At 35.1% G+C, this 57,671-nt stretch carries 47 protein-coding genes and 1 riboswitch (1 of these 48 cut by a window edge); of the genes, 31 read left to right on the top strand and 16 right to left on the bottom strand.

Translation table 11 applies throughout. The features are described from left to right. The 4 genes from K5R64_RS09975 to K5R64_RS09960 form a co-directional block, all read right to left on the bottom strand. On the bottom strand, positions 1 to 663 hold the 5' portion of the coding sequence (locus K5R64_RS09975; protein WP_220763140.1) for a porin family protein. 48 nt of this gene lie to the left of the window's left edge; the window shows 663 of its 711 coding nt (coding positions 1-663); the start codon lies at positions 661 to 663; the stop codon falls past the left edge of the window. 24 nt (positions 664 to 687) lie between these two features. Next, on the bottom strand, positions 688 to 1,419 hold the full coding sequence (gene ubiE / locus K5R64_RS09970) for a bifunctional demethylmenaquinone methyltransferase/2-methoxy-6-polyprenyl-1,4-benzoquinol methylase UbiE (RefSeq protein WP_220763138.1): 732 nt from the start codon (positions 1,417 to 1,419) through the stop codon (positions 688 to 690). 674 nt (positions 1,420 to 2,093) lie between these two features. Next, a complete protein-coding gene (locus K5R64_RS09965) occupies positions 2,094 to 2,588 on the bottom strand; it encodes a dihydrofolate reductase (RefSeq protein WP_220763135.1) in 495 nt (164 codons plus the stop codon). 6 nt (positions 2,589 to 2,594) lie between these two features. Continuing rightward, on the bottom strand, positions 2,595 to 2,933 hold the full coding sequence (locus K5R64_RS09960) for a 2TM domain-containing protein (protein ID WP_220763134.1): 339 nt from the start codon (positions 2,931 to 2,933) through the stop codon (positions 2,595 to 2,597). A gap of 236 nt (positions 2,934 to 3,169) precedes the next feature. On the opposite strand from K5R64_RS09960, the gene K5R64_RS09955 reads away from it, so the two are divergent. After that, entirely contained in the window at positions 3,170 to 3,466 is a 297-nt protein-coding gene (locus tag K5R64_RS09955) for an isoamylase early set domain-containing protein (protein ID WP_220763132.1), read from the top strand. Here K5R64_RS09955 and K5R64_RS09950 read toward each other — a convergent pair whose 3' ends face one another. The 4 genes from K5R64_RS09950 to K5R64_RS09935 form a co-directional block, all read right to left on the bottom strand. Further along, positions 3,467 to 4,291: a thymidylate synthase gene (locus K5R64_RS09950; protein WP_220763130.1), complete on the bottom strand. Its 825-nt coding sequence runs from the start codon at positions 4,289 to 4,291 to the stop codon at positions 3,467 to 3,469. It abuts the gene before it with no gap. 35 nt (positions 4,292 to 4,326) lie between these two features. Beyond that, the gene (locus K5R64_RS09945; RefSeq protein WP_220763128.1) at positions 4,327 to 4,956 is read right to left on the bottom strand and encodes a bifunctional nuclease family protein; all 630 of its coding nucleotides are present in this window, start codon (positions 4,954 to 4,956) and stop codon (positions 4,327 to 4,329) included. Positions 4,957 to 5,201: 245 nt separating this feature from the next. Beyond that, positions 5,202 to 6,167 carry an electron transfer flavoprotein subunit alpha/FixB family protein gene (locus tag K5R64_RS09940; RefSeq protein WP_220763126.1) on the bottom strand — a complete coding sequence of 322 codons (966 nt, stop codon included), beginning with the start codon at positions 6,165 to 6,167 and terminating at the stop codon, positions 5,202 to 5,204. Positions 6,168 to 6,259: 92 nt separating this feature from the next. Next, positions 6,260 to 7,006: an electron transfer flavoprotein subunit beta/FixA family protein gene (locus K5R64_RS09935; protein WP_220763124.1), complete on the bottom strand. Its 747-nt coding sequence runs from the start codon at positions 7,004 to 7,006 to the stop codon at positions 6,260 to 6,262. A gap of 324 nt (positions 7,007 to 7,330) precedes the next feature. Here K5R64_RS09935 and K5R64_RS09930 point away from each other — a divergent pair, with 324 nt between their 5' ends. The 5 genes from K5R64_RS09930 to K5R64_RS09910 all read left to right on the top strand — a co-directional run bounded on the left by K5R64_RS09930 (position 7,331) and on the right by K5R64_RS09910 (position 15,201). Next, entirely contained in the window at positions 7,331 to 8,308 is a 978-nt protein-coding gene (locus K5R64_RS09930) for a pyruvate dehydrogenase complex E1 component subunit beta (RefSeq protein ID WP_220763123.1), read from the top strand. Positions 8,309 to 8,381: 73 nt separating this feature from the next. Beyond that, positions 8,382 to 10,868, top strand: coding sequence for a DUF5686 family protein (locus K5R64_RS09925; protein WP_220763122.1), 2,487 nt, complete (start codon positions 8,382 to 8,384; stop codon positions 10,866 to 10,868). A 148-nt stretch (positions 10,869 to 11,016) separates the two neighbouring features. Next, entirely contained in the window at positions 11,017 to 11,550 is a 534-nt protein-coding gene (locus tag K5R64_RS09920) for an inorganic diphosphatase (protein ID WP_220763121.1), read from the top strand. A gap of 110 nt (positions 11,551 to 11,660) precedes the next feature. Next, positions 11,661 to 14,228: a sodium-translocating pyrophosphatase gene (locus tag K5R64_RS09915; RefSeq protein WP_255580342.1), complete on the top strand. Its 2,568-nt coding sequence runs from the start codon at positions 11,661 to 11,663 to the stop codon at positions 14,226 to 14,228. Between the two features lie 214 nt (positions 14,229 to 14,442). After that, positions 14,443 to 15,201, top strand: coding sequence for a polysaccharide lyase family 7 protein (locus K5R64_RS09910; RefSeq protein WP_220763120.1), 759 nt, complete (start codon positions 14,443 to 14,445; stop codon positions 15,199 to 15,201). 74 nt (positions 15,202 to 15,275) lie between these two features. Here the strand turns inward: K5R64_RS09910 and K5R64_RS09905 are convergent, their stop codons facing one another. From K5R64_RS09905 to K5R64_RS09895, 3 genes are all read right to left on the bottom strand, one after another. Continuing rightward, a complete protein-coding gene (locus tag K5R64_RS09905) occupies positions 15,276 to 15,683 on the bottom strand; it encodes a hypothetical protein (RefSeq protein WP_220763119.1) in 408 nt (135 codons plus the stop codon). Between the two features lie 124 nt (positions 15,684 to 15,807). Further along, on the bottom strand, positions 15,808 to 16,422 hold the full coding sequence (locus K5R64_RS09900) for a deoxynucleoside kinase (protein ID WP_220763118.1): 615 nt from the start codon (positions 16,420 to 16,422) through the stop codon (positions 15,808 to 15,810). Further along, complete coding sequence (locus K5R64_RS09895) at positions 16,422 to 17,213, bottom strand: hypothetical protein (protein WP_220763116.1); 792 nt, start codon at positions 17,211 to 17,213, stop codon at positions 16,422 to 16,424. The genes K5R64_RS09900 and K5R64_RS09895 overlap by 1 nt, the downstream gene beginning before the upstream one ends. Before the next feature lie 84 nt (positions 17,214 to 17,297). Between K5R64_RS09895 and K5R64_RS09890 the strand changes: the two genes are divergently transcribed. Further along, complete coding sequence (locus K5R64_RS09890) at positions 17,298 to 18,197, top strand: GLPGLI family protein (RefSeq protein WP_220763114.1); 900 nt, start codon at positions 17,298 to 17,300, stop codon at positions 18,195 to 18,197. Between the two features lie 47 nt (positions 18,198 to 18,244). Then, positions 18,245 to 20,932: a TonB-dependent receptor gene (locus tag K5R64_RS09885; RefSeq protein WP_220763112.1), complete on the top strand. Its 2,688-nt coding sequence runs from the start codon at positions 18,245 to 18,247 to the stop codon at positions 20,930 to 20,932. 68 nt (positions 20,933 to 21,000) lie between these two features. On the opposite strand, the gene K5R64_RS09880 is transcribed toward K5R64_RS09885, so the two are convergent. Next, positions 21,001 to 22,770, bottom strand: coding sequence for a DUF4153 domain-containing protein (locus K5R64_RS09880; RefSeq protein WP_220763110.1), 1,770 nt, complete (start codon positions 22,768 to 22,770; stop codon positions 21,001 to 21,003). Between the two features lie 109 nt (positions 22,771 to 22,879). Beyond that, the gene (gene metK / locus K5R64_RS09875; protein ID WP_220763109.1) at positions 22,880 to 24,130 is read right to left on the bottom strand and encodes a methionine adenosyltransferase; all 1,251 of its coding nucleotides are present in this window, start codon (positions 24,128 to 24,130) and stop codon (positions 22,880 to 22,882) included. A 494-nt stretch (positions 24,131 to 24,624) separates the two neighbouring features. Here metK and K5R64_RS09870 point away from each other — a divergent pair, with 494 nt between their 5' ends. The 8 genes from K5R64_RS09870 (at position 24,625) to K5R64_RS09835 (ending at position 33,645) form a co-directional block, all read left to right on the top strand. Continuing rightward, positions 24,625 to 25,902 carry an O-acetylhomoserine aminocarboxypropyltransferase/cysteine synthase family protein gene (locus K5R64_RS09870; RefSeq protein ID WP_220763108.1) on the top strand — a complete coding sequence of 426 codons (1,278 nt, stop codon included), beginning with the start codon at positions 24,625 to 24,627 and terminating at the stop codon, positions 25,900 to 25,902. A 655-nt stretch (positions 25,903 to 26,557) separates the two neighbouring features. Beyond that, positions 26,558 to 26,758, top strand: a complete 201-nt coding sequence (locus tag K5R64_RS09865) for a hypothetical protein (protein ID WP_220763199.1) — start codon at positions 26,558 to 26,560, stop codon at positions 26,756 to 26,758. 175 nt (positions 26,759 to 26,933) lie between these two features. Next, positions 26,934 to 27,056, top strand: a riboswitch (SAM riboswitch). Positions 27,057 to 27,133: 77 nt separating this feature from the next. After that, positions 27,134 to 28,099, top strand: coding sequence for an alpha/beta fold hydrolase (locus K5R64_RS09860; protein WP_255580341.1), 966 nt, complete (start codon positions 27,134 to 27,136; stop codon positions 28,097 to 28,099). A gap of 16 nt (positions 28,100 to 28,115) precedes the next feature. Then, positions 28,116 to 30,527: a bifunctional aspartate kinase/homoserine dehydrogenase I gene (thrA, locus tag K5R64_RS09855; protein ID WP_220763106.1), complete on the top strand. Its 2,412-nt coding sequence runs from the start codon at positions 28,116 to 28,118 to the stop codon at positions 30,525 to 30,527. Positions 30,528 to 30,662: 135 nt separating this feature from the next. Continuing rightward, positions 30,663 to 31,094, top strand: coding sequence for an OsmC family protein (locus K5R64_RS09850; RefSeq protein ID WP_220763105.1), 432 nt, complete (start codon positions 30,663 to 30,665; stop codon positions 31,092 to 31,094). 108 nt (positions 31,095 to 31,202) lie between these two features. Beyond that, on the top strand, positions 31,203 to 32,375 hold the full coding sequence (locus K5R64_RS09845) for a PLP-dependent aspartate aminotransferase family protein (RefSeq protein WP_220763103.1): 1,173 nt from the start codon (positions 31,203 to 31,205) through the stop codon (positions 32,373 to 32,375). 110 nt (positions 32,376 to 32,485) lie between these two features. Continuing rightward, positions 32,486 to 33,199: a hypothetical protein gene (locus K5R64_RS09840; RefSeq protein WP_220763102.1), complete on the top strand. Its 714-nt coding sequence runs from the start codon at positions 32,486 to 32,488 to the stop codon at positions 33,197 to 33,199. Positions 33,200 to 33,234: 35 nt separating this feature from the next. Then, positions 33,235 to 33,645: an Rrf2 family transcriptional regulator gene (locus K5R64_RS09835; RefSeq protein WP_220763100.1), complete on the top strand. Its 411-nt coding sequence runs from the start codon at positions 33,235 to 33,237 to the stop codon at positions 33,643 to 33,645. A 95-nt stretch (positions 33,646 to 33,740) separates the two neighbouring features. On the opposite strand, the gene K5R64_RS09830 is transcribed toward K5R64_RS09835, so the two are convergent. After that, a complete protein-coding gene (locus tag K5R64_RS09830; protein WP_220763098.1) occupies positions 33,741 to 34,523 on the bottom strand; it encodes a sulfite exporter TauE/SafE family protein in 783 nt (260 codons plus the stop codon). Positions 34,524 to 34,853: 330 nt separating this feature from the next. Here K5R64_RS09830 and K5R64_RS09825 point away from each other — a divergent pair, with 330 nt between their 5' ends. From K5R64_RS09825 to metF, 11 genes are all read left to right on the top strand, one after another. Beyond that, the gene (locus K5R64_RS09825) at positions 34,854 to 35,555 is read left to right on the top strand and encodes a phosphoadenylyl-sulfate reductase (RefSeq protein ID WP_220763095.1); all 702 of its coding nucleotides are present in this window, start codon (positions 34,854 to 34,856) and stop codon (positions 35,553 to 35,555) included. Positions 35,556 to 35,691: 136 nt separating this feature from the next. Beyond that, positions 35,692 to 36,591 carry a sulfate adenylyltransferase subunit CysD gene (gene cysD / locus K5R64_RS09820; protein WP_220763093.1) on the top strand — a complete coding sequence of 300 codons (900 nt, stop codon included), beginning with the start codon at positions 35,692 to 35,694 and terminating at the stop codon, positions 36,589 to 36,591. Positions 36,592 to 36,730: 139 nt separating this feature from the next. Beyond that, positions 36,731 to 37,975 (top strand): sulfate adenylyltransferase subunit 1, encoded by a 1,245-nt coding sequence (locus K5R64_RS09815; RefSeq protein WP_220763092.1) that lies wholly within the window; start codon positions 36,731 to 36,733, stop codon positions 37,973 to 37,975. 127 nt (positions 37,976 to 38,102) lie between these two features. After that, positions 38,103 to 40,193 carry a nitrite reductase gene (locus tag K5R64_RS09810; RefSeq protein ID WP_220763091.1) on the top strand — a complete coding sequence of 697 codons (2,091 nt, stop codon included), beginning with the start codon at positions 38,103 to 38,105 and terminating at the stop codon, positions 40,191 to 40,193. 28 nt (positions 40,194 to 40,221) lie between these two features. Further along, positions 40,222 to 40,854: a bifunctional precorrin-2 dehydrogenase/sirohydrochlorin ferrochelatase gene (locus tag K5R64_RS09805; protein ID WP_220763090.1), complete on the top strand. Its 633-nt coding sequence runs from the start codon at positions 40,222 to 40,224 to the stop codon at positions 40,852 to 40,854. Between the two features lie 146 nt (positions 40,855 to 41,000). Further along, positions 41,001 to 42,053 (top strand): NAD(P)/FAD-dependent oxidoreductase, encoded by a 1,053-nt coding sequence (locus K5R64_RS09800; RefSeq protein ID WP_220763089.1) that lies wholly within the window; start codon positions 41,001 to 41,003, stop codon positions 42,051 to 42,053. A 437-nt stretch (positions 42,054 to 42,490) separates the two neighbouring features. Continuing rightward, positions 42,491 to 43,492, top strand: coding sequence for a homocysteine S-methyltransferase family protein (locus K5R64_RS09795; RefSeq protein WP_220763088.1), 1,002 nt, complete (start codon positions 42,491 to 42,493; stop codon positions 43,490 to 43,492). 76 nt (positions 43,493 to 43,568) lie between these two features. After that, a complete protein-coding gene (locus K5R64_RS09790) occupies positions 43,569 to 44,462 on the top strand; it encodes a hypothetical protein (protein WP_220763087.1) in 894 nt (297 codons plus the stop codon). 217 nt (positions 44,463 to 44,679) lie between these two features. Then, the gene (locus tag K5R64_RS09785) at positions 44,680 to 45,513 is read left to right on the top strand and encodes a KilA-N domain-containing protein (protein ID WP_220763086.1); all 834 of its coding nucleotides are present in this window, start codon (positions 44,680 to 44,682) and stop codon (positions 45,511 to 45,513) included. Positions 45,514 to 45,712: 199 nt separating this feature from the next. Next, entirely contained in the window at positions 45,713 to 48,397 is a 2,685-nt protein-coding gene (gene metH / locus K5R64_RS09780) for a methionine synthase (protein WP_220763084.1), read from the top strand. Between the two features lie 109 nt (positions 48,398 to 48,506). Continuing rightward, the gene (metF, locus tag K5R64_RS09775) at positions 48,507 to 49,460 is read left to right on the top strand and encodes a methylenetetrahydrofolate reductase [NAD(P)H] (protein WP_220763082.1); all 954 of its coding nucleotides are present in this window, start codon (positions 48,507 to 48,509) and stop codon (positions 49,458 to 49,460) included. Between the two features lie 53 nt (positions 49,461 to 49,513). Here the strand turns inward: metF and K5R64_RS09770 are convergent, their stop codons facing one another. Next, positions 49,514 to 49,909 carry an energy transducer TonB gene (locus tag K5R64_RS09770; protein WP_220763080.1) on the bottom strand — a complete coding sequence of 132 codons (396 nt, stop codon included), beginning with the start codon at positions 49,907 to 49,909 and terminating at the stop codon, positions 49,514 to 49,516. Positions 49,910 to 50,320: 411 nt separating this feature from the next. On the opposite strand from K5R64_RS09770, the gene K5R64_RS09765 reads away from it, so the two are divergent. After that, entirely contained in the window at positions 50,321 to 53,392 is a 3,072-nt protein-coding gene (locus K5R64_RS09765) for a T9SS type B sorting domain-containing protein (protein WP_220763078.1), read from the top strand. A gap of 318 nt (positions 53,393 to 53,710) precedes the next feature. Here the strand turns inward: K5R64_RS09765 and gldA are convergent, their stop codons facing one another. Continuing rightward, positions 53,711 to 54,607, bottom strand: a complete 897-nt coding sequence (gldA, locus tag K5R64_RS09760) for a gliding motility-associated ABC transporter ATP-binding subunit GldA (RefSeq protein ID WP_220763076.1) — start codon at positions 54,605 to 54,607, stop codon at positions 53,711 to 53,713. 383 nt (positions 54,608 to 54,990) lie between these two features. Here gldA and K5R64_RS09755 point away from each other — a divergent pair, with 383 nt between their 5' ends. The 3 genes from K5R64_RS09755 to K5R64_RS09745 all read left to right on the top strand — a co-directional run. Then, on the top strand, positions 54,991 to 55,842 hold the full coding sequence (locus K5R64_RS09755) for a prephenate dehydratase (protein ID WP_220763074.1): 852 nt from the start codon (positions 54,991 to 54,993) through the stop codon (positions 55,840 to 55,842). 25 nt (positions 55,843 to 55,867) lie between these two features. Further along, on the top strand, positions 55,868 to 57,013 hold the full coding sequence (locus tag K5R64_RS09750) for a pyridoxal phosphate-dependent aminotransferase (RefSeq protein WP_220763072.1): 1,146 nt from the start codon (positions 55,868 to 55,870) through the stop codon (positions 57,011 to 57,013). Between the two features lie 122 nt (positions 57,014 to 57,135). Beyond that, a partial coding sequence (locus K5R64_RS09745; RefSeq protein WP_220763070.1) for a prephenate dehydrogenase/arogenate dehydrogenase family protein occupies positions 57,136 to 57,671 on the top strand: 536 nt, incomplete at its 3' end.

Here is a 57,671-nt window from a genome sequence, read left to right as displayed (position 1 = left end):
GATATTTCCTGTCCAAGGGCTGTTGGGGTCGTTGTCTCTTATTAAATCGTCAGTAATTCCAAAAAGTCCTCTGATAGACGGTGAAAAAATAAAGTATTCTGAAAAAATATCGATACCAAAACCAATTTCGTAGTTAGAAGACCATGGTTTTACTCTAAATTTTTGCTCGTAATTGTCGTCTTTGGATTTTGAATTTCCAGATAAGTTTAACGTTGATGAAATTCCTCCTACTAAGAAGGGACGAATATTTCCTGTACGAAGAGAAGAAAATTTTAAGAGCAAAGGGAAGTGAATATACGTACTGCTTACCTCTCGTAATCGGTCTGCTTGATTCGTGAATCCAGGAAAACTCAAGTCTCTTTTGGCATAATACAAACCGGGTTCAAAACGCAAATTGATGTATTCTTGTAATTTAACATCAGCAACTACTCCCACATTAAAACCAGTCGATTTTTTTACTTCAATATCAGTGGGTTGCAGGTCTTTGTAATCGAATTTAAAGTCAAAACTATTAAACCCAAGGTAGTACCCAAAATACAACCGTTGTTTTTGGAAGTTTTCTAAATGAATAATGGGGTCTTTCCCAAAAATCCGCATTCCTGATTGTGTCATTCCTTTGAACGATATCAAGAATAATAGCAGAGAGAATGCCGTTTTTTTCATAAGAATGCTAGAATATATACAAGATTATTTTTTGGAAGCCACATAAATAGTCGCTACTCCAAGGGTTTGAGGCATAGCCTTCACGTCTATAAACCCAATTTTTCTCAAAATATTGTTCAAGGCCTCACCATAAGGGAATTTTGAAGCAGATTCCGATAAGTATCCATAAGCAACATTGTCTTTTGAGAACAATTTTCCAATAAGAGGTAAAATGTTTTTAGTATAAAAATGATATCCTTGTTTGTAAGGTGTTTTCTCAGGGACCGAAGTTTCTAAAATTACAAATACCCCATTAGGTTTTAAAACACGTAGTATTTCGCTTAAACCTTTTTCTAAATTTTCAAAATTACGAACTCCAAAAGCTACTGTGATGGCGTCAAAAAAGTTGTCTTGAAAAGGGATGTTTTCTGAATCGCCCAAGACCATTTCAATTGTCTTGGAAAGTTTTTTAGCAGCAATTTTCTTTTCACCTACTTCTAGCATTCCTGCAGAGATATCTAAGCCAACGATTTTTTCGGCCTTGGTTTGAGATAATAAAATAGCTAAGTCTCCTGTTCCAGTTGCGATATCAAGTATGGTTTTTGGCTTTGCTTTCGATACAATAGCCAAAACTTTTTTGCGCCATTTTACATCAATTCCAAATGAGATTACGCGGTTCAGGTTGTCGTAATTTCCTGAGATGGTATCAAACATTTTTGCGACTTGTTCTTTTTTACTTAATGTGGAGTCCTTATATGGAGTGATGTTTTTTGACATTGTAACTTTATTTTTCCACAAATATAATACAATCTCTTTGGAACTGGATTGCGTGTCTATAATTTGGGGGATAATTGCCTCCTTATTGATGGGTACGAAAAGAGAAATCAAATTTCGTTTTCGAAAAGAGAAACTCTTGAAAATCAAAACATTCGACTTTTTTAATTGTACCTTTTTTTATATAAAATATTTAAATGTCTGATTTTTAGCAACTTGTGTTTTTGCTAAAACCTAAAATATCACTAAAAGTGGGTATTGTGTAGCAGCGGTATATTGCCGAATTTTACTTTATAAATAGTAAATATTTATTTTCAATGATAGTTAAAGGACTAACAAGTCAAATCAAGTGGTTAATTTTTGCGCTAATTATATCATTTGTGCTTGTGGTTAGTTTTGACGGTGCTGTTTTATTAAACAGTAATTTGTTATTAACGCAAAATACGTTCTTAGGATTAAATTTGTTTTTGGAAATTTTAATTTTCTTTGTCTTTAGTACCTTCGTGGTATTTGGTATTAAAGGCTACTTTGAGATGTACTCTCAAAAAACATCAAATGTCATTATCTTCGTCACTGGAGCTATGTTGACCTTTGTAATTTTTATATTAAGTTGTCAAATTCTGCTACAGGAATAGACAGTAAAGTCCTTATCGTTGAAAAAATAGAGCACCTCAGTTTTACTGAGGTGTTTCTATTTTAGCATAAGTCTCAAAACTGAAATCAAAAAGATGTTTCTCGTCTTTGGGATGAAATTCAGAGGTTGTAAGTTGCCATTGAGTCGAGTCTATTTCAGGGAAAAATGCATCTGCTTCAAAAGTATGGTGTACTCTGGTGAGTTCTATTTTATCTGAATAGGGTAGTGCTAATTTGTAAATTTCGCCACCACCTATGATAAAGCTGTCTTCTTCTTTTGGACACGCTGCTAGTGCTTCTTGGAGGCTGTTTACTACGAGGCAACCTTCGGGTTTGTAATCCTTTTGCCTGCTGATAACGATGTGGGTTCGGTTAGGGAGTGGTTTTGGGAAACTTTCAAATGTTTTTCGTCCCATAATAATATGATGACCTGTCGTGATGGATTTAAAACGTTTGAAATCATTGGGTAAATGCCATAATAGGGCGTTGTCTTTCCCTAAAGCGTTATTTTCTGCCGCAGCAGCAATCATTATTATCATGAGGTGTTATTTTGTAGAGGAATGATCTTCGTCTATTTTTGTTTTTAATTCAGCTATTTTTTTCGCTTGCGAGGCGACCAATCTGTCAATTTGTTCTCTTTCCCAATTTTTATTCATGAATCGGTCTGTAATGTACACTTTTACAAAGTGAAGAATAAAAATAAATGCCCACACAGCAAAACCTACAATAAGCCAATTTGGGTTGATGTTAATGGTAATGATTTGGGTTAATAAAAAGATAAAAAGAGAGGCAGTAACTAAAAGGACAAAATGAAAATAAAGTCTCTTTTTTTGTTTAATTCTTCGTCGAGCATACTCGTATAATTCATGTTGTTCTCTTTCCATAGGTAAAAAATTAAAACATAAAGATAAAATTTAATTTGTAAAATTATGCTTTTGGAAGTTTATTAATCAAATATAAAACGACTTCTTTTTTAACATGTTAAATTTAATACTACTAAAATTACGGAATGTATTAAAAATTAACAAGTTAAATGGTATTATGGTAAAACTTTCTTTGGGTGTTAAAAATTCAATATATTTTGTTTTCTTTGTTTCATAATATTAAAAATGAAATAGTTATGTCAATAAAAAAACAATTTATAAAGTCAAAACCTGTTTGTAAAGTAACCTTTTCTATCGAAGCAAAAGATGCTATTAATGCCTCTGTTGTTGGTGATTTTAACAATTGGAGTATCGAAGAAGGTGCGATGAGTAAATTAAAAAACGGAACTTTTAAAGGTGTTTTTGAATTACCAAAAGATGCTTCTTATGAGTTTAAATATGTAGTTGATGGTACGTACATCAACGATACAGAAGCAGATTCATACAAGTGGAATGAGTTTGCAGGTACAGAAAATGGAGTTGTTGCTGTTTAATTAAACAGCAACACTTCCTTTAATACTGTCATGAGGTTCGTAGCCTACCAAAGTGAAATCCTCGTAATCAAAATCAAATAAGTCTTTTATCTCAGGATTGAGTATCATTTTAGGTAAGGCTCTGGGTTCTCTAGATAATTGCAATTCCAATTGTTCAAAGTGGTTGTTGTAGATGTGGGCATCTCCAAAAGTATGTATAAATTCGCCTAGACCAAGGTTACAAACTTGTGCAATCATCATGGTAAGTAAGGCGTATGAAGCGATATTGAACGGAACACCCAGGAAAATGTCGGCGCTACGCTGGTAGAGTTGACAGGATAGTTTGCCATCAGCTACGTAGAATTGGAAAAAAGCATGGCAAGGAGGTAAGGCAGCCTTGTTATTTGCAACATTTTCAGCAAATGATTTAGAAGTATCAGGAAGAACGGATGGGTTCCAAGCGGATACAATCATTCTACGGCTGTTCGGGTTGGTTTTAAGTTCGTGGATAAGGTCTTTTATTTGGTCTATTTCTTCGCTATTCCAATTGCGCCATTGATGTCCGTAAACAGGGCCTAAATCTCCATTTTCATCAGCCCAAGCATCCCATATTTTTACCCCATTTTTTTGGAGGTAAGCAATATTAGTATCTCCTTTTAAGAACCAAAGCAATTCGTAAATGATAGATTTTAGATGTAATTTTTTGGTCGTGACCATCGGAAAACCTTCGTTTAAATCAAAACGCATTTGGTAGCCAAATACACTTTTGGTTCCAGTTCCAGTGCGGTCCCCTTTTTGGTTACCGTTTTTCATTACATGTTCTACTAAATCTAAATATTGCTTCATTTCTTGGGCTCTTTATTGTCTTGTTTAGTCCGTTATTAAGATTCTCTTTTGGAGATTTCGTCTCTTATTTTTGCCGCTTTTTCGTAATCTTCATGACTTACAGCTTGCTCAAGGAGTTCTGTTAATTCTTGAAGGCTGTGTTTGATATAAGGACGTCCTGCGTTTTGAGCTTCATCTTCATTGCCAAATGTTTCTGGATTGGCAAGAATATCATCCATTTCTTGTGAATCTTTATCGGTTTCTTGTGTGCTGGTTTTTAGGTAAATGCCGGCTTTATCAAGAATGTTTTTGTAAGTAAATATAGGGGCGTTAAAACGTAAAGCCAAGGCTATGGCATCCGAAGTTCTTGCGTCAATGATTTCTTCTATTTTATCTCTTTCGCAAATGATACTAGAATAAAAAACACCATCGACTAATTTGTGAATGATGACTTGTTTTACGACAATATCAAAACGTTCCGCAAAATTTTTGAATAAGTCATGGGTCAAAGGTCGAGGAGGTTTGATTTCTTTTTCTAAAGCAATTGCAATAGACTGTGCCTCAAATGCGCCTATGACTATGGGTAGTTTTCTTTCGCCATCAACCTCATTCAAAATTAAAGCATACGCTCCGTTTTGAGTTTGACTGTAGGATATGCCTTTTATAGATAGTTTGACTAAACTCATGTTAATTTTAGGTTTTAGATTTTAGATGCTAAAATCAAAGAATAATTTTGAAACCAGTTTGTCTTTCTGTAATATACAAATAAGTAAAATGATTAGCCTACAAAGAAACAAAATCTTTTTGTAGCTTCAAAAGTAAACCAGTCTATAAAATTAAAAAAAATATAGCTTTAAAGTTAAAAAAAAGAGTTGCTATAAGTGGATTATAACAACTCTTTTTGGATATAATAAGGTATTGAAATAAAGGCTTATTGCTGTCCTTTAAAGGCTTTTAGTTTTTCAATCAACTGAGGGACTACTTCAAAAGCATCTCCTACAACACCGTAATCTGCAACTTTAAAGAAAGGCGCTTCAGGGTCAGTATTGATGACTACTTTTACTTTGGAAGAGTTGATTCCTGCAATGTGCTGAATCGCTCCAGAAATTCCTATGGCAATATATAAATTGGCTGCAACTGGTTTTCCTGTTTGTCCTACGTGTTCACCGTGGGGTCTCCATCCTAAGTCGGAAACAGGTTTAGAACAAGCGGTAGCAGCGCCAAGTACAGCTGCTAGATCTTCAATTAATCCCCAATTTTCAGGTCCTTTTAAACCACGGCCACCTGAAACTACGATATCAGCATCTGCTATTGATACTTTGCCTGAGGCTTTTTCTGTAGCTTCTATTTTGATATTAAAATCGGCATCGTTCAAACTAGGAGTGAAATCTTCTTCTGTAGGTGTTGAGGTACTTTCGATTATGCCAAAAGAATTTTTGGCTAAACTTAGTACTTTGATATCAGTATTAATTTCAGTGATGTTGAATGCTTTGTTAGAAAAGGCATTGCGTTTTACTTGAAAAGGAGCAGTGCTTAAAGGTAGGGCTACAACATTTGAAGTATAACCTGCTTCCAGCCCTACTGCTACTAAGGGAGCAAGATAGCTGCTGTCAGTAGTTGATGAAAGTAAAACGATTTTTGAACCTTCACTTTGAGCTACTTGTTTGATTGTATCAGCATAGGCTTTTGCGTTAAAAGCAGTTAATTTTGAGTCATTGACCTTTACGACTTTATCTACTCCGTATTGTGATAATTCAGTGTTGTCTGAGGTGTTGAAAGTTAAGGCAGTTACCGTTGTTCCTGTTGATTCGGCAACTTTTTTGGCATAGGAAGCTAGTTCTAGTGCAACTTTTTTGAATTTTCCTTCTGCTGATTCTGCGTATATTAATATGGACATAATAAGTTTTGGATTTTGAATTTTTAGATTTAGGATTTAATCAGGGATTGGATAAAGATTTTTACAAAACTAAATCCAGAATCCTTAAATTTTTAAATTACTTTGGCTTCGTTGTGTAGCAAGTTTATCAATTCGTCTAAGTTGTCTGCTGAAACTAATTTCACAGCTGATTTTGGAGCTGGTTTTTCAAATTTAACCGCTTTGGTTTGAGTAGGAGCTTCAGTTGGTTCTACCACGGTAAGTGGTTTTGTTCTAGCCGTCATGATTCCTCTCATGTTAGGGATGCGCAAGTCTTTTTCTTCTACCAATCCTTTTTGCCCGCCAATGATTAACGGTAAGCTGGTATTAATGGTTTCTTTTCCACCGTCAATTTCGCGAACGGCTTGTACATTAGAGCCGTCAACGGTGATAGCAGTACAAGCATTGATGAAGTTGGAATTAGTTAATGCAGCAATCATTCCAGGAACCATTCCGCCGTTATAATCTAAAGATTCTTTACCTGCAATGACTAAATCGTATCCGCCATTTTTAATAACTTCGGCCAATTGTTTGGCAACAAAAAAACCATCCGTAGGAGTGGCATTTACCCTTATGGCATCATTTGCACCTATTGCCAATGCTTTTCTTAGGGTAGGTTCTGTTTCTGGTCCTCCTACATTGACTACTGTAACCGTTGCTCCTTGTTTTTCTTGAAACCAAATGGCACGTGTTAAGCCAAATTCATCATTGGGATTGATAACAAATTGCACTCCATTTGTATCAAATTCTGAATCGTTGTTAGCGAAGTTAATTTTTGATGTGGTGTCAGGTACATGACTGATGCAAACTAATATCTTCATATTGCTGGTATTTGTTGTTTTATGTGAAACTATCTAAGTTGATGATTGAATTTAGTGGTCAAAGCTGTTGTGGCAGTATGTTTTGAAATAAATTCAATTACAAATTTAGAATAAAAAATGAAATAATTTACTATGCACGCATAATAAATGCGATTTAAAAATGGATTAAGAGGGTGAGGTGATGCGTATTTTGAGCTATGTTTTTTATCAAGATATAACAAATAACTGGAATTTACGCATCATTATTTTAATGGAAATGATGTGTTAAATGATTTTAAATATTTATTTTTGCTTTTCGAAAAATATACACATACAAGATATAATATGAGAACGATACAATTTAGAGAGGCTATTTGTGAAGCAATGAGTGAAGAAATGCGTCGCGATGAGTCTGTGTACTTAATGGGAGAGGAAGTTGCCGAATATAATGGTGCTTACAAAGCTTCTAAAGGTATGCTTGCAGAATTTGGAGAGAAAAGAGTTATTGATACTCCAATTGCAGAGTTAGGTTTTACAGGTATTGCAGTAGGTTCAGCAATGAACGGTTGTCGTCCAATTGTAGAATATATGACTTTCAACTTCTGTTTAGTAGGTATAGATCAGATTATAAATAATGCAGCTAAAATGCGTCAAATGACAGGTGGGCAATTTAATGTACCTATCGTTTTTCGTGGTCCAACAGCTTCTGCAGGACAATTAGGAGCTACGCATTCTCAAGCGTTAGAAAATTGGTTTGCAAATACTCCAGGGTTAAAAGTGGTAGTTCCTTCTACACCTTATGACGCTAAAGGGCTTTTAAAAGCATCTATTCGAGATAATGACCCGGTTATTTTCATGGAGTCTGAGCAAATGTATGGTGATAAAGGTGAGGTGCCTGAAGGAGAATATGTAATTCCAATTGGTGTAGCCGATGTGAAACGTGAAGGAACGGATGTAACTATCGTTTCATTTGGAAAAATCATTAAAGAAGCTTTCATTGCTGCAGATCAATTGGCTAAAGAAGGAATTTCTTGTGAGATTATTGATTTAAGAACGGTACGTCCATTAGATATTGATGCTGTTTTAAATTCTGTTAAGAAAACTAATAGATTGGTAATTCTTGAAGAGGCTTGGCCATTTGCTAGTGTTTCTTCTGAAATTACGTATTTAGTTCAAGAGCGTGCTTTTGATTATTTAGACGCGCCAATTCAACGTATTACTACAGCTGATACTCCAGCGCCTTATTCTCCTGTATTGCTAGAAGAGTGGTTGCCTAATGCAGCTGATGTTGTAAAAGCAGTTAAAAAGGTAACAAATAAATAATAATAGTACGTAATAATACTATAGAGACTTCATCATGCGTTTGTATGGTGAAGTTTTTTTTTAAATCATCATTATGAAGAATAAGTTCTGGTTTTTACTATTAGTGCTTTGTGGATTAACTTGCAGTTTGAATGCACAAACTAAGGTGAGTGGAATTGTTTATGATAAAACCAATCAGCCTGTCCCTTTTGCTAATATCGTATTTAAAGATTCAAATATAGGTACCATGTCCAATGAGGATGGTCGTTTTTATCTAGAGTCACCAGTAACTTACAATGCGATTGTTGTCACTTCTGTAGGGTATTCAGATAGGGTAGTGGTGCTTCCTAAAGCGATTAATTATGATTTTAAAGTAGTGGTTAGCGCTGCCGAAAATCTTAAAGAAGTTTTAATCTATACGGGAAAAACGTCCAAGAAGGACAATCCTGCTTTGGATATTCTTAGAAAAATTTGGGAAAGAAAGCGTAAAAATGGTTTGGCTCAATTTGATTATTATCAAATGGAGAAGTATGAAAAAGTGGAATTTGATATGAATACCATCGATAGTGCTTTTATGAAAAGAAAGTTTTTTAAAGGCATGGAATTTATCTTTAATCATGTTGATACCTCCAAAGTAACTGGAAAAACCTATTTGCCTGTATTTATTAATGAATCCTTGTATGAGGTTTACGGAAATAATAAACTTAAAAAAGTAAAAGAAAAATTAAAGGCAAATAAAAATTCGGGGTTTAGTGACAACCAACAAATTTTATCTTTTGTAAATGATTTGTATTCTGATTACGATATCTACAACAACCATTTGACTTTTTTTGACAAAAGTTTTACTAGTCCGCTCTCTAAAACAGGAATTGATGTCTATAATTATGTTTTGAGAGATAGTGCTTATATAGATAAAAAATGGTGTTTTAATATTTTGTTCTATCCTCGCCGTAAAAACGAGTTAACGTTCAAAGGTGATTTTTGGGTAAGTGATACCACATTTGCTATCAAAAAAATTAATATGGCAGTGACCAAAAGTGCGAATATTAACTGGGTAAAAGACATTTATATCGAACAAGAATTTGAGGTGCAAAACGATTCCATCTTTTTGTTGACTCGTGACTATATGATGTCTGATTTTGCTTTGAATAAAAAAGAAGAATCCAAAGGAATGTATGGAAAAAGAACTACCTTATATCAAAACCATCAATTTAATATAGAAAAACCTAATAGCCTCTATAAGGATGAGGTGAATTATATTGATAATGATGTTTACAACAAATCCGAAGCGTATTGGAAAGAAAATCGTTTTGAGAATTTAAATAAGGATGAAAAAGGCATTTATAAGATGCTAGACACACTTCAAACCGTCAAGAAATTTCAACGATTGTATGATTTGGTTTCGATATTAGGAAGTGGATATATTCAATTTGGAAATTTTGACTATGGGCCTATATTTTCCACATTTGGATTTAATGATGTCGAAGGAATTCGTGTGCGAGTAGGAGGGCGAACGTATTTTGGCCCCAATGATGCTTGGAGGTTGCAAGGGTACACGGCTTATGGTTTTGATGATGACAAATTTAAATATGGTGTGTCTGGAAAATGGATGGTGGATAAGAAAAAAAGAATTATTCTGTCAGGCGGCAATCGACGTGATGTGGAACAAATTGGAGCAAGTTTGACCAGTACAAATGATGTTTTGGGAAGAAGTTTTGCTTCGTCATCGTTGTTTAATACCAGTTCTAACGGTAAATTGACAAATATTAATTTAACCAATGTGGCTGTCGAAATAGAACCTGTCAAGAATTTGACTTTTCAAACAGGATTTTCTTATCGTACGTTAGCTTCTGCTTCACCTACTTTTAGCTTGGATTATTTTACAGATGCAAGTCAAACGACAACTCAAAGTGAAGTGAAACAATCAGAGGTGAATCTACAAATAGAGTTTACACCCAATCGTAAAACGGTAGGTTATGGAGTGGAAAGAAGTGTTGTAGATAGTCCGTATAGTCGTTTTTTTGTGAATTACAATCACGGGTTTAAGGGAATGTTAGACAGCGATTTTGATTACGACAAAATACAGTTGTATTATAAACAACCCATTATAATTGGTCCCTTAGGGAGAACCAATATCATACTTGAGATTGGAAAGACTTTTGGTCAAATTCCTTTAGGATTAATGAATGTTATTCCTGGTAACCAAAGTTATTTTACAATTGAGAATACCTTTAATAATTTGAATTTTTACGAATTCGTAACTGACCAATATGCTACCATACAATGGAATCATAATTTTGGAGGACGTCTATTTGGTCGTATTCCTTTTATGAGAAAGTTAAATTGGAGAGAAATTGTAGGTGTGAAAACCGTATATGGTTCGATTACTGAGGAAAATAAAGCCATAAATGCTTCTGGGTTGACTTATATAGCTCCTGAAAATGGCTACTGGGAGTACAGTGCAGGTATTGGTAACATTTTTAAGGTGTTCCGAATTGATTTTACATGGCGAGGAAATTACTTAAATACGCCTGAAGCTCAAAAGTTTTCAGTAAAAGGTTCGTTTGGGTTTTATTTTTAATTTAATTGACGTTCTGAGGGGATAAGAAGGAAGTGTTTTTGAACATAACTCATTCAGATACTACTGTTTTAAAAGGATATAATACTTGTATTAAAAATCTTTTTAATTACTTTTGCAATCGCATAAAAGAACTTAAGAAAATATAACAATGACTGCAGACAAAATAACCACTTTCGATGTGTTAATCGAAATTCCAAGAGGAAGTAGAAATAAATACGAATATGATTTCGAGTTGAAAAGAATGCGTTTTGATAGAATGTTGTTCTCTTCGATGATGTATCCAGCTGATTATGGTTTTATACCTGAAACTTTGGCACTTGATGGAGACCCATTAGATGTATTGGTTTTGGTTAACGAGCCTACTTTTCCAGGTTGTGTTATGGAAGTGAAACCAATCGGTGTTTTCCACATGGCTGATGATAAAGGACCAGATGAAAAAGTAATTTGTGTACCGGTTTCTGACCCAATTTGGAATTCATTAGAAAACCTTTCTGATATCAATCCTCACTTGGTTAAAGAAATTGAACATTTCTTCCAAGTGTACAAAGATTTAGAAAACAAAAAAGTTGATGTTGAAGGTTGGGGAGATGTCAACGAAGCATTTGCTATCATCAAAGAATGCCAAGAGCGTTTCAACAAGATTGAAAACAAACCAGAGGGATTATTTTCTTTAAAATTGTAAATTTCTCTTTAAACTATAAATAAAAAAGCAATATTCTTAATAGAGTATTGCTTTTTTTGTTAAATTCGTTCGGAACACAATTTAGTATTAACAATTAACCGAACCAATTTATGAATGCATTTATGATTTATTTGCCAATACTGATGGCAATAATAGGGCTCTTATTTATGGCAATAAAAAGAGCATGGGTATTAAAGCAAGATGCCGGAGATGGTAAAATGGCAGCTATTTCAGAATACATTTACGAAGGTGCCCTTGCTTTTCTTAAAGCTGAATACCGATTGCTGACCTTTTTTGTTATTATCGCTAGTGTTGTTTTAGCGGGAATCACTTTTTTACCAGGTGTAAAAACCCATATCTTAATTGTAATCGCTTTTGTTTTTGGTGCTTTTTTTTCAGCACTTGCTGGAAATATGGGGATGAAAATTGCAACCAAGACCAATGTACGTACAACTCAAGCGGCACGTACTAGTTTGCCCAAAGCCTTAAGTGTGTCTTTTGGTGGAGGAACCGTTATGGGATTAGGAGTTGCAGGGCTTGCTGTGCTGGGACTGACAGGTTTTTTTATTTTTTTCTTTCAAATTTTTATGAATGGAACTTGGTCCAATACTGACGATATGACTGTGGTTTTGGAGACTTTAGCTGGATTTTCATTAGGTGCGGAGTCTATTGCTTTATTTGCTCGTGTAGGTGGCGGAATTTATACTAAAGCGGCAGATGTAGGTGCCGATTTAGTTGGTAAAGTCGAAGCGGGTATTCCTGAAGACGATCCTCGTAATCCTGCTACAATTGCGGATAATGTGGGAGACAATGTTGGTGATGTAGCTGGTATGGGAGCCGATTTGTTTGGGTCTTATGTGGCGACAGTTTTAGCGGCAATGGTCTTAGGGAATTATGTTATAAAAGATATGGGTGGCAGTATTCAAGATGATTTTGGTGGAATTGGGCCTATTTTACTACCGATGACGATAGCGGGATTTGGAATTTTGTTTTCGATTGTAGGAACGCTTTTAGTGAAAATTTCCTCAGACGATGCCAAAGAGGCTCAAGTACAGAAAGCATTAAATGTTGGGAATTGGGTAGCAATTGCTTTAACCGCGATTTCGTGTTATTTTTTAGTCAATTTGATGTTGCCAGCACAATTGCAAATGGACTTTTTTGGTGAAGGTGTTAAAGTAATTTCTTCTAGCAGTGTTTTTTATGCAACTTTGATTGGCCTTTTTGTTGGGGGCGCTATTTCCTCGGTTACCGAATATTATACAGGTTTAGGAACAAAACCCGTGATGGCTATCGTTCAAAAATCAAGTACCGGAGCTGGAACCAATGTAATTGCAGGTTTGGCTACAGGGATGATTTCTACATTTCCAACCCTATTGTTGTTTGCGGGTGCTATTTGGGCTACCTATGCTTTGGCAGGATTTTATGGGGTAGCTTTGGCTGCTTCTGCGATGATGGCGACGACTGCTATGCAATTGGCAATTGATGCCTTTGGTCCTATTTCTGATAATGCAGGTGGAATTGCAGAAATGAGTGAATTGCCAAAAGAAGTTCGTACGCGTACTGATATTTTAGATTCAGTAGGGAATACAACAGCGGCTACGGGTAAAGGATTTGCGATTGCCTCTGCGGCGCTCACTTCATTAGCCTTGTTTGCCGCCTATGTAACTTTTACTGGAATTGACGGTATCAATATTTTTAAAGCGCCTGTATTGGCTATGTTATTTGTAGGCGGAATGATTCCTGTGGTTTTTTCTGCTTTAGCAATGAATTCTGTAGGGAAAGCTGCTATGGACATGGTTTATGAGGTTCGCCGTCAGTTTAAAGAAATTCCTGGAATTATGGAAGGAACAGGTAAGCCTGAGTACGCTAAATGTGTCGATATCTCGACTAAGGCGGCTTTGCGTGAAATGATGTTGCCAGGTGCATTAACTATTGGATTTCCAATTGCCATTTTGATTTTAGGCAAACTAGTATATGGTGATAATAACCAATTAATTGCAGAAATGGTAGGAGGATACATGGCTGGAGTAACTGTTTCAGGTGTGTTGTGGGCTGTTTTTCAAAATAATGCTGGTGGTGCATGGGACAATGTTAAAAAATCTTTTGAGGCAGGTGTGATGATTAATGGCGAAATGACTTATAAAGGTTCTGATGCTCATAAAGCAGCAGTTACAGGTGATACTGTGGGGGATCCTTTTAAAGATACTTCTGGGCCTTCGATGAATATTTTGATAAAATTGACTTGTTTGATAGGTTTGGTGATGGCGCCTATATTAGGAAATGGTTCGCATACTATACCCGCTGATTTAACGTCTTGTTGTAGGGGTGTCCATGCTTGTGCCTCAATGTCAAAAGAGGAGTGTTTGGCAAAAGGATGTGCCAATACTAATTGCAATCACCATCAACCTTTGGCTTCCTGTTGTTCCGCAAATGGTAAATGTACTGCAATGTCGAAAGAAGAATGTGTAACTAATGGATGTAATAATAAAAATTGCGAACATAACGCGATAAAAAAAGGTTGTGATATGTCTAAATGTGAAACAATGACCAAAGAAGAATGTGCAAAGATGTGTGATGACAAAGGGTGTACGCCAGAACAAAAACAAATTTGTTTGTCTCATTTTGATAAAGATGGCAAATTTATCAAACATGCGAATAAATCTTGTTGTAAAAAATAAAAATAGCATGAGCTCTATTTTTAAAACCTCACAATCGTGAGGTTTTTTGGTTATAACTGGTATTTTTTCTTCAATCCTTCTATTATTCATCGATTTGGTGTTAAGATGTTGTGTATTTATTTTTTTATAGTATGTTTGTAATAACTAATTGGTTAACCAAAATGGGTAGCCAAAAAATCAACTAACTTAACCAATAATTGTAATGATTAAAAAAATGATTTTTTTACAGTCTTTAAGACAGGCTGTTTGTTTAGCTGCATTAGTGACCACTGTATCGTGTTCTAATGAAAGTGATGTGAATCCAGTAACCACGGCAACAGATGATTCTATCGAAAAGGCGACAGGCTTGACATCTAAAACTTATGTAGCGCCAAGTTCCAGTAGTGCTTTTTCGAGTGCTTTGGTAAAATGTAAATTGCAAAGTGATTATTTGAGTGCTGATGTAACTGATTTATCAGCGTATGCTTCCTATTTTTTCTATTTGAGTAGTGGTAAAATGGTCCTCTATAATAATGGGGGGAGCAGTACTAGAACCGAGCTAAGAAGAACTGATAATTTTGATAAAACTTCCACAAGAAAAATGACCATCAGTGCTAATTTGGTGAGTCAGCCATCAGGAGAAGTTACTATAGCGCAATTGCACAATCAAAATGCGGCATTGCCAGTTTTGAGGATTTCAGTTAGCGGGAATACTTTATATTATAAAGTGAATAAGGAGCCTGTTAAAGGAACTTCATTGACTAATAATGGCGCTTTTACAACTACTTTGCCTTCAAGTAAGCTGTTAGAAATTACGTTAGAACTTACGGGGAACAAATATATTAGTGCGACGGTAAATGGAGAAAAACGTACTTTTAAAATCGAAGATGCTTGGGGTACGTCTTATAATAATGCGTATTATTTTAAAACTGGAGTTTATTGTCAGTCTGAAGGAACCGCTAAACTTACCTACAATAGCCTAACTTGGGAATAAGAATACCGATTCAAGTGAATCCAATTAATGCCTCGTACACACGAGGCATTTTTATTTTTAAAAAGTGTTACGAGTTAAAAAGCACCACTACCCCAATCGCCGCCAAAATCCATACTAGCCAAATCAATTAAGGCAACAATAAAAAAAACGGCTCCTACCGTGCCTATTACAATGGCAATATTGCCAATTGTTGAAGCGGTTTTATCATGAACACGGATGCTTTTGATTTCATTTTCGATTAAAAGTACTTTGCTTTCCCCTTTGTTAGTTTTTACAATTCCATAATAATTTCCCTCAAGTAATAAGATTTGAGAATATTTGTTTTTAACATTTGCTGTGGTTGTGATTACTGCTTTGCCATTGGAGTTCATTGCGTCATTCAAACTTACAGGTGTTTTTTTATAAACGGTGCAACTTTGAAATACGATTACAATTGTCAATAAAAGACAAATGAGTTGTTGTTGGTGTTTTTTGCCCTTCATGATATCAGATTTTTTGTGAATAATGGTATTCTCAAATGGTAAATCTGTGGGCAGATAAGCTATATAAAGGTAATAAAAAATGCCTCAAGATTGAGAGGCATTGGTGTAGTTATATATGTAAATATTAAAATAATCCGTTCAATTCGGCGTCAATTTTGGTGATGATGTTTCCAAGGTCTTCAGGGTTGTCCACAAAATTGATTTTGTCCACATCAATGATGAGTAATTTACCCCTGTCATAGGTATGAATCCAAGCTTCGTAACGTTCGTTTAAACGACTCAAATAATCAATAGAAATGGAGGTTTCATATTCGCGTCCTCTTTTGTGGATTTGACCTACTAAGTTAGGAATGGAACTTCGTAAATAAATCAATAAGTCAGGAGCTTTAACCGTAGATTCCATTAATTCAAATAAAGAAGAATAATTGTCAAAGTCACGATGCGTCATCAATCCCATAGCAAATAAATTGGGAGCAAAAATATGTGCGTCTTCGTAAATTGTACGATCTTGAATCACTTTTTTTCCGCTTTCGCGAATTTGTTTGACTTGGCGAAATCGACTATTCAAGAAATAAATTTGCAAATTAAAAGACCAACGTTCCATTTGATGGTAAAAATCGTCTAGGTAAGGATTGTCAACTACATCTTCGTAATGAGGTTCCCATTTGAAATGTTTGGATAATAATTGAGTTAGCGTTGTTTTTCCTGAGCCTATATTTCCTGCTACTGCTATGTGCATTACGGTGTTATGATTTTATAATTTGTAATTCCTTTTGTTGTAAAAATAGATAAAATTTGGTCTTTGTAATAGCATTTTTCAAAGGTTTTTTCTAAAATTTCGATTTCATATTTTTCATGAACTGCACTATTGACCAGAAACAATTTGTAGTCTTTGGTATAAAGATATTGTTCGGTATTGATAAAGGTAATCCAATCAAAATCAGTTGGGATTTCCAAATTTGAAATTTTTCCATAAATAGAACACACGAAAGCATTTTTTTTGTCGTCTATCCAATAGAAATGATTAAAGTCTGTTTGATAAAACAATAGTGGAGCTGTTAGGGGTGTGGAGATGGTACGATAGGTATCCTTCAAATAATCATAAAATCCTATTTGTTGATTTAGGCGGTTGTAAAGCCATAATTTGTTCTGAGCGGCATTGCCAGCAGCGGAAACAATAATGGGATTAGGATTTTCAGAAAAATTGATTTTTTGTGTTTCATTCAATTGGTTGTCCAAAAGAATAACGGTGTTGAAATTATCATAAAAAAGAACAATTTGAAGCGGGTTGTTAAGGTCAATTTTGGTCATGGAACCTAGGGAAATGTTTTTGTATTCCCAATGTTCTAGACCTTTAATTTTATAAAGAACGCCATTGTTAGTAAAATAATGGTACCCATAAGGGTCTCTGCCTACAAACTCTTTGTCGTGAGTAGCCACTACATTGATTTTGATAGCCAGAATTTTTTTGTCTTGGGCGATTATTTTTAGCGATATTAAAAATAAGAATACAAAAAGGATCTTTTTCATAAGGCTGCAAATTACAAAAAAGGGTACATAAGAAATAGTAAATAAGGATAGAAATAAATGAAAAATAAAATAAATAACTTCAAGATGAATAACAAGATTTTAGTAATAGCTTTTGCTTGGATAACTTTTTTTAATGTCCAAGCTCAAGAGTTTCAGGGAATGGCCGTGTACCAATCAAAAACCAGTTCGGCTGAGTTTAAGGAAAGAATGATGGGCAACAGAGAGGTTACTCCTGAGATGCAAAAAAGAATGGAAGAACGAATGAAATCTTTATTTGAGAAAACATTTATTCTTCATTTTGACAAAACCGCTTCCATTTATAAAGAAGAAGAAAAATTAGAAACTCCCGGACAAAACAGTAGTGGAGGAATGCGTTTTATGGGTTCATTAATGGGAAGTGGTGGTACGTACTACAAAAATGTGAAACAAAAAAGCTATACCATCGATAAGGAATTTATGGGGAAACAATTCTTGGTTAAGGATTCGTTGCCTAAACTACAATGGAAAATGGAAGGGCAAAGCCGTGTTATTGGTGGGTATAATTGTTTTAAAGCTACTGCCGTAATTACGGTTTCTGAACCTGATTTTAATGCATTAAGACCTAAATCAGACGAAGAGAAAAAGAAAGCGGAAGAAGAAGCTAAAAATAAAAAAACAAACTTGTTAGATAATTTAATTGTACCAACAGAAAAAGTGATTACCGCTTGGTACACACCAGAAATCCCGGTGAATCAAGGGCCTGACAAATATTGGGGGTTGCCAGGTTTGATTTTAGAAATTAATGATGGTAAGACGGTGATTTTGTGTTCTAAAATTGTATTGAATCCCAAAGAAAAAACAACCATCAAAGCTCCCACAACAGGAAAAGTTATTTCTCAAAAAGAGTATGACGAAACAGTTGTTAAAAAAACCAAAGAGTTTATGGAATCCAATCAGCGTCCCGGCGGTGGCGGAGGAAGAGGTCCTGGAGGTTCACGACGTTAATCTGAAAATAAGTTCATTAGACAACACATTACTTAAAATTTAAACTTATGAAAAAAACACTTTGGGTGGTTTTATTGTTATGCTCTTTGAGTGCTATGGCGCAATCTATTAGGATGGAAGGTATTATTAAAGATGGGGGTGGGCAACCACTTGAAATGGCTAACATAATGGCTGTGAATCACAATACCAATGCGATGGATTCCTATGCCATTACTAATGAAAAAGGAAAATATAGTCTTTCTTTAAATAAAAATACTTCGTATAGCATCAATGTGAGCTATTTGGGGATGAAAAGTAAAATAATCGAAATTGTTACAGCTGACGAAAATATTATTCGAAACATCGAATTGGAGCCTGGAGGAATTGAACTCGAAGGTGTTGAGATTGTCCGTGAAATGCCTGTTTCGATCAAAGGAGATACGATTGTTTATAATGCGGATTCCTTTAAATCAGGGACTGAACGCAAGCTAGAAGATGTTTTGAAAAAATTACCAGGCGTTGAGGTAAACGAAGATGGTGAAGTTGAGGTAGAAGGTAAAAAAGTGTCTAAATTAATGGTCGAAGGAAAGGACTTTTTTGATGGTGACACCAAATTAGGAGTCAAAAATATCCCAGCTGATGCGATTGATAAAATACAGGTACTTCGAAATTTTAGTGAAGTAGGCGCGCTCAAAGGTGTTGAAAATAATCAGGATAACATTGCCATGAATATCAAGCTAAAATCGGGAAAGAAGAACTTTTGGTTTGGAGATTTGACTGCTGGAATAGGTGTGGGACATGAGGAAGATCGGTATTTGATTAACCCTAAATTGTTTTATTACAATCCAAAATATAGTGTAAATGTAATTACTAATTTTAATAACATTGGTGAATTACCCCTTACCACTCAAGATTATTTTAAGATGACTGGAGGGTTTAGAGGCGTATCCCGAAAAGGTGGAAGTAGTTTTGATGTGTCCTCGAATGATTTAGGAATTTCTACCATACGTAACAATAGAGCCAAAGAAATCGATACTAAATTTGGTGCGACTAATTTTTCATATAGCGTCAACAAAGCATGGAATTTAAGTGGTTTCGGGATTGTTTCTTCCTCTGGAACCGAAATGGAAACCAAATCACAAATGACTATTTTAAGGTCTGGCGACCAACAAAAAAGTGAACAAACTTCAGTCCAAAAAAGTAATTTTGGAATGGTGAAGTTAAGTTCCAGCTACAAGCCTAATACGAAATTGCAATTTGATTATGATGTTTTAGGAAAATTTTCAAAACAAGATGAAGTTGCTTCTCTTTTTAGAGAATCCATTGTAAATTCAGTTTCCACAGATGAGGATATTTATACGGGTAAAAAGCAAGACCCTACCTCGTTCAATCAAAATTTGAATTTGTATTATACCTTAAACGATAAAAATATTTTTGCTTTTGAAGCACAACATCTTTATCAAGATGAAAATCCTTTTTATAATGCCAATTTACAAACACAACCTTTTGATTTGATAGGGTATGCTTCGGGGCAAAATCGAAATGATTTAAATCAGGACCGATTCGTGAAAACCAATAAAATTGATGCCAAAATAGATTATTACTATATGTTAACGCCTAAAAGCAATGTCAATTTGACCTTAGGTGAAACCTATTCGTATCAAAATTTTAATTCACGTATTTTTCAAATATTAGACAATCAAACGATTAACGATTTGGATGCCTCTCAAAATAACAATCGTGTGAATTATGCTTTTAATGACGTGTATTTGGGGTTGCATTATAAAATCTTAACAGGGAAGTTTACTTTTAATCCAGGGGTGAGTTTGCATTATTATGATATGAATAACCAACAATCAGGTACTGCTTTTCAACAAAATTTTTACAGAGTGTTGCCAGATGTTTTTGCTCTGTACCAAATTAAAAAGTCTGAAAGCTTAACCTACAATTATTCCTTAACTAATAATTTTACAGATATTAATAAGTTGGTTGAAGGGTATGTTTTTTCTAATTACAACAGTCTTACTAGAGGAGATCGTACGTTAGAAAATGCGACTTCACAGGTTCACTCGTTACGTTATTTTAAATACAACATGTATAATTTGGAAAATATTTTTGCTAATGCTTCTTATACTAAAAAAGTAGATGCTGTAAAAAATCGCTCTGTTTTTTCAGGAGTAAATCAAGAATCAATGCCTTATAATTCGGATTTAGCCGATGAAACGTTTTCTGCTTCAGGGAATTACGGTCGTTCATTTTTGAAAAATTACAAAGCCAGTGCTGGTGCTAGTGTAAACTGGTCTAAGTTTAATAACTTTCAAAATAACACACCTACTACAACCGAAAGCATTACACAAAGGTATTCTGTCAAAGCATCAACCAATTATAAAAATTTACCCAACTTAGAATTGGGTTATAATTATACGGTAAATGAATATAACGGAACCACTTTTTATACGGATAGACCTTCAGTTAAGTTAGATTACTATTTTCTTAAAGCGTTTTCTTTTGTGTCTGAATATGAATTTTATAATTATAGAAATGATTCTGGAACCATTAAAAATGAATACGATTTCTTGAGTGCCAGTTTGATTTATCAAAAGAAAAATGCCAAAATGGAATACAAATTATCGGCTACTAATATTTTGAACACTACTTCGCTTAATGATGATAGTTTTACTGAATTTGCTACTAGAACGTCACAATACACGGTTCAACCGCGTTATATTATTTTTTCTATGAAGTATAATTTGTAGTTAATCTGCCTAAAAGGTTTATAAAAACAACTATTGTTCTACAATGAATAATAGTTGTTTTTTGCTTTCTAGTTGGTTTTAATTTTTAATAAAATATCAATAGCGTATTCCGTTACGACTTTTTTGTTTTTTATGATCTCACCACTTGCTGATTTGTAGGTCAATAACAAATTATATTTGTCAGTTTCTATTTTTTGGTTGATTATTTCTAATCCGTTGTTTTTGTTGAATTTAGGATTTGTATTGATGAAATTAAAAATATGAAGAGGGATTTTATCGGTATTTACAATCAAATCAATACCATATTGAGTCTTTTCGCTAGAAATAGAGAAAGGTTTGGCATTAAGTGAAATGCAATTTTTGCAATCTAAGTTCTGATATTGATCTATAGAAAAACTCAAATCATAGCCTTGAATGTTTTCAATCGGTTTCGAGCCATTGTTGTAGTAAGAATAATAAAAATTCTTATCAGCTCTGTTTTCAGATTCATATTGACTTCGATATTGGTATCCTAATGTTTTCATGATGTCATATTCACTTACCTGTTTGTCTTTTTTTATTAAAGGAATTAACTCTTTAGCTGAAGGGATTAAGATCTCAATTTCATAGTTGTCATTTAGAAATTTAATAATACTACTCAAATCTTGTTCTTCTTTAAAGCTAAGTTTTTCTTTTTTAGTTAACATATAAGTTTCAAATCTGTTCAACTGACTTCTTTTGGAAACTGCATCTGCACTTTGAGGCCCCATAATGGTAAGCGCTGCAATGATGGACATGCTTATTGGGATGAATTGAATTTGGGGATTTTTTCTAAAAATAAAGTAAGCTGTTAGTAAACTAAGCCATAATGCTAATGCAAAAACATAATACCTTTCATGGGTAAATCCATATAGGTTGATACGATATAAGATAGCCCAAAACAATAGTCCTAGCAAAGGTACTAGTAGAAAGTAAAACCATTTGTGAAATGTGGCAATCCAAACGTTTTCAGCTTCATTGGCAATGGGATGGATTAGTAATAAAGATAAAATGCCAAAAATAGCAAATACCAAAATCAAGTTCGAAACCCATCCGATGGGTAAGGAAAGCGTGATAATAATTTTTAATTCATACGAAAGTAAAATAATAAGGTAAATGCTAATTAGAGGTACAAGCACATACTGCGTGAATTTTTTTAATCCCATGGGATAATTTAAGACCAAAGATGTTTTAGCTTCATTGATTTCGGGTACACCTGCTAAGAAAAACAAAGTGTTGAAAATCCCTGAAATAATAAAAAATAAATGCAAATAAATTTTATCGTAAAATTCAATCTCAAACAATAAATGCATCGCTAGCAAAGCAAAGGACAATCCAGCGAAAATAACTAGACTGTATAATCCAGCAGTTAATATTCGTAGGAAGAGTTGTTTGTTGAATTCCCAAAAGGAATCTGGACTGTATTTTTTATGAATAAAAGCCGCAAATGAAACCAAGAGGTGCAAGGCCAAGTTTAAAGCTAAAAACTGAAAAATTTCATTTTGTTTTAGTGGTTCTGAAAAATTAAAAACAAATAAGACTACGATTCCTCCAAGTATAAGACTCCATCCAAAACGAAAAATATTGTTTTTTAACTCTTTTGAAAAATACAAACTAAGGGCTAAAAATAATACCAGTCCTAATGAGCAACACAATAAAATTTTTGTGTAAACAGAGTTCATAGGGCTGTTGTATGTTTCCTCTGATAGCCTAATGGCTATAATGGTTCCTAAAACTGCAGTGAGAGTTTCTAATGGAAATCGGATAATGGTATTTTGAGTGGTGTCAATAATTTTTTGGAAGGAAGGAAAACGGACCATAGTTTTATTTTTTTACTAAGTAACAAAAAAAAATGATAGTTTGTCCTACAAAAAAAACGGCTACCTTTTTAGATAGCCGTTTTTTTAATGTATAGTTTGCGTTATTGAATTACAATCCAAAAGCTGCTTTTACTTGGTCAACAAAATCTAATTTTTCCCAAGTAAACAATTCAACAGTTACCGTTTTAGATTCGCCACCAGGAGCTGAGAATGTTTTGGTAACAGTTTCAGGCGTACGTCCCATGTGTCCGTAAGCGGCTGTTTCGCTGTAAATTGGGTTTCTTAATTTTAAACGTTGTTCAATAAAGTAAGGACGCATGTCAAAGATAGCTTCAACTTTTTTAGCGATTTCACCATCCGTTAAGTTTACTTTTGATTTGCCATACGTATTAATGAAAATTCCCATTGGTTGTGCAACCCCAATAGCATAAGATACTTGAACTAAAATTTCGTCAGCAACTCCTGCAGCTACTAAGTTTTTAGCAATATGACGAGTTGCATAAGCAGCACTTCTATCTACTTTAGATGGGTCTTTTCCAGAGAAAGCACCACCACCGTGAGCTCCTTTACCACCGTAAGTGTCCACGATGATTTTTCTACCAGTTAAACCAGTATCTCCGTGAGGACCTCCAATTACAAATTTACCAGTTGGGTTAATGTGGTATTGGATTTTATCGTTAAACAAATGGGCATGTTTTGGGTTTTTAGCAATGATTCTTGGAATCAAAATCTCAACAATGTCTTTTTTGATTTTAGCAAGCATGGCTTCCTCAGTGTCAAAATCGTCGTGTTGTGTAGAAATTACAATGGCATCAATGCGAACGGGTACATTGTCATCACTATATTCTAAAGTTACTTGAGATTTAGCGTCAGGACGCAAATACGTAATTTCGTTGTTTTCACGTCTTAGTGCAGCTAATTCTTGTAGCAATTTGTGAGACAAATCAAGTGCCAATGGCATATAATTGTCAGTTTCATTTGTAGCATACCCAAACATCATTCCTTGGTCACCTGCACCTTGTTCTTCGGGTTTTGAACGATCAACCCCTTGATTAATATCTGCTGATTGCTCGTGAATGGCTGATAAGATACCGCAGGAATTGGCTTCAAACATATATTCACTCTTGGTGTAACCAATTTTACGAATTACGTCGCGTGTAATTTGTTGAACGTCTAGATAAGTATCTGATTTAACTTCACCCGCCAAAATTACTTGACCTGTAGTTACTAATGTTTCACAAGCTACTTTTGAATTAGCATCAAACGCTAAAAAGTTGTCAATTAATGCGTCTGAAATTTGGTCTGCAATCTTATCTGGATGTCCTTCGCTCACAGATTCTGACGTAAATAAATAAGCCATAATAAAATTAATTTTATAATTAAGCGAGAAAAAAAGGATTGCAAAAAAGGACTAAAGAAGCGTTTCTGCTTTAGCATTTTTTTCTACCAAAAAGAATTTGGTACCCATAATCAACTAGGTTCATTATGAAGAGGTTGCAATCAGTTCAAATTTTTCCTCTTTGTATTTTGAGGTGCAAAGGTATGAAACCATTTTGAATTGTAAATTAATCTTAACCAAATTTTTAATTTTATTATCCCCTTTGAAAAAATGCCGTTTTAGACCCAAAGTGATATGTTAATTATTGTGTAATGTTTTGGATTTGCGAAAAATAGTTTGCAAATTTGGTTACCAAAAAATAAAAAAATGAATTTTTCAAGAGCAATAAAGTGCATGTCAAAACAGATTTTTTTCTGCGGGTAACCTATTGCTTAGATACAACATAAAATTGAGCAAGACCTCCCGAGCAATTGGGAGGTTTTTTTTGAAATAACAATCATTAATAAATATCAAACATGAGCACATTTAATTTTGAAACCAATGCCCTGCACGCAGGACACGACGTAACCCAACACGCAGGAACCAGAGCGGTGCCTATTTACCAAACGTCTTCGTATGTGTTTAACAACTCGGAACATGCGGCAAACTTATTTTCGCTGGCTGAAATGGGATATATTTACACGAGATTAAACAATCCAACCAATGATATTTTGGAGCAACGTTTAGCGGCTCTCGAAGGTGGTATTGCGGCTGTTGTAACCGCTTCAGGGACTGCTGCTATCGCAACGGCTTTGTTGACCATGTTAAAAACAGGTGATCATATTGTAGCTTCTAGTAGTTTGTATGGAGGGACTTTTAATTTATTAAGTTCTACATTGCCTAGGTTAGGAATCACCACTACGTTTGTTGATCCTTCGGATGCGGCAAATTTCGCCAATGCAGCTAAGGATAATACCAAAGTGATTTTTGTTGAAAGTTTAGGAAATCCAAAATTGGATGTATTAGATTTGAAAGCCATCTCAGCTGTGGCTCAAGATTTAAAAGTGCCTTTTGTGGTTGATAATACTGTGGCTTCTCCTTATTTGTTGAATCCTATTGCACATGGGGCCAATATCGTTATCCATTCGTTAACAAAATATATTGCGGGTAACGGTACCTCATTAGGAGGTGCGATTATTGATGCTGGTACTTTTGATTGGAGTAGCGGGCGTTTCCCGGAATTTACTGAGCCTAATCCAAGTTATCATGGCTTAGTATATCACGATGCTTTAGGGGCGGCAGCCTTTATCGCTAAGGTGAGAATTGAAGGTTTACGCGATTATGGTGCGGCTTTGAGTCCGTTTAATGCGTTCCAAATTATCCAAGGATTAGAAACGTTGGCTGTTCGTGTTCAAAAACATAGTGAAAACGGTTTGGCTTTAGCGCAATGGTTAGAATCACAAGACCAAGTGGCTTGGGTAAACTATCCTGGATTACCATCGAGTAAGTATTATGATTTAGCACAGCGTTATTTGCCAAAAGGACAAAACGGTTTGGTTACTTTTGGGTTAAAAGGAGGTTTTGATGCCGCTAAAAAAGTAGCCGATGAAACCAAGTTGTTTTCGTTATTAGCCAATATTGGAGATACTAAGTCATTGATTATTCATCCAGCAAGTACCACCCATCAACAATTGTCGGATGAGCAACAATTAGCTTCAGGAGTTTCTAAGGATTTGATTCGTCTGTCTGTAGGGTTGGAAGCTATTGAAGATTTAAAGGCTGATTTAAAAGCTGTTTTTGATACGTTATCATAAACGTATCTTAAGATTGCCTTAATGTTGAATTGGGATTTTCGATCTATTTTTGAATTGTCAAATCAAGGGAGTGGAATAGAGAAGTTTTAAAAGGAACTTGAAGAAAAAGCTCTTGTTTGATTTGTTTTTTTGAAAGAGACTAGAATTTTTTGTTGAAAATCATAATTTACTGTTAATTAGAAATTTTGACTCAAAATTTTATTGAAATAAAAGCAATCATAAAGAAATTTTTATATCTTTGTGGCTCAAAATAATCAGGAAATGAATTTTATTATTTGTAAAAAATCTATGGTACAATTTAAAGAAATCGGCAGGAGTGCGATAGCTTAATTTTTTATATTCAAATAATACAAAAATATAGCGAAAGCCTCCTGAAATTTTCAGGAGGCTTTTTTGTTAAAAAAACAAATAATATTAATTCAAGTTGTAAGAAATGATGGTTACCAACTATACTAAACAGATGAAGCATTTTTCGGTTGTTGTGTTTTTTACACACAAGCTAGTCTGTTGATATCCAAAAGAAAAAATTATATTTATATAAAAACCCTTTTGGTAATCTGAATCCAAAAGGGTTTTTTTTACGTAGATGGTGATTGAAAGCAAACAAAATAACAAACAAATAAAAATTAAGTATAAACAAGTAACAACAAAAATTATGAAAACAAGAAGAATCATTACAGGAGCAATCAATTTATTAAGGGGCAGGCGAGGAGACCGTCCAGGAAATAGAACAGCAGATGAGTTGACAAATACCAGATTCGGTATTACAACTGATGCGAAAATGAAAAAACAAAAAAGTGTGGTAAACACCCTGTTATTAATGTATTCAAAAGAAAATGAAACACTATTTATTTAAAAAGTTTTTTGAAATCATAGAAGGTAACGCAAGTCATTGTTGAATAATTTTTGTTCAGTTGATACTTGCGTTTTTCTTTGCTCTTGATTTAGGCTATAAATCTGAGTGAGCAAAATTTGTTTGTTTAAAAAATTAATGGTTTCTTTGCATCTTAAATGTTCATAAACGTACTGAAATGTTATAAAGAAAGGACGAGGGATTAGACCCGATGATGCCTTAGCAACCCTTCGATTCATCGAAGAAGGTGCTGCATTCTACCTTAAACTGAATTTAGATTGGTTTTAAGGAAAGATAACAACGCTAAATCTTCTAGTTTATGTAACTCACACTTTATAATATTTCCAATACGAATCCACAATAATACAAGATTTGAAATTGGAAAATAAACCAACCAGCATTACGATACATAATTTCACTACCGAGAGTGGTGCAAATTACCCTTTGATTCATTTGTCATTTCAAGTTTTTGGACAAGAATTGCATACTGCGCCTATTGTTTTAATAAATCATGCCTTGACAGGTAATTCCAATATAATTGGAGCGAACGGTTGGTGGAATGATTTAGTAGGTGACCATAAAACAATTGATACTACTAAATATTCTATTTTAGCATTTAATGTCCCTGGAAATGGATATGATGGAGAGTTGATTGAGAATTACCTTGACTTTAATGCCAGAGATGTGGCTCGATTATTTATTCAAGGAATTGAGGAATTGAAGATTGAAAAATTATTTGCTATCGTAGGAGGTTCTGTAGGAGGTGGTATTGCTTGGGAAATGTTAATATTAGCGCCAAAAATAACCCAGCATTTGGTGCCGATTGCAACGGATTGGAAATCGACCGACTGGTTGATTGCCAATTGTTTTTTGCAAGAGCAAATTTTGAATAATTCTTCGAAACCCATTGAGGATGCTCGTATTCATGCCATGTTGTGTTACCGCACTCCGGAATCTTTTAAAGTGAAATTTCAACGAACCACTAACGAAGAGTTAGCGATATTTAATATCGAAAGTTGGTTGCAACATCACGGCAATAAATTGCAAAAGCGATTTCAGTTGAGTTCCTATAAAATGATGAATCAATTACTGAAAACCATTGATGTTACTAGAGGAAGAGGTAATTTTGATAGTTTAGTCAATAAAATTGAAGCTCATATCCACATCGTCGGAATCAATTCGGATTTGTTTTTTACGGCCAAAGAGAATAAAGAAACCTATGAAGAATTAGTTAAACATCACGTAAAAGCTAGTTACAGTGAGATAATTTCAGTACATGGTCACGATGCTTTTTTAATAGAATACGAACAATTAAATAATTTGCTAGCGCCAATTTTTAATTAAAAAAATAGAGATAGAAATGAAGATATTAAAGTTTGGAGGTAAATCCTTGTCTAACGGAGACGGATTAAACAAAGTAGTTTCAATCATTGAAGACAAAGTAAATAAAGGCGAAGAAATTGCAGTTGTAGTTTCAGCACGTGGCAATGCAACCGATGATTTAGAAGCAATATTGGGTGTTGCTGCTGTTAATGGCGATTATAAAACACTATTAGAAAAATTTAAGGCCTACCAACAGTCCACTTATACTGATGTAGATTTGGCTGCGGAGTTTACCATCTTAGAAAAACTTTATGAAGGAGTGAGCTTAATTGGGGATTATAGTGCCAAAATTAAAGATCAGATTTTTTCACAAGGCGAATTGCTTTCGGCTAAATTGCTGACTGCTATTTTGGTAAAAAAAGGCATTACGGCTCAATTTACAGATGCTAGAAATTTGTTGAAAACAGATTCTAAATTTGGTGATGCACAGCCCTTAGACCAACTTTCAAAGAAAAACGTGGTTCAATATTTCAAAGAGCACAAAGGAATTGTAAATATTATCACAGGTTTTATTGGTTCGAATAGTAAAAATGAAACCACAACTTTAGGAAGAAACGGGAGTAATTATACAGCCTCTTTATTGGCGAATTATCTCAACGCAACTGAGCTTCAAAATTACACCCATGTGGATGGTATTTATACCGCTAATCCTGATTTGGTTTCGGATGCTAAAAAAATTGATCACTTGACTTTTAATGAGGCGAATGAGTTGGCAAACTTTGGAGCGACCATTTTACATGCCAAAACTATAATTCCGTTATTGGAAAAAAATATTCCGCTACGTATTTTAAATACGTTTAATCACGAAAATAATGGCACATTAATCACCTCTAATCCAAGTAAGGAAGGAATTAAAACGCTTTCTGTTTTAGAAAATGTAGCTTTGGTCAACTTAGAAGGTCGTGGGCTGCTTGGAAAAACAGGAGTTGATGCACGTATTTTTAGGGTTATGGGAGACAATGATATCAGTGTGAGTATCATTTCGCAAGGTTCTTCAGAAAGAGGAATCGGACTGGTAGTTGCTGCTGATAAAGCTACTAAGGCGATGATTGAATTAGAGAAAGAATTTGAAAATGATTTTTATTCGAAAGATGTTAATAAAATCTCTGTGACGGATGATGTTTCGGTGATTTCGATTATTGGACAGGATTTGAGTACTTTTCATCAGCCCTATACAGCTTTGATTCGCAACAAAATTGTACCTATTTTGTTTAACAATACCGTTACGGGCAAGAACGTGAGTTTGGTCGTTCAAAAATCTGAATTGACTAAGGCGCTCAATGTTATTCATGGAGAGATTTTTGGGGTGTCTAAGAAAATCAATATCGCCATTTTTGGTCACGGACTAGTGGGAGGTACTTTGATTAATCAAATCCTAGAATCAGCCGATGCAATCGAAAAAAGAAAGGGTGTGAAGTTGAATATTTTTGCCATTGCAAATTCCAGCAGTGTGCTGTTGAATAAAAATGGGATTTCGCCTAACTGGAAAAATGAAATTCAAAACAACGGAGTGATTTATACCATGAAGGACATTATCGCTTACGCAAATGAACATCATTTGGCCAACTTAATTGCTGTGGACAATACAGCAAGTGCTGCTTTTGTTGAAAATTACATCACACTAGCCGAAAACGGTTTTGACTTGATTTCGTCGAACAAAGTAGCGAATACTTTGAGTTACGATTTTTATAAAGAATTGCGTGCGACTTTAGAGAAAAATCAAAAAAATTACCTGTACGAAACTAATGTAGGTGCAGGGTTGCCATTGATTGATACTATCAAATTGTTGCATCTTTCTGGTGAAAATATCACTAAAATTAAAGGAGTATTCTCAGGAACATTGAGTTATTTGTTCAATAATTTCTCTGCTAAAGATGTACCATTTAGCGACATTTTGAAAGAAGCTATTGATAATGGCTATACGGAACCAGACCCAAGAGAGGATTTATGCGGAAATGATGTGGGTAGAAAGTTATTGATTTTGGCGAGAGAATTGGATTTGCAAAATGAGTTTGAGGAAGTTCAAATTCAGAATTTAATTCCAGAACATTTACGCGAAGGAAGTGTGGCTGATTTCTTGACCAAATTGAAAGAGTTTGACCCAATTTACAACAAAATAAAATCAGAACAACAGCCGAATCACGTCTTGCGTTATATAGGCGAACTCTCAGGGGATTTGCAAAATGACAAAGGAAATCTAGAAGTGAAACTGGTTTCGGTACCAATGGATACTGCCTTAGGTGGATTGAAAGGCTCGGATTCGTTCTTCGAAATTTATACCGAATCTTATGGAGACCGTCCAATTGTAATTCAAGGAGCAGGAGCAGGTTCAGCGGTTACGGCCAGAGGTGTTTTTGGAGATATTTTGAGAATATCGGATAAAGGATAATTTTGTAGTGTTCAGTGTTCAGGAAGAATTTTTTTTAGTATTCAGTTTTTGAGCATTTAGTATAAAAAAATAAATAAAAAACCATCAAATCAGCGTTTGAAATCCGTTTCATCCGCGTCCATAAATAAGAATATTATGAAAATAACATTAAACAGAGTAAACGAAAACTTCCATTTCGAATTAAAAAACGAAAGAGGACATATAGTAAATGTAGATGCGCGTCCTGATTTTGGAGGAAATGATATGGGGCCAAGCCCAATGGAATTGGTATTGATGGGTGTGGCTGGATGCAGTGGAATTGATATGATTTCGATTCTAAAAAAACAACGTCAGGAAATTACCTCTTTCAAAGCGGAAGTCGAAGGAGTAAGAGAGCAAGTAGGTGATGCTAAACCTTTCAAGAATATTTATGTTGTCTTTTCTTTGGTAGGAAATATCAAAGAAGACAAAGCGGCCAAAGCGGCACAATTGTCTTTTGAAAAATACTGCTCGGTTTCCAAAACGGTTGAACCTACAGCGACCATTCACTACAAAGTGATTTTGAATGGTGTTGAGTTAGCGAAATAGTTAATAGTTATAAGTCATTAGTATAAACTGAAAAAATAGTTGAAGTAAAGTGTTTGCGATTTGAACAATCTTAAACATTTAAACTTTAAACTCTAAACTAAAAATAAAATGAACGAACAAGAATTTGGTTTTGAAACCCAAGCCATACGTAATCATATAGAAAAATCACAATTTCAAGAACACTCAAGTCCTTTGTATTTGTCTTCTAGTTTTGTGTTTGAAGATGCTGAGGATATGAGAGCTTCCTTTACAGAAGAAAAAGTACGTAATATTTACAGTCGTTTTTCTAACCCAAACACAACTGAGTTTGTAGATAAGGTTTGTGCTATGGAAGGCGCTGAGGCTGGTTATGCTTTTGCAACGGGAATGGCAGCGATTTATTCCTCTTTTGCAGCTTTGTTAAATTCAGGTGACCACATTGTATCGGCTGGGAGTGTTTTTGGTTCTACGCATGCGTTGTTTATGACCTATTTTCCAAAATGGAATATTACGACTTCTTATTTTGATATCAATCAGCCGGAAACCATTGAGAGTTTAATTCAGCCTACTACTAAAATTTTGTACGCTGAAACGCCAACAAATCCTGGTGTTGATGTAGTAGATTTGGAATTATTGGGAGCAATTGCTAAAAAGCACAATTTGATTTTAATCATTGATAATTGTTTTGCTACTCCTTATATCCAACAACCTATCAAATACGGGGCGCATATTGTGATTCATTCGGCGACTAAATTGATGGATGGTCAAGGGCGTGTGTTGGGCGGAGTAGCTGTGGGTAATGCCGATTTGATTCGTCAAATCTATCTTTTCTCCCGAAATACTGGGCCTGCTATGTCACCATTTAATGCATGGGTATTGTCCAAAAGTTTGGAGACCCTATCCCTTCGTGTGGAAAGACATTGTGAAAATGCAATGAAAGTAGCTGAGTTTTTAGAAAGTCACCCTAAAGTAAACAGTGTGAAATACCCTTTCTTGAAATCGCATCCTAAATATGAAATCGCCAAAAAGCAAATGCTTTTAGGAGGAAATATTATTGCCTTTGAAATCAAAGGTGGTTTAGAAGCGGGTAGAACTTTTTTGGATAAAATCAAATTGTGTTCGCTATCGGCCAATATTGGTGATGCCAAAACCATTGTAACACATCCAGCATCAACAACGCATAGTAAGTTATCTGCCGAAGAGAAATTAGCGGTTGGAATTACCGAAGGTTTGGTGCGTGTTTCTGTAGGTTTAGAAACCGTAAAAGATGTAATTGCTGATTTGGAGCAAGCGCTTTCTTAATGATTAAAGATTGAAGACTAACGATTTTTGATTGCAGATTTTCTGTAAATCAAAAATCGTTTTTTTTTTATTCATATTTTTTTATCATATTTGATTTTAATTATTCTACTATGATTAAAATTGTTGGTTCAATTAGTACTTTACTTTTATTTTTGTCAACTGTATATTGTGAAAGTAACAAAGATGAATTTGAATTAGAAAAAGCGGTTTTAACTCAAATTTTGCCGAGTTTAGTTGACTCTATTTGTGTAGATAGTAGGATGGTGGAACCTTCTCCAATGTTAGGTGAATTTGTTACTGATAAAAAAGGAGATGTTTTTTTGGATTCTACTAAAATAACAGAAGAGCAAGAAATTAGGTATAAAAAATGGGAAACAAGGAGAGAAGTTGCAAAAAAAGATACTTCTGAAATAATTTTAGCCTTCAATCCTTGGATTAAAAACGATTTTAATCCTTATTTTGACAAAAAGTTATTAGAGGAATTTCCAATTTCAGAATTTTCAGTCAAAGGTAAAGATACCTTAAGGCAATTTCTGTTTGATTATAGTAAAATCAAGCTAAATAATAAATTTAAATTAAAAAATATTTCAGAATTTTCTAATACAGACAATCATCCTTATCTTCTATTTGAACGAAATTATAACTTTGTGTTTTCTGGGATTTTTACTATTTCTAGAATTCAATTTGATAAAGAAAAAACGAAAGGTTTATTTAAAGCTAGTTTTAGTTATTGTGGAAGATGTGGACGAGGTTACAATGTCTATGTAAAAGAAATAAATGGTGTTTGGGAAATTGATAAAATTGAAGATACATGGATATCTTAAATGCTAATTTCCAAATAAAAAATCCTTAATTCAAAATGTTATCTAAAAAAACAAAATACGGAATCAAAGCTTTGACCTTTTTGGCACGCCAAGAAGATCAGACACCTGTGGCTATTGCTGATATAGCAAAGTCTGAAAACATTTCGATTAAGTTTTTAGAAAGTATATTATTGTTGTTGCGTCATTCTGGATTTTTGGGTGCCAAAAAAGGAAAAGGTGGCGGTTATTATTTAATCAAAGAACCTAAGGATATTAACATGGCTAAGGTATATCGCATTCTTGAAGGGCCAATTGCCTTATTGCCATGTGCCAGTCATAATTTTTATGAGCCTTGCGATGATTGCACAGATGAAGCCAGTTGTGCGGTTCGAAAATTGATGACTGAAGTACGTGATAATACTTTGATGATTTTAGAAAATAATAGTTTAGCTGATATTGCTTTTTAAAAGTTTTAGTCCCAAATAAAAAACGACCCTTTCCACTGTACATTTGGAAAGGGTCGTTTTTGTTTGTTTTGCTAAATTGTAACAAATTTATATATTTAAAAAATTAATTTGTATCCCACAAAAAACAACATGATGGCGATAGCATTTCTTAAATACAAATCAGGAATTTTACCGCTTAACATACTTCCTATGAAAATACCAGGTAAAGAACCCATTAACAATTGTCCTAATAGCAAATAATCGATATTTCCCATTGTGGCGTGTCCAAGACCTGCTACCAAGGTCAAGGGTACAGCGTGAGCAATTTCGGTGCCTACTAATTTGGGAGTGGGTAAAAGAGGGTAAAGGAAAAATAACGTTACTGTTCCTAATGCACCAGCACCAATCGAAGTTAAAGTTACTGTTGCACCAAGCATTACGCCTATCGCAATAGTTAACATATTTTGCGTGTTACTTTCCTTGTGGAATTTATCACCAGAGTGTTTTTTAGAGAAGTCCATGATTTTCTTTTTGAAAAGCACTGCTACTGATGTGAACAGCAAAGCCCAACCTAAGCTGTATTTTATAACAGCATTCACGGCCGAAATATCGGTTTTGATGCTATCTAAAATCCATAATGTGATTAGCGCCGCAGGAATGCTTCCTAAGGAAAGCCATCCTGTAATTTTCCAATTGATGTTTTTCTTTTTATGATGTACAAATATACCGGCCATTTTAGTATATGCCGCATATAATAAATCAGTACCTACAGCTGTGGTGGGAGGAATTCCAAACCACAATAAAATAGGGGTCATTAAGGAACCACCACCTACACCTGTTAATCCTACTACAAATCCTACTGCTAAACCAGCAATAACTAATCCTAATTGAAAGTCCATATTGATATATTTTTTGGCAAATCTAATAACTATTTTATAATAATCCTATAGGTAAAGTAGAGTTTAAAAAATAAATTAAAAAAATTAATGTATCTTTGCGCAGAATTTGAGGTTTTGCAAGGGTTGAGCAGCTATGTTAAAGTTGAGTTTTACTTGAAATTGGTGTTTCGAGAAGTGGTATTAAGCTTAAGTTCGGATTTTCAATACATTAGAATCTAGGGTGATTAAAAAAAATGAATATAATGTTTTGTTATTTGGAAATAAGTAGTAATTTTGCGGAGTAATCTACTAAACCGATAGGGTAATAGATTTTATAGAAAAAGAAAACAAATGAGTACAACAATAGTGAATGCATTAATTGAAAAAACAAAAGACTTTTCCATTGAAGAGGCTTTTGTTTTTTTAGCAAATGAATATAAAGATAAAGTGGTTTTTTCCACTTCTTTTGGGCAGGAAGATCAGGTGATTACTGACCTAATTGAAAAAAGTGGTGCTCCAGTGACAATTTTTACTTTAGATACAGGTCGTTTGTTTCAAGAGACTTATGATGTTTTTCATAGAACTCAAAAGAAATACAAAACACCAATTAAAGTATATTTTCCGGAAGCGAAAGCAGTAGAGGAATTATTAGAGAAGAAGGGGCCAAATAGCTTTTACGAATCAGTTGAGAATAGAAAAGAATGTTGTTTTATTCGTAAAGTAGTACCGCTTAAGAAAGCTTTGGCGGGAAATGAAGTATGGATTACAGGTTTGCGGGCAGAGCAGTCGGAGAACAGAAGTGATTTACATTTATTTGAATACGATGCTAATTTCCAAATCATTAAATTCAATCCTTTGTTAAAATGGTCATTAGAAGAGGTTCAAAAATACATTGACGATAATAATGTGCCACAAAACAGCTTGCATAAAAAAGGATTTGTAAGTATAGGTTGTGCCCCATGTACAAGAGCGATTCTTCCTGGAGAAGATATCAGAGCAGGAAGATGGTCGTGGGAATCAAGTCATAAAGAATGTGGTTTGCACGGAAAATAAAAGTATATCGGTTAGTTGTTTAATCGGTTAGTTGAAAAATAGAAGAGATACATAGAAAATAGAAAATGTTAAGAGGTTATAGAAAAGGAGTAACAACCTTAAACTTTAAACCTTAAACTTTTAAACAAAAAAAAGAATGAGTTCAGTTTTAAAAACAAATGCTTTAGAAAGCGAAGCGATTTACATATTTAGAGAAGTGATTTCTCAATTTGAAAAGCCAGTGTTGCTTTTTTCAGGAGGAAAAGATTCGATTACTTTGGTGCGATTAGCACAAAAGGCTTTTTTTCCAGCCAAAATTCCTTTTCCGTTATTACACGTAGATACGGGGCATAATTTTCCTGAAACTATTGAGTTTAGAGATAAATTGGTAAAAGAATTAGGATTGGAGCTTATAGTACGTAATGTGCAAGATGCTATCGATCAAGGGAAAGTTGTTGAGGAGACAGGAAAATATGCAAGTAGAAATAGTTTGCAAACCACCACTTTATTAGATGCTATCGAAGAATTTAAATTTGATGCTTGTATTGGTGGTGCGCGTCGTGATGAAGAAAAAGCAAGAGCTAAAGAACGTATTTTCTCTGTTCGTGATGATTTTGGCCAATGGGATGAAAAAAATCAACGTCCTGAGCTGTTTGATTTATTGAATGGAAAAATTGAGATGGGACAAAACGTACGTGTATTTCCTATTTCAAACTGGACTGAATTAGACGTTTGGAGTTATATAGAACAAGAACAAATTGAAATCCCTTCGATTTATTTTTCACACAAACGTAAGGTGTTTTTGAGAGATGGGATGATTTGGTCACATTCTCCACACGTATATCAAGAAGAAGACGAAATTGTTGAAGAAAGAATTGTACGTTTTAGAACGGTAGGAGATATGAGCTGTACAGCGGCTGTTGATTCCTATGCAGCAACAATTGCAGAAGTAGTTGGTGAAATTAGAGCTTCCACTATTTCAGAAAGAGGTGCCAGAATCGACGACAAACGTTCGGAGGCAGCGATGGAAAAAAGAAAACAACAAGGATACTTTTAGAATCCCCACCCCAGCCCTCCCCGATGGGGAGGGAGGTATTGGAGATTAAATATGAAGGTAACAAATAAAGATATATAACAAGTAAAACAATAGTCTCGGCTCCCTCCCCTTTGGGGAGGGTCGGGGAGGGGAAAAAGATATGGAAGTTTTAAAAATAGCAACAGCAGGAAGTGTAGATGATGGGAAGAGTACATTAATCGGGAGATTATTATACGATACACAGTCTTTAACGACTGATAAATTAGAAGCAATTGAAAGAAGCAGTAAATTAAAAGGGTACGATTATTTAGATTTCTCTTTGGCTACTGACGGATTGGTTGCGGAGAGAGAGCAAGGAATCACCATTGATGTGGCTCACATTTATTTCTCAACTGCTAAAAAGAGTTATATTATTGCCGATACGCCAGGTCACGTAGAATATACGCGTAACATGGTAACGGGAGCTTCGACTTCGCAAGTATCGATTATTTTGATTGATGCTCGTAAAGGGGTAATCGAGCAAACCTACCGTCACTTTTTTATCAATAATTTATTGAGAGTAAAAGAAGTGATTGTAGCGGTTAACAAAATGGATTTAGTTGATTACTCTGAAGAGGTTTTCAATAAAATTAAAGCCGATTTTGAAGAATTGAATGCAAAAAGTACTTTCAAAGAACAAAACGTAAGTTACATTCCGTTAAGTGCTTTGACAGGAGATAATGTGGTTGAATCTTTAGGAGGAATGCCTTGGTACCAAGGACAAACTATCTTAGAGCATTTGGAAGCTTTAGAGCCAACAGACGTTTACGAAAAAGGACAAACTCGTTTCCCTGTGCAAACGGTAATTCGTCCTAAAACGGAGCAGTACCATGATTTTAGAGGGTATGCGGGAAAATTATATGGCAATAATATCAAAGTAGGGGACGCGGTAACTGTATTGCCATCTTTAACACAATCTAAGGTGTCTAAAATTCACTTTTTTGACCAACAATTCGATGAGGCCACAGCAGGTTCTTCGATTACAATTGAGTTAGAAAATGACATCAATGTTACGAGAGGTGATATGATTGTGAAATCAGGCGAATTGCCAAGAATTGAAAAAGATATTACAACAACGATCTGTTGGATGGATAGCAAAAAATTAGTTGCTGGAACCAAATATTTAGTTCAACATAATACCAATAGAGTGTTAGCAAAGGTGGATAGTGTTCGTAATGTGATTGCTACAGATTATTCAGGAACAACACAAGCTTCTGAATTGTCTTTGAATGAAATAGGAGAGGTATCTATCAAGTTAAGCAAACCTTTGTATTTTGATTCTTATAACGAGAACAAAGCTAATGGTGCTTTTATTTTAATCGATACTTCAACTAATACAACAGCAGGAGTAGGATTTATAAAGTAATCCCCACCCCACACCTCTCCAAAGGGTAGTGAGCTAGGATAAAAAAGTAGAATAAAATAAGATTTAATATTCCCAATTTCGGCTCCCCCTCCTTCGGAGGGGGTTGGGGGAGGAAAAAAACAAAGAAATGGAAAGTTTTAGAACAGAAATAGAAAATCCGATTGTCCAAAAAGAGATTATCGATTTAGAAAAGAAAATACATTTATTCCGTGGAGGAAAAATTGATGACGAGCGTTTTCGTAGTCTTCGTTTGGCACGTGGTATTTACGGTCAACGTCAGGAAGGCGTACAAATGATACGTATCAAATTGCCTTATGGAAAAGTGACGAGCGAGCAATTAAAAAGAATCACCGACGTTTCTGAGGAATATTCTACAGGACGTTTACATATCACAACCCGTCAAGATATCCAAATTCACTATGTGAGCTTAGACAGAACACCTGAACTTTGGGCGGATTTGGCTAAAGACGATATCACTCTTAGAGAAGCTTGTGGAAACACCGTACGTAATATTACTGCAAGTGAGTTAGCGGGAGTGGATGTAGATGAACCATTTGATGTCACTCCGTATGCACACGGGTTGTTCCAATATTTATTGCGTAACCCAATCTGTCAAGAAATGGGACGTAAATTCAAAATTTCGTTCTCATCTTCTGAGAAAGATACAGCTTTGAGTTATTTACACGATTTAGGATTCATTCCTAAAATTGTACATGGGCAAAAAGGATTCAAAGTAATGCTGGGTGGTGGATTAGGTTCTCAGCCTTCTCACGCTGAATTGCTTTCTGAGTTTGTACCAGTAAACCAAATTATTCCAACTGCCGAAGGAGTGATTCGTATTTTTGACCGTTATGGAGAAAGAGCAAAACGTCTAAAAGCACGTTTGAAGTTCTTAATCAAAGATTTAGGTCGTGATGAATTCTTGCGTTTGGTAGAAGAAGAGAAAAAAGCCTTGCCTTTCCACTCTTACGAAATAGATACAACAGCTTTTGAAGGGCCTATTACAGAGCCTTTATTAGAAGTGCCAACAGTTACTATTGATGATGTTGAAGCTTATGAAGCTTGGAAAAAATCTAATGTCATACCTCAAAAACAAGCAGGATATGTAGCGATTGGTGTAAAAGTACTTTTGGGTGATTTTTATATTGACAAAGCGAGATTGTTGGCAGATTTGATTAAAAATTACGGAGCCAATGAATTGCGTTTTTCATTACGTCAAAACATTGTGATTCGTAACATCAAAGAAGAAAACTTGCCATTCTTCTACCAAGAGTTAGCTAAACTTGATATGGTTCAATTAGGATACAATTCTATTGGAGACATTACCGCTTGTCCAGGTACAGATACTTGTAACTTAGGTATCGCAAGTAGTACAGGTATTGCTGATGAATTAGAAAGAGTATTAAAAACAGAATACCCTCAATATCTAAACAATCAAGAAATTGCTATCAAAATTAGTGGTTGTATGAATGCTTGTGGGCAACACAATATGGCTGAAATTGGTTTCCAAGGGATGTCAATCAATTCTGGAAAATTAGTAGCGCCAGCCTTGCAAGTATTATTGGGTGGTGGAAATTTAGAAAACGGAAACGGTCGTTTTGCTGATAAAGTAATCAAAATCCCTAGCCGTCGTGGACCTGAAGCCTTGCGTTTGATCTTAAATGATTTTGAAGCCAATGCTAACGGTGCTAAATTCTTAGACTATTATGATGCTAAAGGAGAAAAGTATTTCTACGAATTCTTAAAACCATTGGCAGATGTAACCAACCTTACAGAAGAAGATTTTGTGGATTGGGGTAATGCTGATAACTATGTAAAAGCAGTAGGTGTTGGAGAATGTGCCGGTGTAGTAATCGACTTAGTGGCGACTTTATTATTCGAAGCTAAGGAAAAAATTACTTCGGCTGAGGAAGTATTCCAAGAGCAAAAATGGGCGGATGCTATTTACTTAGCCTATGCAGGTTTTGTAAATGGTGCGAAAGCGTTGTTGTTGGCTGAAAAACAAAAAACAAATACACATGCGGGAATCATCGACGCATTCGATACTGTATTTGTAGAAACAAATAAAATTGAATTGGGAACTTCATTCAAAGAGTTAGTGTACCAAATCAATAAAAACGAACCAACAGAAGCGTTCGCTAAACAATACATCCAAGAAGCAATTGCGTTTTTTGAAAAGTTAGAAGCGTATAGAGCTCAGGATATTGCTCAAGCATAAAAATAGAATATAAAATTAACAAGATACAATGACTGATAAAGACCAAAGTTCACAGCCTTTAGCTCCCAACGAAGAGCGTAACCCATTGTATCCTGTTTTTTTAAAATTGCATAATCTCAGCGTTTTGATTGTTGGAGGTGGGAATGTGGGACTTGAAAAACTCTCATTTTTATTGAAATCCAGTCCTAACGCGAATGTAGAGGTGGTTGCTCCACGTTTTATTCCTGAATTAGTCACTCTTGCGGAGGCACATTCCTCTGTAAAATTGACCAAAAAACGATTCAAGAAAAAAATGTTAAAAAGACGACACATGGTCATTGCTTGTACAGATGATTTGAAAGTCAACAAAAGAGTATATGAGTTGTCTCGAAAAAGGTATCTGATTTGTAATATTGCTGACACACCCGATTTATGTGATTATTACTTAGGCGGAATTGTAACCAAAGGTAATGTCAAAATTGCCATTTCGACCAACGGAAAATCACCTACAACGGCCAAGCGATTGCGAGAGTTTTTTGAAGAAGTAATTCCAGAAGATATCAATCAAATGGTGCAAAACCTAAACGATTATCGCAACACACTCAAAGGTGACTTTGAAGAGAAAGTACAAAAGATGAATGAGATTACAGCTTCGCTTAAGAATAAAGAAAATAGAGAATAGAGTTCCGTAGGAACGAACCATATTGTAGCAACGGTTTTTTCTGTTGATTATAGAATAATTAATTAAGAGTAAATATAACATAAGAAACTCCGTCTAGTCTCCCCCTCTTTCGGAGGGGGTCGGGTGGAGGATAAAAAAGTAGTAAAATGATTGAAACAGATATCCTTATTATAGGAGCCGGTCCAACTGGTTTATTTGCCGTTTTTGAAGCAGGATTATTGAAATTAAAATGTCATATCCTAGATGCGTTACCACAACCGGGTGGTCAATTAGCCGAATTGTATCCTAAAAAACCAATCTACGATATCCCAGGTTTCCCTGAAGTATTAGCAGGAGATTTAGTGGATAATTTGATGGAGCAAATCAAACAATTTGAGCCAGGTTTTACTCTTGGAGAGCGTGCTGAAACAATCGAAAAACAAGAAGACGGTAGCTTTATTGTAACGTCTAATGAAGGAACTGAATTCCATGCCAAAGTAATTGCTATTGCTGGTGGATTAGGAAGTTTTGAGCCTAGAAAACCATTAATCGAGGACATCGAGTTTTATGAAAATAAAGGAGTGAAATACTTTATCAAAAACCCAGAAGAATTCAGAGACAAACGTGTGGTTATCGCAGGTGGTGGAGATTCTGCTTTGGATTGGAGTATCTTCTTGGCTGATGTTGCTTCTGAGGTAACATTAGTACACCGTCGTAACGAATTCCGTGGTGCTTTGGATTCTGTTGAAAAAGTACAGGAATTAAAAGACGCTGGAAAAATCCACATGATTACTCCTGCTGAGGTAGTTGGAATTAAAGGAGCAGAGCACGTGGAGTCTATCGATTTGGACGAAAACGGAGCACACCGTAACATTCCTTGTGACTATTTCATTCCACTTTTCGGATTGACACCTAAATTAGGTCCTATCGGAAACTGGGGTCTTGAAATCGAGAAAAACGCAATTAAAGTAAACAATGCTTTAGACTATCAAACTAATATTCCTGGAATCTTCGCAATCGGAGATATCAATACATACCCAGGTAAATTGAAGTTAATTCTTTGTGGTTTCCACGAAGCTACTTTGATGTGCCAAGCGGCTTACCAAATCATCAACCCAGGAAAACGTTATGTGTTGAAATACACAACTGTATCAGGAGTTGACGGTTTCGATGGTACTCGTAAAGAAGCACCAAAAGCAGTCGTAAAAGCGATAAACTAAGGTAGCTAAGATACTAAGTTACTAAGGCTCTAAGTTTTTGCTTAGAGCCTTTTTTTAATTAACTTCTAACTTAGAGTCTTAGAAACTGAGCAACTTAAAAAAACTTGCAAGTGGTAAGGCTATTGCTTTACTTTGCATTTCCTAAAAACGAAAGATAAGGAGCACAGCATTAGGCATTTTTAGGGAAGTCTGTTCCCGCTTTTCGCTGCAATCTTTTTATTTTATACATCGAGAAGCTCAGTATGACAAAATAAAAAGGATTTCCGTTACAACCTGTCCGCCGTCAGGCTGGTCGGGGCTAAAGAGCCACGAAAGTGCTTTTTAGGAAAATTACAAAAAAGAAAACCTCTTTGCGCCCTAGTGTCTTAGCGGTAAAAACAAAATAGAATATAAAAAAAGCTTTCACGCCTTAGCGTCTTAGCGGTAAATAGAAACTTATGCCAAGCATTCAAGAAGAAATCAAAAAAAGAATCCTCGTTCTCGATGGTGCCATGGGAACCATGTTGCAACGCTACAATTTTTCCGAAGAAGATTTTAGAGGCGAACGCTTCAAAGATTTTCCCCATTCTTTAAAAGGGAACAACGATTTATTGTCGTTAACACAACCCAAAGCGATTGCTGAGGTTCACGCTGCGTATTTTGAAGCAGGAGCAGATATTGTAGAAACCAATACCTTCTCAGGAACCACTATCGGTATGGCGGATTACCACATGGAAGATTTGGTGTATGAGTTGAATTACGAGTCGGCTAAAATTGCCCGTCAAGTAGCTGACGAATTCACCGCCAAAAATCCAGACAAACCTCGTTTTGTTGCCGGTTCAATAGGGCCAACAAACAGAACAGCAAGTATGTCACCTGATGTAAACGACCCAGGATATAGAGCGGTAACTTTTGATGATTTGCGCATTGCTTACAAACAACAGGTGGAAGCCTTGATGGATGGTGGAAGTGATTTATTATTGGTAGAAACTATTTTTGATACGCTAAATGCTAAAGCCGCACTTTTTGCTATCGAAGAAGTAAAAGAAGAGCGCGGAATTGATATTCCAATCATGGTTTCAGGAACGATTACCGATGCTTCAGGGAGAACACTTTCGGGACAAACGGTAGAGGCTTTCTTGATTTCAATATCGCATATTCCGTTGTTGAGTGTAGGATTCAATTGTGCCTTAGGAGCCGATTTGTTGAAACCGTATTTACAGAATTTGTCTCAAAATACATCTTTCAATGTTTCCGCACATCCCAACGCAGGATTGCCAAACGCCTTTGGAGAATACGACGAAACACCAGAGCAAATGCAAGCTTTTATCAAAGAATATTTAGATGATAATTTGGTAAACATTATTGGTGGATGTTGTGGTACCACTCCGGATCATATCCGTTTGATTGCTGAGGCTGCTGCGCAGTATAAGCCTAGGGTTTCGGAGGCGAGTTTGTAAATTCTACGTTAGCAATAGATAAAGTCACAAAGGGTAATTTTTTTTAAGTTCAAATAAAATTTAAAGTTGTGTAAATATGGAAAAAGTATTAATAATACTACTTCTACTTTGTTCAGTAAGTAGTTTTTCTCAGTTTACAAGTAGAAATGATTTACAAACTAGAATATCAGAATCATTAAACGAATCATTGATAAGTAAGCTTTCTAATCCGTATTACTCAAAAAAAGATTTTGTTTTATCAGATTCAATTGAAAGACATACATTTAAGACTTTGTCAAAACCTGATGTAAATAGTGAACTGTCACTTTTTTTTAAAGAAAATTTAAATTCTCAAGATTTAGAAAGAATTGATTATGATAAAATTAAATCTTTATATGATTTTAAGGCTAATCCATATAAATTAGATGTTTATGATTACACAATAAGATTTTTTTTTGATGTTGATAAAAAAGGTAAACCTTATAATTTTAAAGTTAGTACAGGTGATAATGTATTAAATAAGCTTGTCAAGGAAATATTTAAGAAATTTCCTTTAGAAAAACTTAAATTGACTGAAGAAAATAAGTTAGGATTAAATAGTATTCAATTATTTGAGAAAGTAAAAAGGAAAACAATTATAAAAGCTAGTACAAACGTTATTTTAGATATAAGTCCAACTACTGAAAATTGTGAAGTACTTGAGACAGGTATGAGTAGGTCAAGTTGCTTTTATAACGAATTTCGAGAATATATTTTGAATAATATTTCGTTATCACAAAAGATGAATGAAGTTAAAATTGAATCTAGATTTTCTGTTGATTCTAATGGTAAAATATACAATGTAAATTGTATTGCACCAAAAAAGGTAATTAAGAATGAAATTGATAGAGTTGTAAAATCTTTTAATAAAAAAATAATACCAGCAAGGAGGAATAATATTCCTATAGATTTTTTTTACAATACTACTTATATAATTACCAGTAATAAATAAAAGGAAATCTTTTAGCTAGCGCGAGCATCCCGCTCGTGCCTGCAAAGAATGATTAGCGTTTCTTTTAATATTAATAATAGGAATGTGTACGAGCGTGACGCTCGCACTAGCGAATAAAAAAAATAAAGTTCCGTAGGAACGATACATTTTGTAGCAACGGGTTTTAACCCGTTGGACAGATTAGATTAGAACAAAGCGAAATATAGAAAAGTAATTTATGGATAAAATTAAACAAAAAGTAATATTGAATGCCAATGGAGCAAATATTGCTGTTTTGCATTTTGGAGATGATAATGATTATCTTTCATTGACCGATATTGCTAAGTTTAAAAATCCAGATGATGCTTTTATTGTTGTTAACAATTGGCTAAGGAGTAAGGATACAATCCTTTTTATAGGTCTTTGGGAACAATTAAATAATCCTAATTTTAAACCTATCGAATTCGATAGGTTTAAAAACGAAGCGGGAACAAATGCATTTACTTTGTCACCTCAAAAATGGATAAGCACGACAGATGCTATTGGGATAGTATCAAAGTCGGGGAGATATGGTGGGACTTTTGCTCACAAGGATATCGCTTTTGAGTTTGCTTCTTGGGTATCGGCAGAGTTTAAATTGTATATAATTAAAGATTATCAAAGGCTTAAGGGAGATGAAAATAGTAGGTTATCTTTAAGTTGGAATTTGAGTAGAGAGTTATCTAAGATAAATTATCGAATTCATACAGATGCAATAAAAGAAAATATAATTCCATCTGATATTAGTAAAAAACTCAAAGGCATTGTTTATGCAAGTGAAGCTGATGTGTTGAATGTAGCCTTGTTTGGTATTACAGCCAAAGATTGGAGAAAACAGAATCCTGATAGTAAAGGAAATATTCGTGATGAGGCAAGCTATCATCAGTTGATTGTTTTGGTAAATATGGAAAGTATGAATGCAGAGTTAATCAAATTAGGATTGTCTCAAAACGAACGAGCATTAAGATTAAATAAAATGGGGATTGAACAAATGACTTCGCTTTTGAAAATAGAACAAAAGAAGTTGATGTAATGCACAATGCCCGCGTGAGGGATAGTAGCGGCATCCTTTTATGAAGTCCCGACACTTCGGGACGGAATAAAAGATAAAGCGAATAGCCCGACCCGACCTTTTTTGGGAGGGACACGCCGAAAAAATAAGAATAGAATAATACTTAGGACCTAAGTACAGAACCATCGGGACAGAACCTTAGTGACTCAAAATAAAAAAAATGGCAGCAGTAGAACCAAGAAGAAATTTAGTTTTATCGGGATTAGAACCTTTGATTATTACGCCGGATAGTGTTTTTGTGAACGTCGGAGAGCGTACGAACGTAACGGGTTCTAGAAAATTCCTTCGATTGATTAAGGAAGAGAAATACGATGAAGCGCTAGATATCGCCAGACAGCAGGTAGAAGGGGGAGCGCAAATCATTGATATCAACATGGATGAGGGAATGCTTGATGGTGAATATGCGATGGTGAAATTCCTGAACTTAATCGCTGCGGAGCCTGATATCGCTCGTGTGCCTATTATGATTGACAGTTCGAAATGGCATATTATCGAAGCTGGACTGAAAGTGGTGCAAGGGAAATGTGTGGTGAACTCGATTTCGTTGAAAGAAGGCGAGGAACAGTTTATTCATCATGCCAAACTCATCAAGCGTTATGGTGCAGCGGTAATCGTTATGGCTTTTGACGAAGTAGGTCAGGCGGATAATTACGAGCGCAGAGTGGAGATTTGTCAGCGTTCCTATGATATTTTGGTGAACAAAGTAGGTTTCCCACCTCAGGATATTATTTTCGATTTGAATATTTTTCCAGTAGCAACAGGTATGGAAGAACACCGCCTGAATGCCTTGGATTTTTTTAGAGGGACACGTTGGGTTCGCGAAAATTTACCACACGCACACATTAGTGGTGGGGTGAGTAATGTGTCGTTTTCGTTTAGAGGAAATGATGTTGTTCGTGAGGCGATGCACTCGGTTTTCTTGTATCATGCCATCAAAGAGGGTATGACGATGGGAATCGTAAACCCGGAGATGTTGACCATTTATGACGATATTCCGAAGGATTTATTGGAACATGTTGAGGATGTGATTTTGGACCGACGTGACGATGCTACAGAGCGTTTGTTGGATTTTGCTGAAAGTGTAAAAGGTACAGGAACGAAAGCTACTGAAGCGGAGGCACAAGAATGGCGCTCGGGAACGGTACAAGAACGCATCACCCATTCGTTAGTAAAAGGAATTGATGCTTTTATTGAAACGGATGTTGAAGAAGCTCGTTTGGCCGCTACAAAGCCGATTGAAGTAATCGAAATCAATCTGATGGCGGGAATGAATGTCGTAGGAGATTTGTTTGGTTCCGGAAAAATGTTTTTGCCACAGGTGGTGAAATCGGCACGTGTGATGAAAAAAGCCGTGGCGTATTTGTTGCCTTTTATTGAAGCTTCGAAACAAGCGGGAGACAAAGAAGGGAATGGTAAAATTTTATTGGCAACTGTAAAAGGAGACGTTCATGATATTGGTAAAAATATTGTGGGTGTAGTGCTAGCTTGTAATAATTACGAAATTATCGACCTTGGTGTGATGGTGCCACCAGAAAAAATTATCGCGGCAGCCATCGAACATGAAGTAGATATTATAGGTTTGAGCGGTTTGATAACACCATCGCTAGACGAAATGGTATTTTTGGCCAAGGAATTAGATAAGAGAAACATAAAAATTCCAGTAATGATTGGTGGAGCAACCACTTCGCGTGCCCACACGGCCGTGAAAATTGCTCCTCAATATAAGGCTACAGCGGTACATGTAAACGATGCTTCGCGAGCGGTGACAGTAGCAGGTAATTTATTGGATCAAAATAAAGAAGAATATGCTAAGGCTATTCGTGAAGAATACGATGCCTTGCGAGAAGGTTATTTGAACCGTTCTAGAGATAAAAATTTCTTGACGATTGAAGAAGCACGTAAAAATAAATTGCAACTGGACTGGGGACAATATACTCCCGTGCAGCCTAAACAAATTGGAGCGCAGGTTATAGAAGTCTATTTGGATGTTTTAGTACCTTATATCGATTGGACGCCGTTTTTTCAAACATGGGAATTACACGGAAAATATCCCGCTATTTTAACAGATGAGGTGGTAGGAGAACAAGCTACAGCGGTGTTCAAAGATGCTCAGGCAATGCTAGAGGTGATTTTGAAAGAAAAGAAATTACAAGCCAAAGGAATTTACGGGATTTTCCCTGCCAATCAGGTAAATGATGATGATATTCAATTGTATGATGCCAACGGAAAAGAGATAGAAAAGTTCTTAACGCTACGTCAGCAATCACAAAAAACTAAGGGAGCACCAAATATTGCCTTGGCTGATTTTATTGCGCCAAAAGACAATGGAGTAACTGATTACATGGGAGCTTTCTGTGTGACAACCGGTTTTGGTGTCGATGAATGGGCTGATGAATACCGTGATAATCTAGACGATTACAATTCGATTATGGTCAAAGCTTTGGCGGATCGTTTTGCGGAAGCCTTTGCTGAATATTTACATGAGCGTGTGCGTAAAGAATTTTGGGGCTATGATGCTGATGAGTCTTTATCAAATGAAGAATTAATTAAGGAAAAATACAAAGGAATTCGTCCTGCGCCAGGGTATCCAGCTTGTCCAGATCACTTAGAAAAACCAACGATTTGGAAATTACTCAATGTAGAAGAAGCTATTGGGGTAAAATTGACGGATAGTATGGCGATGTGGCCTGCTTCGTCAGTGTCTGGGTATTATTTTGGAAATCCTGAAAGTAAGTACTTTGGACTAGGAAAAATAAAAGACGATCAAGTAATTGATTATGCCAAACGTAGAAGTATCTCGACTGATTTGGCTATGAAATGGCTAAGTCCTAATATTGCAGATTAATCCCCACCCAGCCTCCCGCCGCTGCGGGGAGGAGCCGATGTGGAAAAAAATATTGTTCAATTAAATAACACCCAGTCTCCCCTTCTTCGGAGGGGTCGGGGGAGGAAAAATGAAGGTAACACAACATATAGAAAATGCCAAAGGGAAACCTTTGTTCTCATTCGAGATTGTTCCACCACAGAAAGGAACAAACATCAATGATTTGTATTCCAATATAGATCCGTTGATGGAATTCAAACCGCCGTTTATTGATGTAACTACTTCGAGAGAAGAATTTGTATATATTGAAAAAAACGGACTCTTTGAGCGTCGTATTACCCGTATGCGTCCAGGAACTGTTGGGATTTGCGCTTCTATCCAACACAAATATGGAGTAGATGCTATTCCACACGTTTTGTGCGGTGGATTCACCAAAGAAGAAACAGAATACCTGTTGGTAGATTGTCATTATCTTGGAATTGATAATCTGGTAGCCTTGCGTGGTGATCCAATGAAAGGCGAAAAATATTTTGAGCCTACTGTAGGAGGAAACGCTTATGCAGTGGATTTGGTAAAACAAATCAAAGCCATGAACAACGGAAAGTTTTTGCATGATACCTTGCCTATGGCTAGTGCACCTGATTTTTGCGTAGGGGTGGCAGGTTATCCTGAAAAACATATCGAAGCACCAAGTTTGGAAGCCGATTTGAAACGCTTAAAAGAAAAAGTAGATGCAGGTGCTGATTACATTGTAACACAAATGTTTTTTGATAACCAACGTTATTTTAGATTTGTTGAAGCGGCTCGAAATATGGGGATAACTGTGCCGATTATTCCAGGTATCAAACCCGTAGCTGTGAAACGCCATTTGCAGTTGTTGCCACAGGTTTTTTGGTTAGACATGCCTGAAAGTTTAATTAGTGCCATTGAAAACGCCAAAGACAATGCGGCTGTTCGTCAAATAGGAGTTGAGTTTGCTATTCAGCAATCCAAGGAATTGATTGAGTTTGGTGTGCCTTGTGTACATTATTATTCCATGGGAAAATCGGATAATATTTATAATATCGCTAAGGAAGTTTTTTAGTTTTTTTCTATTATAGCTACAAAAAATCCCGTTTAAATTTAAACGGGATTTTTTTAATTAACTGAAATTGGTAAACTTATAATACTTCTTACTATTAGCCCTTTTTGTTGTCCCGGAATCCATTTTGGGCCTTGTTTTAAAACTCGAATCGCCTCTTTTCCAGTTTCAAATCCTAAATCTCGTAAAACTTTTATATCAGTAAGAGTTCCGTCTATTTCAACGACAAAAGTTACATACACTTTTCCTCGAACATTGTTTGCGTCAGGTGGTATGTTGTAGTTTTTTTTTATGTATTTGTCGAATTCTTTTTGACCCCCAGGGAATTCCGGTTTTATGGTTATCACAGCCCCAGTATAAATAGAATTCTGATTGGGGTGTATTGTTTTTTCTTGTCCGAAGCTTAATTGTATTGAAAAAAACAAAACAGTTAAAAATAATAAGTTTTTCATTTTAATTTAGTTTTTTGAGTTAAATGGTTTGTAAATGTATTCTTTATTTTTGATTTTTTATTGTGTTAATTGAAATTGTCAGTGATTTTTATTTCTTGTAATTAGCAATTAAATTATGTTAATGGATTGATACCGAATTTCTTATTAATGCATTGAATTTCCTAGGGATTTTTTGTGACTTCAAACTAGTACATTCAACATCCATTAGTTTATGGACTTACATATGAAATTTTTATTAAATTTACTCTAAAAATATTTCTATCTGCCATTAGATTACGATAATTATTTGCGACCTAAACGCCTATATCTTTACTTTTTTTAACCATCATTTTTAGATGAATTTGGCTTGAATTTTGACACAACAATTGTCTAATTGATTAAATTTTAACTCAAAAAATTAAATTAATTATTTTGAAAAATTATCTTGCTTTCTTATTGGGTTGCATTTTTTTTTCAAATCAAATCCATTCGCAATTTTGCACAGGATCACTTGGTGATCCCGTTTTAAGTATCGATTTTGGGTCTGGGATAGGTCGTGGCTCTGCATTAGGTTCTTCAGTTACACTGTATAACTATTCTTCTTCGGGTAAATTGGACGAGGGATTTTATACTATTTCTAATGAAACTACCGGTTTGAGGGATAATGCTTGGCATGCTACCACTGATCACACAGGCAACGCAAATGGCTATATGATGATTGTTAATGCATCTTTATTGCCTACAGAAGGGATTTTTTACACTAATATAGTAAATGATCTTTGTCCAGGTACTACTTATGAATTTTCTGCTTGGTTAATGAATTTGATGACTTTTACTTCCGTAAATCCAAATGTTATTTTTAGGGTGAGTACCATTTCAGGAGTTGAATTGGGAACCTATAATACGGGGCAAATACCGGTAACTTCTAGTGCAACATGGAAAAAATTTGGTTTTTATTTCTCAACAGGTACAGAATCTTCAGTCGTAATTACAATTTTAAATAATGCTATTGGGGCAATTCCAGGTAATGATTTAGCCTTAGATGATATTAAATTTAGGGCGTGTGGTGCTACGGTACTATCTTCAATTAAAGATGAATCGGGCACAAGTTTAGAAGTTTGTGAAGGCGAGGCTAAGGAAATTACTGTTTTAGGAGCTGTGACTTCCTCTTCTTATTCGACAATAGGGTATCAATGGCAGTCTAGTGTTGACAATGGATTGAATTGGGAGGATATTGGAGGTGCGACTTCCTCTAGTTATTCATTTACTACAGATGAATCAGGTCTATACAAATATCGATTAGCGGCTGCGGAGAGTAGTAACATTAAATCTGTCAATTGTCGGGTATATTCAAATGAAATTACTATTGCTGTAAAAGCCAATCCTACGGTTGCAACATTTCAAATAGAGCAACCTACTTGTACAATCCCTACTGGAACGATTACTATTACATCACCTCTTAATGGGAGCTATAGTATAGATGGGGTTAATTTTCAAACGTCACCCATTTTTTCAGGGTTGTCTGCAGGAGATTATTCTGTAACCACCAAGAACGGTACATGTGTAGGTACTGTTAATACAGCAAAAATTAATTCGTTTTCCACTTCAAGTACGACACCAACTGTAATGGTGGAGCAGCCTGTAATCTGTAGTGATCCGTTCGGAACTATTACAGTTACGAGTTTAGATTTTGAATATAGTTTTGATAATGGCCAAACATGGCAAAGTAGTGCTATAAAATCGGGTTTAAATAGAGGGACTTATTATGTAAAAAGCCGAAACAGTACTAATTGTATTACGCAAGCTGCTACTGTCACTATAATTGCACCACCTGGTTATCCACCAACTCCAACAGTTATAGTCAAAGAACCAGATTGCGTTTTAGGAACTGGTTCTATTACAATCACTGATACGGCAGCAGCCTATAGTTTTGATGGAGGAAATACTTGGGGAAGTTCAAACACAATTGGTAATTTGCCTCCAGGAGTCTATAATGTTTTGATTAAAAATAATCTAGGATGTGTTTCCATTGCAGGTAATGATGTGTATATATATAACTATGTTAATAATGAGCCTTTACCCACGGTGGTTTCTCCGATGAGCTATTGTAAACAAGAAAAAAAAACGCTTGCAGATGTTCCAATTGCAGGGAAGAACATAAAATGGTATGAGAGTTTAACTTCAAATACTGAATTATCCAATACTACTTTACTAACGAGTCAAACCTATTATGCAACTCAAACGATAACTGTTTGCGAGAGCTTTAGAATTCCTGTTGTAATCTTCATTCAAGATACTCCAACGCCTAATGGTGTTGCAATTCAAAATTTTTGTACGACACAAAAACCAACTATTGCTACTTTAACTGCTTCGGGTTCGAATATAAAATGGTATTCTAATGCTACAAATGGAGCTAGTTTGACCAGTACTACAGCATTGGTTGATGGTACTACTTATTATGCTTCACAAACGGTTAATGGTTGTGAAAGCAGTATTAGGTTTGCAGTTTCGGTGGGTATAAGTAGACCTAATTTAATTGTTCAAGATGTTTCGGATTTTTATTGTGATCATAATAATGACGGTGTTGAAAAGATAGATTTATCAATTTATAAAACGGCAATTACTTCAGATGCTACAACAACCATTCGGTTTTATAATTCCTTTTCGGGTGCAGATAGTCAAGTTGCTTCAAGTGAAATTGTTTTAGCAAATGCATATAATTTAGCTAGGGGTCTTACAACTCTTTATGCCAGAATTGATTCGAATGATAAATGCCATCAAGTGGTAAAAGTTGCTTTAACATTGTTTTCGACACCTGAAATCACAATAGATGATACTTTACGACTTTGTGAAAATTCTAGTATTGAGGTTGATGCTGGTACTGGTTTTGATAGTTATTTGTGGTCAACATCAGAAACAACTCAAGCTATAACAATTAGAAGTGTGGGTGATTATTCAGTAACTGTAACAAAGAATAATGGTGTAATAGTGTGTTCAACTACCAAAAAAATAAAGGTTACATTGTCTAATGGTGCCATGATTAGTTCAGTAGAAACTAATGATTTGACTGACAGTAGCAATTCAGTTACAATAAATTTGACCGCTTCAAGTACTGGGGATTATGAATATTCGATTGACGGACTCACCTATCAGGACAGTAACGAACTAAAAGGATTATCAAGTGGTACATACACGGTTTATATACAAGATAAGAATGGTTGTGGAATTATAACTCAGGAAATTTTGCTGTTGAACTATCCTAAATTTTTCACACCAAATGGAGATGGATATAATGATCAGTGGTCAATTCCTCTAGCAGAGAATGAACCGGGGCTAATACTTAGAATATTTGATCGGTATGGTAAATTGTTAAAAGAACTACGAAATGCTCAAAGCTGGGACGGTACTTGCAATGGTTACCAGTTGCCTGCTGATGATTATTGGTTTGTACTGACAAGAGAAAACGGTAAAATATATAAAGGTCATTTTGCTATTGAGAGATAGTCATAGAAAAGATCTTTTCATAATAGAACAATGCTTTTAACGGTAAATGCTATTTTAATTCAAAAGTTTAAATTGGTTTTACGTTTATTTTGAAGGAAATTTCGTTTTCGAATTCAATTTGTTTTTTCGGATTAGTAATTTGTTTCTTTAAATCCTATGATGTCAATTTTATAAAATTGTAAATTCTGTAAACAATTTTTCAAAAACAATCTCAACTCATGCGTAGTCAATTCTTTCTAACATGATTTCAAATAGTATCATTATTGCCTTTTATTTTTTGTTGGCGTCAAGCTTGAAAACAAGTCAATAATTAATCACTTATCTAGTAATTTCCCTAAAAATAGCTTCCAGATTTTTATTTTTCTGGTTCAATTGCAAGGTTTTCAAACCATTTTCGTTAGCAAAGTCAAAAACTGCTGGACGCATGTCTTTGTCAGATTGAAAAGTCAGTTCCCAAGTCATGTCGTGGGTGTTTTTATAGGAAACTAGGTTTTCTATTTTAGCAATGACTTGTTCTTCAGTTTTATAATCAAATTCGACTTCGATGATTTGTTGCTTGTCTTCGGATATAAGGTGGTCTAATTTTTTGTCGGCTACGATTTTTCCTTTGTCAATAATAATGACACGGTCACAAATCGCTTCAACCTCTTGCATGATATGTGTCGAAAGGAAAACGGTTTTGTCTTTCCCTACATTTTTTATCACATTGCGTATCTCCATCAATTGGTTAGGGTCAAGACCTGTGGTAGGTTCATCTAATATCAAAACATCGGGATTGTGCAACAAGGCGTTAGCTAAGCCTACACGTTGACGATATCCTTTAGAGAGTTGGCCTATTTTTTTATGGCTTTCAGGACTTAAACCAGTTAACTGAATAACTTCTTCGATTCGGGATTTAGGAACCTTGTAAACATCAGCGTTAAATTCTAGGTATTCTCGAACGTATAAATCTAAATAGAGCGGATTGTGTTCTGGTAAATAACCAATGGATAATTGGACTGCTTTAGCATTGGCAACAACATCCTGTCCGTTAACTAGTGCAGAGCCTTCGTCAGCAGTGATGTATGTGGTCAAAATTTTCATTAAAGTTGATTTTCCTGCGCCATTTGGGCCTAGGAAACCCACAATTTCTCCTTTATTTACTGAAAAAGAAATAGAATCTAATGCTTTTTGAGTGGCGTAACTTTTAGATATATTTTTGACTTCGATTGACATAATTGCTAGTTTGGTTAGTGCAAAAGTAAATAGAAAATCGATGGGTTTATGAATTGATAACGTCCTTTTTGATAAGATATTAAAATTAACGAGTTTGCACTTCTACCGACGGTTTGTTTGACTTTCAAATAGGTGGTAAATAGGTTTGTGTTTTTTTATACAAATAGTTTTAATTTTTTTTGTATGGTTTTAAAATAAGTTTTACATTTGCATCTCAAAATTAAAAACAAAGCATTTAAGATGTCTAATAACCGATTTTATTTTAGCAACACTTTTTTCTTCTTTAGCGGGAAGTAGGGTTGTGCTATGGTTATTTGAAAAGAATTAAAACAAATAAAACTAATATACAATCCTGATGAAAATCAGGATTTTTTTTTGAGTTTATGGAGGCAAAAATTGCAATACAAGGGATTAAGGGTTCGTTTCATCATCAGGTAGTTAGAGAATACTATACTGATGAAGTAGCTATAGACGAATGTTTGTCTTTTGAAGAGTTGGTGGATAGTTTGTTGTCTGGAAAATCAACTCAAGCGGTAATGGCTATTGAGAATTCTATTGCGGGGCCTATTATTCCTAATTATGCTTTGATTGATAAAAATAATTTGCACATCATAGGAGAGCATTATTTGAATATTCATCAAAATTTGATGGCTTTACCAGGGCAAACTATCGAGGCGATTCAAGAAGTTTATTCTCATCCAATGGCTTTATTGCAATGTATGGATTTTTTGAAAACCTACCCGCACATAAAAATTGTAGAAGATAAAGATACAGCTGAAACGGCACGCCGAATCCAAGAAAAACAATTAACAGGAATAGCAGCGATAGGGAGTACAGTAGCAGCAGAAATGTACGGATTGGAAATATTGGCTCCTGAAATTCAAACGATTAAAAACAACATGACTCGTTTTGTGATTATCAACAAAGAAAATTCTTTTGTACCACAAAACGAAATCAACAGAGCGTCTATCAAGTTTGAATTGGATCATAAAAGAGGAAGTTTGGCAGCGGTATTAAATGTGATGAGTGATTGTAAAATGAATTTGACCAAAATTCAGTCGTTGCCCAAAATTGAAACCCCTTGGAAATATTCCTTTTTTGTAGATGTGACTTTTGAAAATTATGCAGATTTTGCCAAAGCCAAATCTTTAATTGCCATCATGGCGGAATATTTTAAAGTTTTAGGAGAATATAAAAATACAAAACCGTTATCGGTTGAAAATAAAGCGGTTTAAGGCCATAAAGAAATTATAAACAGTAATGATTACACTAGCAAAACGTCTAAATACAGTTGAAGAATATTATTTCTCGTCAAAATTAAGAGAGGTAAGGCAGTTGGTGTCCGAAGGGAAACCCGTTATCAATATGGGTATTGGTAGTCCCGATTTGAGTCCGTCACAAGCTGTGATTGATGCTGTTCAGTTGGCAATTCAAGATGAAAATGCGCATGGCTATCAGAGTTATCAGGGATTACCTGAGCTACGTGAAGGTATGGCTGCATTTTATAAAAACAATTTTGGAGTTGAATTGAATCCTGCTACTGAGATATTGCCTTTAATGGGTTCCAAAGAAGGTATCATGCACATTTCGATGGCTTTTTTAAATGAAGGAGATGAGGTGTTGATTCCTAATCCAGGATATCCTACCTATACTTCGGTGACAAATTTAGTAGGAGCTGTTCCTGTATATTACGATTTAAAAGAATCAAATAATTGGGAGCCAGATTTTGAAGCTTTAGAAAAATTAGATTTATCAAAAGTAAAAATCATGTGGATAGGCTATCCACACATGCCTACAGGAGCCAGAGGAAGCCTTGCTTTGTTTGAAAGATTGATTGGATTTGCTAAAAAATACAATATCTTATTGGTGAATGATAATCCGTATAGTTTTGTTTTGAATGATAATCCAATGAGTTTGTTGCAAATTGAAGGTGCAAAAGAGGTGGCTTTAGAATTGAATTCTTTGAGTAAGACCTTCAACATGGCAGGATGGCGAGTAGGAATGGTGTTAGGAAATGCTGACTGTATTGATGCTGTTTTGAAAGTAAAGAGCAATATGGATAGTGGAATGTTCTTTGGAATCCAAAAAGGAGCTATTGAAGCTTTAAAAAGCGACAAGTCTTGGTTTGATTCGATGAATGTTATTTATAAAAGGCGTAGGATATTAATTGAACAATTGGCAGAAAAGTTAAATTGTAACGTATATGCACAAGGAGTTGGAATGTTCGTTTGGGCAAAATTACCAGAAGGGATTGTTTCAGCAGAAGCGTTTATAGATCAAATATTGTATGAAAAATCGATTTTCATAACACCGGGAACTATTTTTGGAAGTAATGGAGAGGGGTATATCCGATTTGCCTTGTGTGTAAAAGAAGAAAAAATTCAAGAGGCTATCGATAGATTTTAGATTTTAAATAAAAATAATGTGCCAAAAAGCAACGTTCGGATGAGAAAATTACTGGACAAGCTGAACTAAAGTGCTAAATAAAATTTCAAGTTAATAATTGAAATTTATAATATTAAAATTTCATGAATGTATATGTGATAGGAATAGGGTTGATAGGAGGGTCAATGGTTTTAGACATGAAAACGTTGTATCCTACGGCAACTATTTTTGGGATTGATACAAATGAGGCTCACGTAGCTGAGGCAATTGCTCTTGGTGTAGTGGATCAGGCAGCGCAATTAGAGCAAATTGTAAATGCTGATTTTGTGATTGTATCGGTTCCAGTGGATGTATGTTTGACTTTATTGCCTCAGGTATTGGATTTAATAAGCGAAAACACCATTGTTTTTGATGTGGGGTCAACAAAAAATCCGATTTGTGAAGCAGTTACGAGTCACCCTAAGAGACGTAATTTTATTGCTGCACATCCTATTGCAGGTACTGAGTTTTCGGGGCCTTCAGCGGCAATCAAAGGTTTGTTTCAAGGGAAAACAAATATTATTTGTGAGGTCGAAAAAACGACTTTCAAATTACAAGAAAAGGCATTGGATTTGTTTCGAGCGATGGGAATGCGCATTCGATACATGGATCCAAAATCACATGACAAACATATTGCTTA

The organism is Flavobacterium sp. UMI-01 (assembly GCF_019656315.1).
GTDB lineage: Bacteria > Bacteroidota > Bacteroidia > Flavobacteriales > Flavobacteriaceae > Flavobacterium.
The sequence above is the reverse complement of the archived record's forward strand: the minus strand, read 5'-3'. Positions and strand labels throughout refer to the sequence as shown.

Bases quoted from the DNA above. Each gene is read 5' to 3' on its own strand.
- ubiE (WP_220763138.1), bottom strand. From the start codon at position 1,419: ATGTCAAAAAACATCACTCCATATAAGGACTCCACATTAAGTAAAAAA.
- K5R64_RS09965 (WP_220763135.1), bottom strand. From the start codon at position 2,588: ATGATAATAATGATTGCTGCTGCGGCAGAAAATAACGCTTTAGGGAAA.
- K5R64_RS09960 (WP_220763134.1), bottom strand. From the start codon at position 2,933: ATGGAAAGAGAACAACATGAATTATACGAGTATGCTCGACGAAGAATT.
- K5R64_RS09955 (WP_220763132.1), top strand. From the start codon at position 3,170: ATGTCAATAAAAAAACAATTTATAAAGTCAAAACCTGTTTGTAAAGTA.
- K5R64_RS09950 (WP_220763130.1), bottom strand. From the start codon at position 4,291: ATGAAGCAATATTTAGATTTAGTAGAACATGTAATGAAAAACGGTAAC.
- K5R64_RS09945 (WP_220763128.1), bottom strand. From the start codon at position 4,956: ATGAGTTTAGTCAAACTATCTATAAAAGGCATATCCTACAGTCAAACT.
- K5R64_RS09940 (WP_220763126.1), bottom strand. From the start codon at position 6,167: ATGTCCATATTAATATACGCAGAATCAGCAGAAGGAAAATTCAAAAAA.
- K5R64_RS09935 (WP_220763124.1), bottom strand. From the start codon at position 7,006: ATGAAGATATTAGTTTGCATCAGTCATGTACCTGACACCACATCAAAA.
- K5R64_RS09930 (WP_220763123.1), top strand. From the start codon at position 7,331: ATGAGAACGATACAATTTAGAGAGGCTATTTGTGAAGCAATGAGTGAA.
- K5R64_RS09925 (WP_220763122.1), top strand. From the start codon at position 8,382: ATGAAGAATAAGTTCTGGTTTTTACTATTAGTGCTTTGTGGATTAACT.
- K5R64_RS09920 (WP_220763121.1), top strand. From the start codon at position 11,017: ATGACTGCAGACAAAATAACCACTTTCGATGTGTTAATCGAAATTCCA.
- K5R64_RS09915 (WP_255580342.1), top strand. From the start codon at position 11,661: ATGAATGCATTTATGATTTATTTGCCAATACTGATGGCAATAATAGGG.
- K5R64_RS09910 (WP_220763120.1), top strand. From the start codon at position 14,443: ATGATTTTTTTACAGTCTTTAAGACAGGCTGTTTGTTTAGCTGCATTA.
- K5R64_RS09905 (WP_220763119.1), bottom strand. From the start codon at position 15,683: ATGAAGGGCAAAAAACACCAACAACAACTCATTTGTCTTTTATTGACA.
- K5R64_RS09900 (WP_220763118.1), bottom strand. From the start codon at position 16,422: ATGCACATAGCAGTAGCAGGAAATATAGGCTCAGGAAAAACAACGCTA.
- K5R64_RS09895 (WP_220763116.1), bottom strand. From the start codon at position 17,213: ATGAAAAAGATCCTTTTTGTATTCTTATTTTTAATATCGCTAAAAATA.
- K5R64_RS09890 (WP_220763114.1), top strand. From the start codon at position 17,298: ATGAATAACAAGATTTTAGTAATAGCTTTTGCTTGGATAACTTTTTTT.
- K5R64_RS09885 (WP_220763112.1), top strand. From the start codon at position 18,245: ATGAAAAAAACACTTTGGGTGGTTTTATTGTTATGCTCTTTGAGTGCT.
- K5R64_RS09880 (WP_220763110.1), bottom strand. From the start codon at position 22,770: ATGGTCCGTTTTCCTTCCTTCCAAAAAATTATTGACACCACTCAAAAT.
- metK (WP_220763109.1), bottom strand. From the start codon at position 24,130: ATGGCTTATTTATTTACGTCAGAATCTGTGAGCGAAGGACATCCAGAT.
- K5R64_RS09870 (WP_220763108.1), top strand. From the start codon at position 24,625: ATGAGCACATTTAATTTTGAAACCAATGCCCTGCACGCAGGACACGAC.
- K5R64_RS09865 (WP_220763199.1), top strand. From the start codon at position 26,558: ATGAAAACAAGAAGAATCATTACAGGAGCAATCAATTTATTAAGGGGC.
- thrA (WP_220763106.1), top strand. From the start codon at position 28,116: ATGAAGATATTAAAGTTTGGAGGTAAATCCTTGTCTAACGGAGACGGA.
- K5R64_RS09850 (WP_220763105.1), top strand. From the start codon at position 30,663: ATGAAAATAACATTAAACAGAGTAAACGAAAACTTCCATTTCGAATTA.
- K5R64_RS09845 (WP_220763103.1), top strand. From the start codon at position 31,203: ATGAACGAACAAGAATTTGGTTTTGAAACCCAAGCCATACGTAATCAT.
- K5R64_RS09840 (WP_220763102.1), top strand. From the start codon at position 32,486: ATGATTAAAATTGTTGGTTCAATTAGTACTTTACTTTTATTTTTGTCA.
- K5R64_RS09835 (WP_220763100.1), top strand. From the start codon at position 33,235: ATGTTATCTAAAAAAACAAAATACGGAATCAAAGCTTTGACCTTTTTG.
- K5R64_RS09830 (WP_220763098.1), bottom strand. From the start codon at position 34,523: ATGGACTTTCAATTAGGATTAGTTATTGCTGGTTTAGCAGTAGGATTT.
- K5R64_RS09825 (WP_220763095.1), top strand. From the start codon at position 34,854: ATGAGTACAACAATAGTGAATGCATTAATTGAAAAAACAAAAGACTTT.
- cysD (WP_220763093.1), top strand. From the start codon at position 35,692: ATGAGTTCAGTTTTAAAAACAAATGCTTTAGAAAGCGAAGCGATTTAC.
- K5R64_RS09815 (WP_220763092.1), top strand. From the start codon at position 36,731: ATGGAAGTTTTAAAAATAGCAACAGCAGGAAGTGTAGATGATGGGAAG.
- K5R64_RS09810 (WP_220763091.1), top strand. From the start codon at position 38,103: ATGGAAAGTTTTAGAACAGAAATAGAAAATCCGATTGTCCAAAAAGAG.
- K5R64_RS09805 (WP_220763090.1), top strand. From the start codon at position 40,222: ATGACTGATAAAGACCAAAGTTCACAGCCTTTAGCTCCCAACGAAGAG.
- K5R64_RS09800 (WP_220763089.1), top strand. From the start codon at position 41,001: ATGATTGAAACAGATATCCTTATTATAGGAGCCGGTCCAACTGGTTTA.
- K5R64_RS09795 (WP_220763088.1), top strand. From the start codon at position 42,491: ATGCCAAGCATTCAAGAAGAAATCAAAAAAAGAATCCTCGTTCTCGAT.
- K5R64_RS09790 (WP_220763087.1), top strand. From the start codon at position 43,569: ATGGAAAAAGTATTAATAATACTACTTCTACTTTGTTCAGTAAGTAGT.
- K5R64_RS09785 (WP_220763086.1), top strand. From the start codon at position 44,680: ATGGATAAAATTAAACAAAAAGTAATATTGAATGCCAATGGAGCAAAT.
- metH (WP_220763084.1), top strand. From the start codon at position 45,713: ATGGCAGCAGTAGAACCAAGAAGAAATTTAGTTTTATCGGGATTAGAA.
- metF (WP_220763082.1), top strand. From the start codon at position 48,507: ATGAAGGTAACACAACATATAGAAAATGCCAAAGGGAAACCTTTGTTC.
- K5R64_RS09770 (WP_220763080.1), bottom strand. From the start codon at position 49,909: ATGAAAAACTTATTATTTTTAACTGTTTTGTTTTTTTCAATACAATTA.
- gldA (WP_220763076.1), bottom strand. From the start codon at position 54,607: ATGTCAATCGAAGTCAAAAATATATCTAAAAGTTACGCCACTCAAAAA.
- K5R64_RS09755 (WP_220763074.1), top strand. From the start codon at position 54,991: ATGGAGGCAAAAATTGCAATACAAGGGATTAAGGGTTCGTTTCATCAT.
- K5R64_RS09750 (WP_220763072.1), top strand. From the start codon at position 55,868: ATGATTACACTAGCAAAACGTCTAAATACAGTTGAAGAATATTATTTC.